Consider the following 57,671-nt stretch of genomic DNA (forward strand, 5'->3'; position numbering starts at 1 on the left):
ATCAACAACACCATCAAGGTCATCAAGCGTCGAGCTTACGGGTACCGCGACGACGAATACTTCTTCCTCAAGATTCGCGCCGCGTTCCCCGGTAATCCTCGATGAACCATAAAAAAGCCCGCTGCTTGAGCGGGCTGAATCCATGTTTGGAGACATGGAGGAGACAGACGTAAATTTAAGGGAAAACCCGGACGTTTGCAAACCCTCGTTGCATTCGCACAACTTGCCGCCGCGCAGCCCGACTTGTGTCGGCGCGCAGCCTGGCCCCATTCACATGCCGCTCGCCCGTGCATGCGCCGCAAACGCGCCGAACCGCCCGTGCGCAACCGGCAGCGCATATTTGCTGCGCATCTCCGTTTCGATCCACGCACATGCCTCGCGCGCGCAATCGGTCAATGCGTGCCGCGTCGCATGCCCGTCGATGTCGTAGACGAAACGCACGCCGACCTCGTCATCGTCGACCTGTCGTTCGAGCTGATTGAGCTGCAGTTGCGGCCCGTGCTGTTGCGACAGCGCACGCAATTCGTCGAAGTGATATTCGAGCCAGTCTGCGAAGAACAGCGCGTCGCTGTGGCAGGGCAGGCGGAAAGCCGCGCTGCGCGACGGACGCGCCGCGGTTTCGGCAGCCGCCGCATGCGGTTCGCCGTCGGCGGCGACGGGCAGAGCGACCGGCGCGAGCGGGTGTTGAAGCTCGCGGTACGGTTCGCGATCGCGCAGCGCATGCCACAGCAATTCGTCGCCGGCGGCGCCGGACGGCTGCATCGTCAGGTCGTGGCGGCCGTCATCGGCCGGCGCGATGTCGCGGATCACGAGGCGCAGCGAGCACAGCGGCTCGTCCGCGACCAGCAGGGTTGCCGGGCGCGGCAGCCCGCACACGAGCGGGGCGGCGCCGGCAGCACGAAACACCAGCCCGCGACGGTCGAGCCGCACGAGCGGCAGCGGCCTGGGAAACGACGGGTAGGCGACCGCGATGCGGGCGCCGCCGGCGCTCGTCAATCCGGGCATCATCGCGCGAAAGACCTGAGACTGATCCACGTTGGTTCTCCTTCGTTACGATGCCGCCCGGACGGAATGCGCGTTCCGGCTCAGGCGGCGATAGCTTGCCGGGTAGCCTGCCCCGGCTCGATTCCTAGTGCGGCAAACGTTTGCGGATCGATGTCGATCCAGCACGCGACGACCAGACGTCCGTCCACCTGCTTCGGCGGGCCTGCGCGGTGCGCGTGTATGCCGATCCGGCGGAACAGCCGCTCCATGCTCGCGAACGTCACGCCGATCAGCTGCCGCGCGCCGAGCTGTGCCGCGCATTCGACGACGGCCGCGAGCATCGGCCGCACGGCCCACTCCGCGTTGCCGGGGCCGCCTTCGTCGTCGGTCGCCGCGAATCGGGACAACTCCCAGACGGCGGCCGATTGCGGCAGCGGCATGTCCTCGGCGACCAGGTCGGCGAATAGCGACTGCAGCAGATACGGGCGCGTCGTCGGCAGCAGGCGCGCACATCCGCACATGTCGCCGTCGGCGTTTCGCGCGAACACGTAGACCGTGTCGTCGCGATCGAACTGGTCGCGCTCGAAACTTTCGTTCGCCGACGGGAGCGCCCAACCGAGCTGTTCGACGAACACGCGGCGCCGGTAGCGCCCGAGATCCGCCGCAAGTTCGTGTGGCAACCGCCCTTCCTCGTGAACGAAGGTCTGCATGGATGTCCTCGGATCTGTGCTTTTCTATGCGTGCATTACAGCGCGCGGCACGAGGACCCTGTAACTGGTAACTCTTACAGGGTGGCGGCGTAAAGACGCCATTCGGGACGTGGTAACGGTTTCTTGATCGGCGGGATTGAAAACCGGGCCGCTTTTGCTTATAAAGAGCGCCAGTCCTGCAAAATCGTCAGAGGAATGCGGGGGCGATTGTCACTGGAGCGTGGGGCCGGCATGATTGGCGTCGTTGCGCCCGAGCAGGGCCGACGCGACGGCGGCAGGCCAGTCGATGGCGGCGAGCCGCGCGGTGAGCGCGGCGGCCGTGCGGAACATGCCGATGTCGGCGCCCTTGGCGTCGACGGCCATCACGTTGCTGCGGACGTCGCCGCCCGCGATCACGAACGTGCCTGTCGTGCGTTCGAGGTACCAGTCCCAGCCGACCGTCACGTAGGCGACGCCGGCACCGGCCGTGCGATGCCATTCGGTATAGCCGGCGAGGCGGGCGTCGATCGCGTGGTCGCGCAATTCGGCCAGCAGCGCGGGGTCGAGGCCGCTCGCGACATGGTCGAGCACGAGTGCGGCCAGTGCGCCTTCTGACAGGCGTACGTAGCCGTCCGGGGACGGGCCGGGGACAGGGTGCAGCAAGGGTGAAGTCATGCGCGGAATGTATCAGCCCCGAACGGGTGCTGAAACCTGACAAGTATGACAGCGTGACGTTGTCGGAGAACGAATGGAACTGCGCTGGCAGGATGCCTACCAACAATTCAGTGCCGCGGAAGACGAGCAGCAGCTCTTCCAGCGGATCGCCGCCTATTCCAGGCGGCTCGGATTCGAATACTGCTGTTACGGCATTCGCGTACCGCTGCCCGTATCGAAGCCGGCGGTCGCCATCTTCGATACCTATCCGGACGGCTGGATGGCGCACTACCAGGCGCAGAACTATATCGAGATCGATTCGACGGTTCGCGACGGCGCGCTCAGCACCAACATGATCGTCTGGCCGGACGTCGACCGGATCGAGCCGTGCCCGCTGTGGCAGGACGCGCGGGATTTCGGGCTGTCGGTGGGCGTCGCGCAATCGAGCTGGGCGGCGCGCGGCGCGTTCGGCCTGTTGAGCATCGCCCGTCATGCCGACCGGCTGACGCCGGCCGAGATCAACATGCTGACGCTGCAGACGAACTGGCTCGCGAACCTGTCGCATTCGCTGATGAGCCGTTTCATGGTGCCGAAGCTGGCGCCCGCGGCGGGCGTCACGCTGACCGCGCGCGAGCGCGAGGTGCTGTGCTGGACGGCCGAGGGCAAGACCGCGTGCGAAATCGGCCAGATCCTCAGCATCTCGGAGCGGACGGTCAACTTTCACGTGAACAACATCCTCGAGAAGCTCGGCGCGACCAACAAGGTGCAGGCGGTCGTCAAGGCGATCTCGGCCGGGCTCATCGAAACACCCTGACGCGACGTGGCGCGACGGCGCCGCCGGAGACGGCGGCCGCCACGTGCTCACTCCATCATCGGCTCCGCTTCCTTCGCGGTCCAGCTCACGCTGGAAATGCTTTTCTCCATGCTCATCCGGCTCGCGATCTGCTCGAGCTTCTGTTGATCCTTCGGATGCAGCTTCAACGTCGCGGTGACCTTCAGCCGGTCCGGCTGGTCGGGCACGTCTTCGCTCGTGAGGCTCTGGAACGACAGCGGCTTCGCATACATCGCGTTCGACAGCAGCGTGCGGATGTGGACTTCGTCGGCAGCGAGGCAGATCACGGTGATCTGGTATTCGCGCACGAGATCGGCGTTCGAGACGGGTGTTGCGTTGATCGCCTGGCTGACGCCGCGCAACACCGTATTGGTGAGCAGCACGACACCCGTGCCGGCGAGCGCGGGCACGTAGTGGCCGGAGCCGGCCAGTACGCCGACGGCGGCCGAGCACCACAGCGTCGCGGCCGTGTTGATGCCCTGGATCGAGCCCTTGTCGCGCATGATCACGCCGCCGCCGAGAAAGCCGACGCCCGACACGACGTACGCGGCGATCTGCGTGACGCCCGCGACGCCGTTGCCGGTCAGCACGCCGAGCGTAACGAACAGGCATGCGCCGCTCGCGACGAGCGTGATGGTGCGCAGGCCGGCCGTGCGCTGGCGCATCTGGCGCTCGAGGCCGATGGCGACGCCGCAGGCGAACGCGGTGAAAAGACGGAGTGCGAAATCGAAAGTCATGGTTGTCCTGCCGTGCAAGAAGCGCATGCCGGCGCGCGTCGCCGCGGCGCAAGGCCGAAGGCGACGCGGCGATAGCCGTCGTCGCGCGGTACTGTACCGCGCGATTGCGTCATTCAATGTGAAACGGATGGCGTGCGGCTCGCGGAACGCGAGCCGAGGCAGGAGAACTGCGGCAGGCAGGCGTTCAGGCGGCAAGCGGCGCACGCAACGGAGTGCTGCAACTGTCCACGATGGTTCCTGAAGGAAGAATGGGCGGCATTCTAGTGGGCGGCGCGCGCCCGCGTCAACCGCCTGGCGGCGCTACTGCGTCGAGCCGATCGTGCCCGTCGCGAGCGCGAGCGCGGCGGCAGCCGACAAGGCGCCGGCGTAGCTGTCGACCTCCGCGTTGCGCGCCGCGAGCAACTGGCTTTGCGCGATCGTCGCATCGGTGACGGAGCCGACGCCGTTCCGGTACGCGGTCAGCGCCGCGTCGTAGCTCGTTTGCGCGGCATCGACGAGCGCCTTCGCGGCGTCGTGCGACGCGAGGCTCGTCTGCACCGCGTTCTGCGCGGCGACGACCTGGCGTACCGCTTCCTCCTTGGTCCGCGTGAGGCGCGCGGATGCGCTTTCCGCGTCGTTGCGCGCCTGCATCAGCACGGCCGAACGCAGGCCGCCGTCGTACAGCGGGATCGTCACGCCGAGGAACACGCCGCCGCCGTAGCGGCTGCCGTTCAGGTTGACGGTCGGCGCCTGGTCGCCGATCGCGGGCAGCGCGGAGATGGACGTGCCGCCGTTCGCGTACGACGTCGACGCGGACAGGAAGATCTTCGGCATGAACGCGGCTTGCGCCGCCTTGATCTTCGCGCGATTGGCCTTTTCGACCGCGAACGCACCCTGCAGGTCGGGCCGGCGCGCGATCGCGTCGGACACGATCGCGTCGACGGACGAACCGAGCGCGGCCGGCAGCGGCCGCTTCGGCAGCGCGGCGATCGTCGGCTTCGACAGCGGCGAGATGCCGAGCGCGGAGACGAGCGCGAGGTAGCTGTCGCTCTCGGCACCGTTCGCCTGCACGAGTGCGAGGTTCGCCTGCGCGCGGTTCTGCGTCGCCTGCGCGAGCTCGACGACCGTGCCGACGCCGTGCTCGAGCCGCGCGCGGGACGCCGCGAGGATCGCATCCGCGTTCGCGAGGCCCTGTTGCGCGCTGAGCGCGCGCGAACGGGCGGCCTCGTAGCGGTAGTACGAGACCGTCACGTCGTGGATCACCTGCTGGTGCACGGCCGTGAACGCGACGTTCGACGCGATCGACGCCTGTTCGGCCGCCTCGACGCGCGCCGCGCGGCCGCCGAAATCGAACAGCAGCCATTGCAGCGACAGCGCCGAAATCGTGCCGTGCACGGTGGTGTTGCTCGACGCATCGCCGAGGATCGTCGACGTCGAGCCGTGGTTCGCCTGATATGCGCCCATTGCGGTCGCCGACAGGCGCGGCAGGTAGGCAGCCTTGGCGAGGCCGACCGCGAGCGCCGCGTTGCGCGCGTCGTTCCATGCGATGCGGGTCAGCGGATTGGCCGATTCGGCGAGATCGATCAGCTCGGGCAGCGTGTACGCATGCGAGGCATCGAGCGCGGCCGGCGCCGGAACCGACGCGAGCGCCGGCGATGCGGGCAGCGTGTAGTCGTGCGCACCTTGCGCGGATGCGCGCGGGGGGGCCGCCACGATGTCGCCCGCGGCCGAGGTTTGCGGCTGCCACGGGCGGTCGGACGCCTCCGGCGCCAGATCGATCGACGACGTCGCGCAGCCGGCCAGCGCGACGGCGGTCGCGAGCGCGGCGGCGGCGATCGACGCGGCCGGCGGTTCAGGTAGGCGCATGAGGGGCAGGCTCCTTCGGTGTGGCTTGACGGGCGGCGTCGGCGAGATGTGCGAGCCGCGTGTCGATCAGGTTCAGCAGCGCGTCGCGCGCGGGGTCGATGGGGGCGGCGCCCGACGGTGGCGCGGGGGCATTCGTGCGGGGCGCAATTTCGTCGTCGCCGGGTTCGGTCACGCGCGCGAGTTGCGCGCCGATCGCCGGGTCGCCGGGCCTGCGTTCGGCGAGCAGGAACAGCGGGCCTTCGAGCGCGGCGAGTTCCGCGAGCGCGCGCCGTCGGGCGGCGAGCCACGCCGCGGCCGGCCGCACCCACGACGGTTCGTAATGGATCAGGCCGAGCTCCTGCGAGATCGCGCCGTGGCGGGCGAACGCCTCGGCGGCCAGCGTGCGCCGTTCGGCCGGCTGCGCGATCTGTGCCACGCGCCGCCACTGGTCGAGCAGCGCCGCGAGCGCCGTGTCGATCTGCTTGCCGATGCTGACCGGCCAGATGCGCGTGAACACGAGATACACGACCACGTTGCCGAGCAGGATGCCGATCGTGCGATCGCGCGCGAGCGTCAGGTCGAAGCCGGGCCCCGCGCCCTGGATCACGCACAGGAAGAACGCGAACGCGACCTGGAAACCCGCATACGCGATGCGCGGCGATCCGAATGCGATCCACGCGGACAGCCACGCGCCGGCGAAGACGAGCGCCATCAGTTCGCCGATCGACGACAGCGACGGGACGACGAACACGAGCGCGGCCGTGCCGATCAGCGCGCCGACGATGCAGCCGGCGATGCGCAGCGTGAGTTTCTCGACCGTCTCGGCCGTCGAGCCGAGCGACACCATGTAGCAGGTGATGAAGCAGGTATGGATGCCCGACCAGTCGAGCTGCGAGTACAGCAGGTAGCAGAACATCGCGGCTGCCGTCGTCTTCAGCGCATAGCGGATGTGGTCGGGATTGGTGCGCGCGTCGGGCAGGAAGAAACCGCCGCGCGGGGCGGGTGGTGCGGCGGGTTCGGCCGGGTTGTCGGCAGCGGGCGTGTCGGCGGTATCGGCCGATGCGGCCGGCGGGTCGATTGCGGGCGGTTCCGCGAACTGCGTGATCGCGGTGTGCAGGTCGGTCGCGACGACGCGTGCGAGCGGCGGCAGCGTATCGACGGCCGGCAGCGCGAGCGTTACGTCGACCGGATAGCCGCCCCGTTCGAGGATCGCGGCCATTTCGTCGAGCGTCGTCGCGATCGGCGTGGCGAATGCGTCGGGCAGCCGCGCCTGCGGTTCGCGATCCGCGAGCGCGACCGCGACCAGCAGCGCGGTGCTCGACGCGACGGCCTGTCGCAACGCGACGACGTCGGTGCCGGACGACGAGCCTTCGAGCTTCGACAGCTTCAGCCACGTGAGCAGTTGCTTGTCGCCTTCGCGCAGGCTGGCGTCGAACGCGGCGCGCGCGCCGTCGTCGCCGCGCAGCCGCCGCGCGGCGTGCCGCAGCCGCTTCGCGAGCTGCGCGTGCGCGAGCTTGCGCGGCGACGGCGCGATCAACAGGTTGACGACGATCGCGACGCCGACCGGGATCGCGACCATCAACCACGAATAGAGCAGCGCGCGCGTCGCGGCTTCGCCGACCGGCGCCAGGCCGAGCTCGTCGAGCCCGAAGCCGACGATCATCGCGAGGATCGCGCCGACCGGGCGCAGCTTGCTGGCGGACGTCAGGTAGAGCAGGCCGACGGACAGCACGACCATGCACGCGACACGCAGCACCGAATACTCGATGCTGAAGATCGCGACGCCGATCACGAGCGCGATCACGATCGTCACGAGCAACAGCATCGCGACCGCGAGCACGACGCTCGTCACGCGATCGGCGCGGTTCAGGAAGAACACGACATACGCGGAAATCGCGGCTTCCGGCGTGCCGTAGCCGCTCGTCACGAGCACGACGAGCGCACAGATCAGCGCGACGCGCACGGCCATGGCCGCGCGCCCCGGAAACGGCGCGAGCAGCCGCAGGACTTCGCGCGGGCCCGGCGAGCGGACCTCAGCGGCAGGCCGAGCCATGCCGGACCTCGACGATCGCGCTCGCGCCGACACGCACGAGCTTGCCGTCGGGTTCGTCGAGCTTCACGCGCACCGGGAAGCGCTGCGCGACGTGCACCCAGTTCACCGAGCGCTGCACGATCGGCAGCGAGCGCGGCAGGTTGATGCGGTCGCTGTCCGCGATGCCGGCGCCGATGCCGACGACCTTGCCCGTCATCGGGCGGCTGCGGTCGATCATCGAATAGACGGTCGCGCAGTCGCCGACCGCGATGCGGTTCAGCGACGTTTCGCGGAAATTGCCCACCGCGAACCATTCGCTCGCGTCGATCAGCGTGAAGATCGACTGGTTCGGCGCGAGGGTTTCGCCGGGGAGCACGCTCAGGCCCGTCACGAGCCCGTCGTGCGGCGCGCGTACGACCGTGTCGTCGAGCGCATGCTGCGCGCGGGCGAGCGCGGCTTCGCGCGCATGCAGCGTCGCGATCGCGTCGGCGTCGTCGCCGATCGTCTGCGCGGACGCGCGCTGCTGTTCCTGCGCCTGCGCGAGCGACACGGCCGCGTCGCGCTGGCGCACCTTCGCCTGGTCGAACTGCTGTGCGCTGACGTAGCCCTGCGCGGCGAGCGGCGCGAGCCGGTTCACGTCGCGCGTCGCGAGATCGTGGTTCTGCGTCGCGCGCTTGACCTGCTCGGCGGCGACGGACGCATTCGAGCGCTCGCCGATCAGCGAACGGCGGCGCGTGTCGAGCGACGCGCGCGCGAGTTCGAGATCGGCCTGCGCCTGCGCGACGGTCAGCCGGTACGGCACGGGATCGATCACGTACAGCAGGTCGCCTTTCGCGACGCGCTGGTTTTCATGCACCGCGAGCTGCACGATGCGACCGCCGACCGGCGATGCGACGTGCACGACGTCCGCGTCGATCGACGCGTCGTCGGTGGACGGGTAGGCCGTCGTGCGGTGGTACGCGTACGCGAGCGCCGCGATGCCGAGCGCAACGATCGCGAGCGCGATCACGCGGCCTTTGACCGAAGGGCGGGCGATGCCGGCGGCCTTCATGCGAACGGCCCCGTGCCGGTGAGCCACACGATCACCGCGACCACGAGCCCGATCGCGGTGCAGACAGCGAGCGGGTAGGGCACCGTCGCGGTCCAGCCGGTCGCGACGAACACGCGGTGCGCGACGATCGCGCCGACGATGCCCACGATCGCGCTGACGAGCCACAGCGGAAAGTACGCGCCGAACAGCACGTAGGACGGCGCGCCGCGCGATGCGCAACCCGCGAGCGGCAGGGCGGGCGCCAGGCCGGCAGCGACGCGCAGGGGCGCGCGCGGCGTTGTTGTTCTCATGGTGTGACGAGCTCGACGTTGAGGGTGGATGCCGGGCGCGGCGCAATGCGGATCGTCGCGACCGGCCGGGCCGCGACGACGATTCCGGGATACGGAGCCGATCATAAATCAGCGCGATGCGGATCGCCAGCGATCCGCACGCGTTCACGGCATGGCCGCGGCTGGCCATGGCCGGACCGTCGCGATTCTGCCAGCCCATGCTCGCGTAGGGTTGCTAACGGACTGTCAAGGATCGTCAGATCAGATCGCGCGGAGGCATTTGCCATGCCGACGCAGTGTCAATCGGCGTGCAAACCGCCGATTGATACGCGGACGCAGGCGAATGCGTGAGGCAGGCCGGCCGCGCCTCTTCAGCGAGCAGGTCGACGAGAGCGCACGCGAAGCGCGGCAACGCATCGAGCCCGGCAACGCGGATCTGGCGGTTCGCTTCCGCGACATCCATGAAAGTTCGAGGTCGACGAGATCGACGCGCATGGACGTGGCAGCGGGAGAGTGGCCGATTGTCGCGCGAAGCCGCACGACGCTGAACGGTCGGCCGCGACCGGTCGCCGCGACCGGGATCTGTGTACCATCGTGCGTATGGCGCGACGCGCGGCACCGGGCATCACGGCCCGGTGCGACGCGCGTCGCGGAGGCGGTCGTGCAACGAAGGTGAACGTTCCATGCGAAGTTTCTTTGTCCGGTTCATTGCAATCGGCGTGCTGTTCCATCTGTACGTCGGGATGCGGATCATTCCCGATGCGTTCGCGTCGCCGCTCGCGCGCACGATCGCGGCGCTCGTGCTGGCGAGTTTCGTCGTGCTGATCCCGGTCGGCATGTTCTCGCGCCGCTTCGACGAAGGTTGGGCGGCGACGCTGGTCGGCTGGGCCGGCGCGCTCGCGATGGGTTTCTTCTCGTCGCTGCTGGTGCTGACGTTCCTGCGCGACATCGTGTTGCTCGGCGTGCTCGCGTGGCGGCATCTCGGGCATGACGGCGCATGGAGCGGCGCCGCGCCCGACACGGCGCTCGGCGTACTGGCGGCCGCGGTGCTCGTGACTGCGATCGGGTTCGTCGGCGCGCGCCGCACGGCAGCGGTCAAGCGCGTGTCGATTCCGGTCGTCGGGCTGCCGGCCGCGCTCGACGGGCTGACGATCGTGCAACTGTCCGACATCCACGTCGGGCCGACGATCAAGCGGCCCTACATCGAACGGATCGTGCGTGCGGTCAATGCGCTCGATGCCGACCTGGTGGTCGTGACGGGCGACGTGGTGGACGGTTCGGTCAAGCGGCTGCGCGAACACACGGCGCCGCTCGGCCAGATGCGCTCGCGGCACGGTACCTTCCTCGTGACGGGCAACCACGAGTACTACGCGGGTGCGCATGCGTGGATCGACGAATTTCGTCGTATCGGGCTGACGGTACTGCTCAACGAGCACGTGCTGATCGAGCGCGGCGGCGCACGCGCGGTGCTCGCGGGCGTCACCGACTTCACGGCGGGCGGCTTCGATCCCGCGCATCGCAGCGACCCCGCGCAGGCGCTGGCCGGTGCGCCGCGCGACATCGGCACGAAGATCCTGCTCGCGCACCAGCCGCGCAGCGCGGAAGCGGCGAACCGCGCGGGCTTTACCGTGCAGCTGTCCGGGCATACGCACGGCGGCCAGTTCCTGCCGTGGCCGCCGTTCGTGCGGCTGCAGCAGCCCGTGATCGGCGGGCTGAGCCGCTTCGGCGACATGTGGCTGTATACGAGCCGCGGCACCGGCTACTGGGGCCCGCCGAACCGCTTCGGCGTACCGTCCGAAATCACGCTGATCCGGTTGACGCGCGGCTAGCGGATGGCCGGGGGGCGGTCGTTCCGCGATACGAACGCGTATCGCCGTGCACGACGGCTGGCGCGCAGCGGCGAATGACAGCGCATGGCGGCGCGCGGCGCCGTTGGCTAGTATGCAGACATGTCTCGTTCGCTCCGTTCCGTGCCCGTTCCCGCCGACATGTCGACACCCGATCTCTTCGCCGATACGCCCGCGCCCGACGTGGCCTGGTACCCGGACTGGCTTGCGCCAGCCGACGCCGATCGTGCGCTCGCCGCGCTGATCGACGAGGTCGCATGGCGGCAGGACACGATCCGCACGCCGCGCGGACGCATTCCGTTGCCGCGGCTCACCGCGTGGCAGGGCGAGCCCGATGCCGTGTACGTGTACTCGGGGATCCGCAACGTGCCGCAGCCATGGACGCCGGCCGTGCTCGGGCTCAAGCGCGCGGTCGAGGCGACATGCGGCGTGCGTTTCAACAGCGTGCTGCTCAATCGCTATCGCAACGGGCTGGACAGCCTCGGCTGGCATGCGGACAACGAATCCGAACTCGGCGATGCGCCGGTGATCGCGTCGGTGAGCCTCGGCGCGATGCGCGTGTTCGACCTTCGCCACCGCGCGACCGGCGTCACGCACGCGTACCGCCTCGTGCATGGCAGTCTGCTGGTGATGCGCGGACGCACGCAGGCCGAATGGCAGCACCGCGTGCCGAAGGCGCCCGGCGTGCAGGGCGAACGCGTCAACCTGACGTTCCGGCGCGTGTCGATGGCGGCCGAATAGATCGCGCCCCGTTTCTCCGGTTCACGAAAGGCCGTTGCAGGCAATTGGCCGCGCATGCGGCACGTTGCCGCACGAACGCGTTGCCGCGTGGCGCGACGGGGCGCGGAGGGCCGTCCCGCAAGGTTTTCGGGCAGATTTGATCGACCGCCCGGTTCCGATAGGTGAGTGAAACCTCTGATGGTGCGTCGCAACAATTATTGACTAGACTGTGGAATGGCAGAAACGCGTCGGCAGACCGGCGCGACCCTTTCGACATGCCTCCGTGCGTTGCCGACGCAGCGCGCAAGGGGCAGGAGCAAAACGCGTGACCGTACTCGACCCTTCCTTCGAACCCTCGCTGCACGTCTTCGAGCAAGACGGCGGATGGCAATGGGCGCTGACGGTGAAGCGGGCGACCGGCGTCGGCGTGAAAGTCGTGGCGTTCAGCCGCGAAGGCTTTCGCGGCGAAGCCGAGGCATACGCCGCCGGCCAGCTTGCCCGCGCCGAATATGACGCCGCCGTGACGGCCTGACGCCGTCGCGGCGATCCCGCCCGAGGATCGTCTTTCTCCGTGCCCGCCGGTGCAGGGCGGTGCTTTTCCGATCGTTTTCCGTTTTGGTTCCCCGTGCGCCGCGACGCGCGACGTGGCAGGCGATGTACCGGCACGCCTGTCCGCCGGTGCGCGCCGCGCCAAATGGTCCGTACCATTCGACACGTGCGTGCCACACGTCGCGCTTAACGTCCGAGCACGGTGTCCGTCGCGCCGGCGATGCGGCCTGCGCCGCGGTTCGCGCGCCGGACGCCGACTCATCGACACGAATGATGCAGGTCATGTGCGACGACAGAACCGACCATTACCGCCATGCGCGCGGCGGACCGCGCACGGCGCGGGCGCCGGAACGGGGATTCACGTTGATCGAGGTGCTGATCGCGCTGGCGATCGTGGCCGTGGCGCTGGGCGCGGTGATGCGCGCGATCGGCGCGCTCGCGTCGGACACCGACATGGCGCGCATGCGCCTGCTCGCGTTGTGGAGCGCCGACAACGCGCTCGGCGAGATCCGTATCGCGTCGAGCTGGCCGTCCGTCGGTACGAACACGTTCGCGTGCCCGCAGGGCCGCTACCGGTTCGTGTGTCGCCAGTCGGTGGCCGCGCTGCCGAGCCCGCTCGTGCGACGCGTGACGGTGAGCGTCTATCCGTCGACGTCGAGCCGCAACGTGCTCGCCGAAGTCGTCACGGTGATCCAGGATGAAGCGCGCCGCTGAACCGCGCGCGATGGCGCGCGCGCGCGGCTTCACGCTGATCGAGATGCTGGTCGCGATCGCGCTGCTCGCCGTGATCGCGCTGCTGTCGTGGCGCGGCCTCGACGCGACGATTCGCGGGCGCGACGATATCGCGTCGAATCTGGCGCAAACGCGTCTGCTCGGCCGCTATTTCTCCCAGTTGCAGTTCGACCTGACCAACCTCGTGACGGCCGACGAGGTGTTCGGGCCGCCGCTGCGCGTCCGGCCGAACGAACTCGTGATGGTGCGCCATCTCGGCGTCGGGAGCGGGCCGACGCAGATGCAGGTCGTGCGCTACCAGCTCAAGGGGCGCGAGCTCGTGCGCAGCGCGTCGCAGCCGCTCGCGTCGCTGGCCGACGTGGAGGACGCGCTGCAGCACATGGACGCATTCGCGCGCGTGGTGGTCAGCAACGATGCGCGGACGATGCAGCTCGCGGTGTGGATTCCGCCGGATGGATGGACGACGAGCCAGACCGCGATCGAGCAGAGCTACGCGCGGTTTCTCGCGCAGCACGGTGTCAGCAACATCACGTCGCTCGGCATGCCGCTGCCGCGCGGCGTGCGCTTCGCGGTCACGATGGGCGCGCCGGCAGTGGAATACGTGCGGACGATCCCGATCGGCCAGTGACGGCCGTGCGGGCTGCGCCCGGCCGGCAATGCGGTCTGTCCCCCGGACAAAATGGTCCGTAACTTTCGTCATACATCTGTTATTGCCCGTCCGTTAGTCTCGTGACGAGCATGACCGCCCGCGACCGGTTCCATTGAACCGGGCCAGCGGCGGCATCGGCAAACGGGAAGGGGGCGAACGTGACGGTCGAGCACCGGCATGATGCATACGCGATCGCGTCGGGACGCGACGCGCGCGGTCAATGGCAATCGGCGGCGATCCTGAGTCGTGCGCAAAACCGGCACGGCGCCGGACGGTTCGACGACGCGGCGCGCGACTATCTCGCCGTGCTCGAGAAGGAGCCGGACAATCCCCTGGCATTGCACCTGTACGGCGTGCTGCAGTTCCAGCGCGGCGCGGCCGACGACGCCGAAGCGTTGCTGCGCCAGTCGATCGCAATCGCACCCGGCACGCGCGCGCTGTCGGATCTCGGCGCGATCGCCGGCGAGCGCGGCCGCGTCGGCGAGGCGCTCGAGCATTTCGCGGCCGCGCTGCGCACGACGCCGGACGACGTGCAGACACTCGTGCGTCGCGGCAATACGCTGCTCGGATTGCGCCGCTACGACGACGCGCTCGCGTCGTTCGACCGCGCGCTCGCGGTGTCGCCGCTGGTGCTCGACGCGCTCTGCAATCGCGGCAGCGCGCTGCGTGCGCTGCGCCGCTTCGACGATGCACTCGATACCTACGATCGCGCGCTGATGGTCGACCCGCGTTCGTTCGAATCGTGGTTCAACCGCGGCCTCGTCCTGCGCGAACTGCAGCGGCCGGCCGATGCGCTGCAGTGTTTCGAGCGCGCCGATGCGATCCGGCCCGGCCTGGCCGCGATCACGGCCGAACGCGGCCGCACGCTGATCGATCTCGATCGGCCGGGCGAGGCACTCGATGCGTTCAACGAGGCGATCGCGGCCGATCCCGCGCGGATCGACGTGCTCTACAACAGCGCGGTCGCGCTCGAACGGCTCGGCCGGGCGGACGAAGCGCTCGCTCGCTGCGAACGCGTGCTGGCGCTCGATCCGGATCATGTCCGCGCCCACGCGAGCCGCGGCAACGCGCTGCTGCAGCTCAAGCGCCACGACGACGCGCTGGCGGCCTATACGCGTGCGCTGGCGCTCGATCCGCGCTCGGTGGAGACGTTGTGCAACCGCGGCACCGCGTTGCGTTACCTGAAGCGTTACGACGACGCACTGGCGAGCTACGACGCGGCGCTTGCGCGCGACGCACGATTCGCCGAGGCCTGGACCAATCGCAGCAGCGTGTTGCAGGACCTGCACCGCTACGACGAAGCGATGGCGTCGCTCGACCGTGCGCTCGCGCTGCGCCCCGATCACGCGACGAACTGGCTCAACCGCGGCAACCTGCATTTCGAAACGGCGCGCCCGGACGACGCGCTCGCCGCGTACGACCGCGCGATCGCGCTGCAGCCCGACTACGCCGAAGCACATTTCGCGCGTGCGTCGCTGTATCTGATCGAAGGCGATTTCGCGCGCGGCTGGCCAGAGTACGAATGGCGGCTGCGCGACGCGCAGCTCGCACGGCACTACCGGCCGTTCACGCAGCCGACGTGGCAGGGCGACACGCCGCTCGACGGTCGGACGGTGCTGATCCATGCGGAACAAGGGTTCGGCGATACGCTGCAGTTCTGCCGCTATGTGCCGCTGGTGGCCGCGCGCGGCGCACGGGTCGTGTTCGAGGTGCAGCCGCAATTGCGCGCGCTGATGGCATCGCTGCCCGGGTCGGTCGACGTGATCGCACGCGGCGAACCGCTGCCGGCGTTCGACTGCCAGACGCCGCTGCTGAGCCTGCCGCATGCGTTTCGCACCGACGAAGCCACGATTCCGCATGCCGGCGCCTATCTGCATGCCGACCCGCAGCGCACGCGCCAGTGGGAAGCGCTGCTCGGCGAACGGCGCCGGCCGCGGATCGGGCTTGCCTGGGCCGGCAATCCGGAGCACCGCAACGATCACAACCGGTCGATCGACTTCGCGCGGCTCGCGCCGCTGTTCGATCTCGACGTCGACTGGATCAGCCTGCAAAAGCCCGTGCGCGAACGCGACGCGGCGCGGCTCGCGCAGGCGCCGGTGCTGCGCGTCGACGACGAACTCGGCGACTTCGCGGACACGGCCGCGCTGATCGGCGCGCTGGATCTCGTGATCGCGGTCGATTCCGCCGTCGCGCATCTGGCGGGCGCGCTGGGCCACGCGGTGTGGGTGCTGCTGCCCGAGCCGGCGGAGTGGCGCTGGATGCGGACCCGCGGCGACAGCCCGTGGTATCCGTCCGCGCGGCTGTTCCGGCAGGCGGCGCCGGGCGACTGGACGAGCGCGATCGACGCGGTGCGCGCCGTGCTCGCGCCGATGACACGTTAGACACGACACGCGACACGCGACACGCGATACGAACAGCGACAAGTGAGGGCCACACGATGACACCGAACGGGGAAGGGACGACACGCGCGAGCGCACCGGTCGCGCCGGATCGCCGTCCGCCCGACACCGCGCAACTCGAACGGTTGCTCTTGCGTGCGCGCAAGGCACACCACGACGGCGCGCTGCAGCATGCGGAACATGCGTATACCGAATTGCTGACGCTCGATCCCGAACATCCGGAGGCGCTGCACCTGCTCGGCGCGGTGCGCTTCCAGCAAGGGCGCCTCGACGATGCCGAGCCGCTGATGCGGCGCTCGATCGAGCGCCAGCCGGTGCCGCTCGCGCTCGCGAATTACGCGGCGGTGCTGACCGGGCTCGGGCGCGAGCACGACGCGCTCGCGCGGCTCGACGAAGCGCTCGCGATCAATCCGGTCCATCAGCGCGTGCTGTTCCAGCGCGCGGGCCTGCTCGCGCAACTCGCGCGGTACGACGATGCGTGTGCGGTCTACGATCGGCTGCTCGAGCTGACGCCCGGTTTTGCCGACGGCTATGTGAGGCGCAGCGACATGCTGCGCGCGCTCGGCCGTCACGCCGACGCGCTCGCCGATTGCGACCGGTCGATCGCGCTGGCCGGGCGTTCGTTCGACGCGATGCGCGGGCGTGGGCTCGCGCTGCGCGAACTCGGCCGCTTCCGCGAGGCGGTCGACAGCTACGGCTACGCGCTCGCGCAGCGGCCGGGCAGCGCCGAGGTGCTGTTCCTGCGCGGTGTCGCCTATCTCGACCTGAACGAGCCCGAACGCGCGCTCGCGGATTTCAATGCGGCGATCGCGGCAAGCCCGACCTTCGTCGATGCGATCTTCAACAGCTCGATCGCGCTCGAACAGCTCGGCCGGCACGACGAGGCGCTCGTGCGCTGCGATCGCGTGCTCGCGATCGATCCGCGCCACGCGCGGGCGCTCGCGAACCGCGGCAATGCGGCCAGCCACCTGGATCGCTATCGCGACGCGGTCGACAGCTATGCGCGCGCGCTCGACGCGGAGCCGCGCAGCCCCGGCGTGCTGTGCAACTACGCGAGCGCGCTGATGCGCATCGAACGTCACGACGAGGCGCGCGACATGTGCGACCGTGCGCTCGCGCTCGATGCCGGTTACGTGCCCGCCTGGTTCACACGCGGCCGCGTGCAGCTCGAGACGCACCGCTACGCGTCCGCGCTCGACGACTTCGCGCGCGTGATCGACGCGACGCCGCGCGACAAGCTCGCCCACTTTCACAAGGGCAATGCGTTGCGCGCGTTGCGTCGCCACGACGCCGCGCGGCAGGCGTATGCGGATGCGATCGACATCGATCCCGACTACGTGCTCGCGCACTGCATGCGCGCGTTCCTGTGTTTGTCGATCGGCGATTTCGAAGCCGGCTGGGCCGAGTACGAATGGCGCTGGCGCGACACGCAGCTCGATGCGAGCCGGCGCACGTTCGCGCAACCGCGCTGGACCCACGGGATGCCGCTCGACGGCAAGACGATCCTGCTGTACCCGGAACAGGGGCTCGGCGACACGCTGCAGTTCTGTCGCTACGTCCCGCTCGTGAAAGCGCTCGGCGCGCGCGTCGTGCTCGAAGCGCCGGTCGAACTGAAGACGCTGTTCGCGACGCTCGACGGCGTCGACACGCTCGTCGCGCGCGGCGAGCCGCTGCCGCCGTTCGACCTGCATTGCCCGCTGCTGAGCCTGCCACTCGAATTCCGCACGGACCTGACGTCGATTCCGGCCGGCGTGCCGTATCTCGCGGCCGACCCCGCGCGCGTCGCGCGGTGGCGCGAACGGCTCGGTGCAGCGACGCGGCCGCGAATCGGCCTCGTGTGGTCCGGCAACCCGCTGCACCTGAACGACCGCAACCGCTCGATGACGCTCGCGGATCTGCTGCCGCTGTTCGACGACCGTTACGAATGGATCAGCCTGCAGAAGGTGGTGCGCGACGACGATCGTCCGGTGCTCGACGCGAGTGCCGTGCGCTTCGTCGGCGATGAACTCGCGGATTTCGCCGATACCGCGGCGCTGACCGCGCTGATGGACGGCATCGTCAGCGTCGATACGTCGGTTGCGCACCTCGCCGGCGCGCTCGGCCGGCCGCTGGCGTTGATGATTCCGCATACGCCCGATTTCCGCTGGCTGCTCGAACGGGACGACAGCCCGTGGTACCCGTCGGCGCGGCTGTTCCGCCAGCCCGAGGGCGGGCAGTGGGCGCCCGTCGTCGAGCGGATTGCGGCCGAGTTGCCGGCGCTTGTCGGCGGAGGCGCGCGATGAGTGCGCGCCGCGAGGCTGCGCCGCTGGCGGGCGCCTTACCGGGCGCCGCGGCCGTGCCGCTGCAAGCGGTGCTCGCCGATGCGCTGCGCCAGGCGCGCACGCGCCTCGAACGGCGCGACTTCGCGGGGGCCGGACGGCTCTACGAAGGCGTGCTCGCGATGGCGCCCGACCATGTCGAGGCGCTGCACCTGCTGGGCCTCGTGTATCTGCAGCTTGGCGATCCCGTACGGGCCGAGCCGCTGATCGCGCGCTCGATGACGTTCGGATTGACCCAGCCGTGGAATCTGGCGAACCACGCGGCGGCGCTGACCGGTGTGGGCCGTCATCGCGACGCGCTCGCACTCGCCGATCGCGCACTCGCGGCCGATCCGGACCATGCGCCGTCGCATGCGGCACGCGGCGATGCGCTGCTTGCGCTCGGCCAATACGACGCGGCGCTGGCGGCCTACGACCGGGCGCTCGTGCGCGAACCGGCGCACGCAACGGCGTGGCGCAAGCGCGGCGAGACGTTGCGCCGGCTCGAGCGGCCCGCCGATGCGCTGATCAGCATCGAGCGCGCGTTGCGGATCGACCCCAACGATGCGGCCGCGAACACCGAGCGCGGCCATGCGCTGCGCGCGCTCGGCCACCGCGAGCAGGCGCTGCACAGCTATCGGCTCGCGATGGTCGTGCGCGGCAAGACGCCCGAGCTCGTTTACGCGTGCGGCGTCGTGATGACCGAACTGGGCCGCCCGGCCGACGCGCTCGCGTGTCTCGACGAAGGGCTCGCGCGGCGGCCGAAGGACGAGCAGTTGCTGTACGCGAGTTGCGTCGCGCTGGATCTGCTGCACGCCCGCGACGAATTGCTGAAGCGCTGCGACCGCCTGCTCGCGCTGAATCGCGGCAACGTCGCGGCGTGGGTCGGGCGCGGCAATGCGTTGCTCGGGCTCGAGCGTCACGCGGAAGCCGCCGACGCCTACGCGCAAGCACTGGTACGCAATCCGGACGATATCGACGCGCGCCGCAACCGCGCGGCCGCGCTGCGTGCGCTCGGCCGGTTCGACGACGCGCTCGCCGATTACGACGCGGCGCTGGCGCTGACGGGCCCGCATGCGGAACTGCATTACAACCGCGCGCTCGCGCTGCAGCAGCTCGGCCGCTACGACGATGCGCTCGCGAGCCACGCGGCGGCCGCCGCCGCGCCGGCGGACACGGCGCAGGCGTTGTTCACGCGTGCGCTCGCCCACCAGCACCTCGGCGACGACGACGCGGCGCTGACCGATTACGCCGAAGCATGCAGGCGCGATCCGAACCACGGTGCCGCGCGCCGCTCCGAGGCGTTCTGCCGGCTGCTGACGGGCGATTTCGACGCGGGCTGGCGGCAGCACGAGGCGCGCTGGGAGGCGGCCGACGTGATGCTGCACCGGCGTCATGCGGACCGGCCGCGATGGACCGGCGACGAACCGCTCGCGGGCCGCACGCTGCTGCTGCATGCGGAACAGGGTTACGGCGACACGCTGCAGTTCTGCCGCTACGCGAACCTGGCGCACGACGCGGGCGCGACCGTGATCGTCGAGGCGCCGGCCGCGCTCGGCGAGCTGCTCGGCACGCTGCGCGGCGTGAGCCGGGTCGTCACGGAAGGGCAGCCGATGCCGGCGTTCGACCTGCAATGTCCGCTGATGAGCCTGCCGTACGCGTTCCGCACGACGCTCGATACGGTGCCGGCCGACGTGCCGTACCTGCGCGCCGATGCGTCGCGGCGTGCCGCGTGGGTGCAGCGTATCGATGCGGCAGCGCCGCCAGGCCGGCTGCGAGTCGGGCTCGCGTGGTCCGGCAACCCGCGCCACGCGAACGACGAGAACCGCTCGATACCGTTCGCCGTGCTCGCGCCGCTCGTCGGGTGCGATGCGATCGACGCGACATTCGTGAGCCTGCAGCCGCAGGTTCGCGCGCGCGATGCCGACGCGTTCGCTGCGAGCGGCGTGCTGTCGTTCGCGGACGCGTTGCAGGATTTCGCCGAAACGGCGGCGCTGGTCGACACGCTGGATCTCGTGATCAGCGTCGACACGTCGGTCGCGCATCTGGCCGGCGCGCTCGGGCGGCCCGTCTGGGTGCTGCTGCCGCGCGTGCCGGACTGGCGCTGGTTGCTCGGCCGCGACGACAGCCCGTGGTACCCGTGCGCGACGCTGTTCCGGCAGACGCGGCCCGGAGACTGGCCGGCCGTCATCGGCCGCGTGGTCGACGCGCTCGGCACGACGCGCGGCGGCGTGAGCGGCCTTCCATGACAAAAGCTACGGACCTTTTCACGGCGGCCCGAATGGTCCGTAACAGTCGCCACGTCGCTGCCATGCGCGCTTCGTATGGTCTTCGGATTCCAGCGGCCCGTTTCGGGCGCAACGACATGCGCGGTGCCGGCCCGGCGCCGCGTGCAAATTCCTAGCATCGGAGTGGCAAGAATGGCAGCACGCGCACGTACGGAACGGCAACTTCGCGCAACGGCCTCGCGGTCGGTCCTGAAATCGGAGCTGAACCCGCTTTACCGGGCGGTCGTGCTGATGCTCGCGGCGGGCGTGTCCGCGCATGCGCATGCGGCGGGCATCACGAACCTCGGGCAAGCGACCGCGCGCGTGTCCGGCGGCGGCGCGGGCGGCGGCGCCGGCACGCCGGGCGTGCCGAATCTCGGCGTGTCGCCGCAGCAGGCGCTGCAGGCGAGCCAGCCGTCGATCCGCAACCTCGGCTATGCCGCGCACGCGATCGCCGCACAGATCGCCGCGCAGCAGAATGCGGCGGCGGCCGCGGCGAAGCTGCCGTCGACCGTGCCGAACGGGCTGGCGCCGGGCGGGCTGCAGGTGGCGGCGGGCGCGTCGGGCGATACGAACAATCCGGTGCTGTGGTTCAACGCGAACGCGCCGACGCAGAATACCGACGCGAACGGCCACGTGAACGTCGATGTCAAGCAGACCGGGCAGAACGCGGTGCTGACGTGGGAGACGATGAACGTCGGCCGGCAGACCACGCTGAACTTCGACCAGTCGGGCGGCACGCAGACGAACGGCGCGAACAACTGGGCCGTGCTGAACCGAATCAACGATCCGAGCGGGCGGCCGAGCCAGATTCTCGGGAACATCACCGCGCAGGGCGCGGTGTACGTGATCAACCGGAACGGCGTGCTGTTCGGCGCCGGGTCGCAGGTGAACGTGCATTCGCTGGTGGCGTCGTCGCTCGACGTGCTGAACATGAACAATTACAACCAGGCCATGGTCAACAGGGTTCCGGTTGTGACGGACAGCACGCTTGCACAGGATGCCGCGGGGATCGTCGCGAGCAACAAGCAGTTCCTGAGTCTGCCGGCGGGGACGACGGGCGGGCTCGCGTATCCGGAGTCGGGCAGTTCGACCGGGGTGACCGGTTCGTCCTACGTTCCCAACGAGGTGCTCGGTCTCGGCAATCAGGTCAATCTCACGTCCGCGAGCCAGTACCAGCCTTGGGGCGACGTTACCATCGAACAGGGCGCATCGATTACCACGCACGCGAACGGCAACGTCAGCGATGGCGGCTTCGTGATGATCGCCGCGCCGAACGTCACGAACGCGGGGCACATCAAGGCGACGGACGGGCAGGTGGTGCTGGCGGCTGGCGTAGGCGTGAGCCTGCGGCCGAACGCGCTCAGTCATGCGAATCCGCAGGTTCTGCTTCCTGAACTGAGCGGGCAGATCGTGTTGCTGGGGGCGAACGGCCAGACGACCGACATCACGCCGGCGGGCACGCTGACCAATACCGGTATCGTCGAAGCGGCGCGCGGCCACGTGAATCTGCTGGGGAGCCGCGTCGCGCAGAACGGCGTCGTCGGCGTGACGACGAGCGTCAACGTGCCGGGCACGATCACGATCTCGACGGTCGACGAGTACAGTTCGAACAACCCGACGGGCGCTGCGTACCTCGGACTGGGTAAGGTGACCGGCGGCGCGAGCCAAGGCGATGGCGGTAACGACGCGCATCGCGCGGGCCTGCTGAGTTTCGGTCCGGATTCGGTGACGACGGTGATGCCGGACGGCAATGGCCAGACGACGCCGTCCACGCCCGGCGCGACCTTCACGCCTGGCAGCATCGGCATGACCGCCGGTTCCGTCTGGTTCCAGGGCGGCTCGTTGATCGAGGCGCCGGGCTCGACCGTGTCCGTGGCGGCGCTGACACCGTCCACGTCGGGCGCCACGGCACCGGCGGGGCAGACCGCCGTGCCGGGCCGGATCTATCTGGACAGCGGCGCGACGATCGACGTGTCGGGACTCGCGAACGTCGAATTGCCGATTTCACAAACCCTCGTGACGGTCGACCGGATCGGCCAGAACGAGCTCGCGGATTCTCCGCTGCTGCGCAACGGATTCCTGTTCGGGCTCAAGAACGTCGTGTTCGACAGTACGCTGACCGGCACCCGGAGCGACGGCGTGCAGTGGGTCGGGAGCCCGATCCTCAACTTGTCCGGTTACGTCAACCTGATTCCGCGTACGGTCGATCAGTTGCTCACGAACGGCGGCACGATCACGCTTTCCGGCAACGAAGTGATGACGGCGACGGGTTCGTCGATGAACCTGAACGGCGGCTATGTGCATTACGACGGCGGGATGGTGAGCACCACGCGGCTCGTCGACGCGAACGGCGCAATCGTGCCGATCGGTCAGGCGAGCCCGTACGACACCTACGTCGGCATTGCCGGCCAGTTCACCGAATCCCATCCCCGCTGGGGCGTGACGAAGTCCTGGTACAACCCGCTGCAGGCGGGCGGCATTGCCGTGCCGGGTTCGATCGTCGGCGGTGTCTACGAGCCGGATTACATCGTCGGCGGCAACGCGGGCACGCTCGACGTTTACGCGACGCAATCCACGGTGCTTGACGGCGAGGTCAGCGCGCAGGCGTTCGGCGGCGCCAGGCAGATGCAGGGCAACAGCCTGCCGACCGGCGGGACGTTCAACCTCGGTGCCGATCCGAAGCTTGGCGGCACGGCGCTGGTCGACCTGACGTCGAACAGCCGCGAAACCGGATCCGGTACGGTCGGCCTCGTGACGCTTCAGAATAGCGCGCCGCTGCTCGACGAGATCGCGCCGGGGTTCTCGATCGACACGCCGCTCGACCAGAAGACGCTGCAGGCGTTGCCGGCAACGGATCCGCGCAACGTGCTGGCGAACACGGTGGTGCCGGTCGCGACGCTGAACAACGGCGGCTTCGCGAACCTGAACGTGACCGAGGACAAGGCGGGCGGCAAGGGAATCGTCGTGTCGGAGGGCACGCAGCTGGCATTGCAACCGGGTGGTTCCGTTTCGCTCAGCAGCGCGCCCCTCGGTGCGGATGTCAATGTGGCCGGCAAGCTGATCGTACCGTCGGGCACGATTTCGATCGCGAGCGGCGGGAGTATCGTCGTCGGGCCGCGAGGGGCCATCAGTGCCGCCGGCCAATGGGTCAACAACGATGTGCAGGCAGCGCCCGGCACGAAGCCGGGCAATAGCCAGTTCATCAATGGCGGCAGCATTGCGTTGTCGACCGGCGAGCAGACAGTCGGAAACTCGAGCGATGGCATCACGGACGCGACGGGATCGATTTTGCTGCGTCCCGGTAGCGTGCTCGACGTATCGAGCGGCGGAGAACTGCTGGCGAACGGCCAGTTGTTGATGCAGAACGGCGTTCCGGTCGGGCGTGGTGGCAACATATCGCTGTCTACCTACGCCGCGCCTGTTACCCGGCAGTTCGGTCATACCGGCGACAGCGGTCCGGTCATGCCGACCACACAGCCCACCAATGGCACGATCGCGCTCGGGGGGACGATTCTCGGTGATGGTTTTTCGGGCGGCGGCACGTTGGCGTTGCAGGCACTCGGCTTCAGGATCGGCGGCGATCCAAAGGATGCCGCCCCTTGGGATGTCTATCTGCCGGAGCGCTTTTTCGCGCAGCAGGGATTCGGCAAGTACGTGTTGAATGCGTATTACGACGCGACAGTGGCGCCCGGCGCGACGGTCGCGCTGACGCATCGAGATCTGATTCCAGACGTGCCTGCACTTGTGCAAACCGCCACGGGTGCCAACGTGTCGACGTCGGGCCTGACGACGTCGGGCCGTCTCGACGACTATCACCGACAACCCACGAGTCTCGTATTGACCGGTGGCAACTACACGTCATGGATCACGTCGGCGAATACCGCACCTTCGTATCCCGGCGTGACGGGGGCCGTTACGTTGTCGTCCGGCGCGTCGATTCATGCGGATGCCGGTGCAGCCGTCGGCTTCGGTTCACCGACGCAGGTAACGGTGCTGGGCTCGATCGTCGCGCCTGGCGGCGCGATCACGCTGAGTGCGGATTCAGGCGGTACGTTCGCGCAGACGGGGCAGTACGGCATATTCGTGCCGAGCGACAGCCGCTCGGTCTGGCTGGGCTCGGCTGCGACGCTCGACGTGTCGGGCACTGCTCTCGCGAATCCGCTCGCCGCGCCAGTCAAGAACGGTGCGGCGACCGTCGTGCCGGACACCGGCAAGGTGCTGCCCGGTGGTTCCGTCACGCTGTCCAGCGACGCGGGGTATGTGGTTGCCCAGGCGGGCTCGAAGATCGACGTATCGGGCGCGTCGACCCACTTCGATCAGTTGCAGCCGAACGGCACGTACGCGTCGCAGCCTGTGTGGAGCGACGCGGGTTCGATCACGCTGTCGGCCGGGTACGGTCTCTTTGCCGATGCGACCCTGGCTGCTCACGCGGGCGGTGAGCGCGCGCGGGGCGGCACGCTGACGATTTTGCCGCAACCGAACAGAGGCGTCGGCGGGGAGACTGCGCTTGTCATCCGGCAGAGCGGAGAACTGACGCCGGTGGCGCTGGCAGCGGGGCAGCGCTTTACGGCGGCAATCGATCGGACGACCGGCCTGCCGATCGGCCAGCCGACCGGCATCATTCAGTTCGCCGCCGACCGGCTCGAGCGTTCCGGCATCGCGAATCTGGTGTTGGGCAGCACGGCGCCGCTGGCGCCGCCGATCGCGTTCGCCGGGAACGTGGATCTGAGCTTGCCCGAGTCGGTGACGCTGAATTCCGGCCGGATTGCCGCAATCGGCATGGGCCAGCTCACCACGCTTCTTTCGGCACCCTCGACAGCGCTTTCGACGCTGCTCGCGCAGTCGCCGCTGCATTCGGCCGGCGCGACGGTCGACATCGATGCGCCGTACGTCGCGTTGAATGGACCGACGCTGACGTCGCAGTCGCCATCGCCGTCGTTCGCTTCCACGACGGTTTCCGATGCGAGACTGAACGTGAACGCGTCGTTCATCGACTTGAACAACCAGCTCCAGCTCATCAACTTCGGGCAGGCGAACTTCACGAGCAGCGGGGATATTCGCGTCGGCTCGACGAACGCTTCCTACTCGTCGTCGAGCGCTCTCGTGGCGCCGGGCATCCTCTATACCGCGGGCGATCTGACCTTCAAGGCGGCGGATCTCTACCCGTCGACCGGCAGCACGTTCATCGTCGACGCCGTCGGGCCGAACGATCCGAGTACCGGCAAACGCGTTCCGACGACGATTACATTTGCGTCGAACGGCCCGTCCAGCACGCCGCTGTCGGCCGGCGGCACGCTGCTCGTCGATGCGACCGATATCGTGCAGGGCGGCACCTTGCGCGCGCCGTCGGGTTCGCTCGTGTTCGGCGTCGGCGATCCGACCGGCAGTACGGCGCAGGCGCAGTTCAACGGCCTGCCGCTCGTCGCGACGGACTCGGTCAGGTTCGCGAATGGCAGTGTGACGTCGGTCTCGAACGACGGCGCGATCATTCCGTATGGCACGACGGTCGACGGTGTCGAATGGCAATTCAACCCGTTGGCGGGCAATAACACGGTCGCCGACCTGGCCGCGCCGCCCGCGAAATACGTCGGCGTGAACGCCGGCAACGTCGCGCTCGACAAGGGCGCGACGATCGACCTGTCGGGCGGCGGCGATCTGCAGGCAGCCGAATGGGTACCGGGCACGGGGGGCACGCGTGACGTGCTGTCGCAATACAACACGAGCTATGCAAGCGGCAAGGGCGGGACGGCGGTGCCGGTCAATGCCGGGGCCGGCAACGTGTATGCGATCGTCCCGGGCGCGCAGTCGCCCGTTGCCGCCTATGACCCGACGTTCGCGCAGACGCTTCAGCCGTCGACCAATGGGAACGGCACGGCGACGACCGCGACGGCGACGCTCGGCATCGGTCAGGCCGGCATGAGCGATGGGGTCGGCAAGGCCGTGTACTTGTCGGGCGTGCCGGGGCTGGCGGCCGGCTATTACACGCTGCTGCCGGGCAAGTACGCGACGGTTCCGGGCGCGTATCGCATCACGGTGTCGAACACGGCCGGCAATCTCGTGCCAGGCGCGAGCCAGGTGTTGCAGGACGGTACGGTGGTGACGGCCGGCTATTTCGCCGACGCGCTGACGGGCGGCCGCAGCGCGACGCCGACGCTGTTCAACGTGCAGTCGAACAGTGTGTGGCAGCAATACTCGCAGTACACGCTGACGGGCGCGAACAGCTTCTTTGCCGCGCAGGCGGCGAAGAAGGGAGCCGTGACGCCGCCGTTGCCGCTGGACGGTGGCCAACTGGTGCTGGCAGCGACGAAGGCGCTCACGCTCGGCGCGACGCTGAATGCGGCCGCCGGCACGGGAGGCGCGCCGGCGGAAGTGGATATCGCATCGCAGGACATTCAGATCACAGGTAACGGCAGTGCCGGGCTGGCCGGCTATCTGCAGATCGCCGCGAACGATCTCGACTCGCTGACCGCGGGCAGCCTGCTGATCGGCGGCACGCGCGCGGCGACGACGCGAGGCGTCGCGATCACGCCGATCGCGAACAGCGTCGTCGTGTCGAACGATACGAGCACGGTGCTGAAGGGGCCGGAGATTCTGCTGGTCACGAAGGCCGACGGCAGCGGTACCGATTCGAACGCGGCGAACGGCTTGCGTGTCGATGCAGGCGCATCGATCGCCGCGCAGGGCGACTATCCGGCGGCGAAGGATCAGCCACTCGCGATTGCGGGCGACGGCGCGCTGCTGCGCGTGTCCAACGGCGCGATGGCGCCGCTGACGCGCACCGGCGGAACGGGCACGGGCTTGCTGACGGTCGGTGCGGGCGCGACGCTCGCGGGCGGCCAGGCGTTGATGCTGGATTCATCCGGCGATCTGAAGGTCGATCCGTCCGCGGTGCTGTCGGCCAGGGCCATCACGGCGGACGGGTCCGCGATCACGTTCACGAACGCAAGCGGTGGTGCGGCGGCGAGCCTGCCGGGTTTCGTGATCGATCCGGCCGGGCTGGCGCAGTTCGCGAACGCGCAGCAGGTGACGCTGCGCAGTTACGGCGCGATCGGTTTCGTCGGCGACGTGAACGCGACGTTCGGTAATGGCGTGGACCTCAGCGCGGGCACCTTCACGAGCGACGGCGGCCATGTGACGCTGAATGCCCAGCAGATCGCGTTCACGAACGAAACGGGGGCGCCGAACGGCGTGGCCGCCCAGGGCAACGGCACGCTGACGGTCAACGCGAAGGAGATCGACTTCGGTACCGGTACGAAGACGCTGAGCGGCTTTGGCGCGGCGGCGATGAATGCGACCGGCGGCATCGTCGGTCAGGGCACGGGTACGTTCGATTTCGGTACGCTACCGGTGACGCTCGGTGCACCGGTGTATTTCGCCGATACGGGTTCGGCCTCGACCGTGAAGACGGCCGGTACGCTGACGCTGAACGGCGCGTCCGGCACGGCGCCGACGAAGACGCCGGTCGGAGGAGTGTGGCGCTTTATCGGTGGCACGATCGCCGACAACGGCGCGACGATTGCAGCGCCGGCGGGCAACGTGAGCCTGGAGGCGACCAGCGGCAATCTGACGATCGGCAGCGGGTCGACGGTGAGTTCGGCCGGTGTGTCGAAGCAGTTCTTCGACGTGACGCAATACGCGCCGGCCGGTGCGATCACGCTGCTGGCCGACGCGGGCACGGTCGATGTGCAATCCGGTTCGACGCTCGACTTTTCGGGGGCGAGCGGTGGCGGTGCGGCGGGGAACCTGACGCTGTCGGCGCCGCAGCAGCTCGTGAACCTGAATGGTGCGCTCAAGGGTAGCGCGGCGAGCGGCTACGCGGGCGGTTCGCTGTCGCTCGATACCGGCGGTGCGGCGGACCTGGACGCGCTCGCGAAGACACTGGCATCGAGCGGCGTGAACGGGGCGATCGAGATTCGGACGAAAACGGGCAACCTGACGCTGTCGCCGGGCAATACGCTGTCGGCGCGCACTGTGTCGTTGACGGCGGACGGCGGTGCGGGCAACGCGGCCGACACCGCGAACGGTCACGTGAACGTGTTCGGCACGATCGACGCATCGGGCAAGGCGGGCGGCGAGATCGACCTGTATGGCCGCAACGGCGTGGACCTCGAAGGCACGCTGCTCGCGCGCGGCGCCGATCCGAACCAACGCGGCGGCAAGGTCGATATCGGCACCAGCGCGGTATTCGATCCGACCGTCGCGAATCCCTACAACGCGACCTACGGCTACGAGAACGTCGCGCGTGCGAACGCGGGGGCGATCACGTTGGGCGCAAATGCGCTGATCGACGTGTCGGGCGGCACGGCCGGTGGGCTCTCGGGCGGGACGGTGAATTTTCGCGCGCCGCTGCTCGCGGATGGCGGCGTCAACGTCAATCCGCCGGCCGCGTTCAACGCCGGCAAGGGCATCGTCGGGTCGCGCGCGACGACGCTCGAGGCCTATGCGGTATGGAGTACGACGGATGCGACGACGCATGCGCAGCACTTCGACGGCATCATCGATCCAGCGGGCTGGTATGACGGCAATGGACATCTGGTCGCCGGTACGTTCGCGGCACAGGGCACGAGCGGCGTAACGTTCAGCTTCACGCCGAATGCGAGCGGCGATGGCGGCGGCACGCTGACGAACAACTCGACCGGCGCGCAAGTGGTGCTGACGGGCAGCGCCGGCGATCAGGCGCAACTGCGCAACGGTGTGGCGTCGATCGGTTTCGACGGGATGAACGGCACGTACTTCGCGCCGGGCGCGGCAAATGCCGATCACCAGACGTTCTACGGCTATCAGAGTGGTGGCGCGACCGCGACGACGCCCGGTACGCTGATGGGCTTCGTGCAGCATGGGCTCGATGCGCTGGTGGATCCGTTCGCGGGGAAGAACGTCGCGAACGTCCACGTGGTGCCGGGCATCGAGCTCGACAATCCGGGCCCGGCGATCAACGGCGGCGACATTCAGGTGCTGACGAACTGGAACCTGGGTGCGGGTACGTCGCCGACCGATCTTGCGTTCCGCTTCAACGGCGAGGCGCCGGTCGTGACGCTGCGCGCCGAGAACAACGTGAAGGTCAAGGCGAGCCTGACGGACGGGTTCTTCCAGATCGCGAATCCGCTCGGTGGTGGCGGGACGATTCCGGTGCCGGCGTTGTCGACATTAGGTGCGGCGCAGTCGCTTTACTCCACGCCGTCCGGAGCTTACGCGTATTTGGGGCCAGGGTTTGGCCTTGACTACTTCGGCGCTAACGGATTCGGATCCAATCAAAATCTGGCTTTTGGGCCTGGTCAGCCGACTGGCGGAACCCCGGAAGAAATAGCGGAGTACTATGCATTGTATACGGCGTATGCAAATTTCTTAACTGCACCCAATCCGACGATTACTTCGATGGTCAGCAGTTGGAATGCGAATTATGACAACATCAACATTATCAGCAGTTTTCGCGGTACCGGGAAAGTCGTGCCAATTTTTACGGCTCCGATTGCACCATCTGCTTCAGAGCAAGCGGTTAATCCCAGTTCATATCTGATTTATCTGAATCAGTACAAGACGTATCTTTTGACGGCGGCTCAATACTGGAAAAATAATGGCGGTAACTTTGTATTGGTGGACACGGTTACCCCGCCGGCTGTTCAACCGGTCGCAGTGATCACAACATCGACCATCAGCTTGCCGGCCGTCACCGACAATACACCGGCGCCGGTTGCTACCGCGGCGAATCCCATCCCGCTTCAATCCGCTTCATTGGCCGGCGGGACGAGTGCTTCGTTCCGGGTAGTTGCAGGCGCGGATCTCGATAGCACGAATCCGCTGACCGTAACGGCCGCGTCGGCTTCAACGAAATCGACGGGCAGCGGAAACGTGACTTTCGACGGTCACACCGCTTACGTGGATGCCAACGGTTTGGCATTACTTGCACCGACAGCGATCCGCACCGGTACCGGATCGATCGATGTAGCGTCCGCGAAAGACATCGCACTGTTCGATGCAGGTTCAACGCCTGCGAACGATCCGACCGTGATGGTTGTCCCCGGTGTCATTTACACGGCGGGCGCTCCGGCCGCCGGAATGCCTGCGCAGGGCAGCGATGTCGCGATCGTGCATCCCTCATGGACAGGCAAGCAGGACATTCTGGTGACGCCGGCCGTGAACCCGGATTCCGCCGGTGACATCACGATTCATGCACAAGGGAACATCGTCGGTGCCGAGCGCCTGACGGATGCGACGGGAGCCGTGACCGGGACGCAAGGCAGCGACATCAGTCAATTCTGGTGGCAGTGGATGCAGGTCGGCAACCCGACGGGAACAGTCGGTGCAACTTTTCCCGTGACGCAGACCGTTCGAACGTCGATCAATTTCGGTGCTTTCGATCAAGGCGTGCTGAGTTCGGGCGGCAACATATCCGTGTCGGCTGGCGGGAACATTTCCGACCTGTCCGTATCGTTGCCGACGACGTGGTATTTGACCGCGGCCAATACGGATCATCCGACGGTGAATACCGTTGGAGGCGGCAACCTGACGGTACACGCCGGCGGCGACATTCTGAGCGGCGGCTATTTCGTCGCGAAGGGAAGTGGTTCGATCACCGCAGGCGGCAAGATCGGCTCGGACATCGCGGTGCCGTCGACGCTCGTCGGACAACCGCCGGTTGTGCTGGACACGCTGCTTGCGACACAGGACGGTGTTTTCGATGCGAGCGCCCGTCAAGGCGCGAGCATCGGACGTGTGTTGAACCCGTCGTACGCGCAAAGTAGCGCACTGTTGAACGCCTATGGTCAATACGCGGATGCGCAAGGCTATTCGCCGCATTCGGCTGTCAATATCGTGTCGACGACAGGCGATGTGGCGATCGGGACGCTGAACGGGATCGACATGATTGGGGGCGGCGCTTCCGATATCTCTCCCGGACGCAACGACATGTCGTTCGTGTTGCCGGCCTCGCTGAACCTGACCGCGTTCACCGGTGGTATCACGGTGGCGTCCAGCGGAGAACTCACTCCATCTCCGTCGGGCAATCTGAGCTTGATCGCGGACCAGTCGATTAACATTTCCAGCGTCAATGGCCTGGCGAGCAGTGCGACAGCGGGTGCCGGTCCGGTTTTCGGAATGCTCGATACAGATCCTTCGTCGATGCCGTCACCGACGAACCCTCGTGTCAACGTTCCGCTTTTGACCGAGAAGACGCTTGCCGCTCATGCCTCCGGCGCGCTGCATGGGGACGACACCGTGCCAGCGCGCATCTATAGCCTGAATGGTGACATCGTCGACGGGGTGCTGCAGACGACCGGCTTTTACGACAAACTTGTTCCCATTTCGATCGACAAGCCGGCGTTCATCCAGGCCGGGCAAGACATCGTCAATCTCGCTTTCCAGGGGCAAAACCTCCGAAAGTCCGATGTGACTCGCATCGTGGCCGGGCGCGACCTCTACGATACGGCGTTCGCGGGGACCGTGAACGCTGTCGTTCCTGCGCTGGTGCTGGGTGGTCCCGGCACGTTCGATATCGAGGCGGGCCGGAATATCGGGCCGTTGACGAACCAGAGTCAGATCAAGAGTGCCAGCGTTCTGACCGGCATCGATGCGATCGGCAATGCAAACAATCCGAACCTGCCGCATGAGAGTGCGAACATTAATGTCTTGTTCGGCGTGGGGCCGGGTATCGACACATCGACGTTCGTCTCGACCTATATCGATCCGGCGAGTTCCGTGGCAGGGGTATCGAGCACGGCGCCCGCCCTCATCGCGTTCGTGCAGCAGTACGAGGCGGGCCAAGTGGTCGATACAGGGCTGGTGAAGGATCAGCCGACGATCGCACCGCTGAGCGCGGCGCAAGCGTGGTCGAAGTTCGAGATGCTTCCGCAGTATGTCCAGCAGCTTTTTGCCGAGCAGGTGCTGTTCAACGTGCTGGCCCGGGTTGGGGAGGACTACAACAATCCCGCGAGCCCGTATTTCCAGAAATACGCCAGAGGCTATCAGGCGCTCAATACGCTGTTCCCCGCTTCGCTGGGCTACACGGCGAACAGTCTCGGCGGCGGCAGTAATGGTGCGAACAAACTGGTCGACACCGGCGATCTGGACATGCGCAGCACGACCATCCAGACGCAGCAGGGTGGCAACGTGTCGATTTTCGGCCCGGGGGGGCAGGCGTTGGTGGGGAGCACGTCCGCGCCGCCGCAGATCGTCGATGAGCGAGGAAACGTGATCGTGGGCCCCGGATCGATGGGTATCCTGACGCTTGAGAAGGGCGACGTGAATATCTTCACGGATCGCAGTGTGCTGCTCGCGCAGAGCCGGATCTTCACCGAGCAGGGCGGCGACATGACGATCTGGAGCTCGAACGGCGACATCAACGCCGGCAAGGGCGCGAAGTCGTCGGCCGATACGCCCGCGCCGCAGTATCTGTGCGATGCGAACCACTATTGCACGGTCGATGCGCGCGGGCAGGTGACCGGTGCCGGCATCGCGACGCTGCAGAGCGTGCCGGGCGTGCCGCCGGGCACGATCAACTTGATTGCGCCGCGCGGTACGGTCGATGCGGGCGATGCCGGGATTCGCGCGGGCAACCTGAACGTCGCAGCGCTCCGTGTCGTGAACGCGGACAACATTCAGGTGACGGGCAAGGCGACCGGTATCCCGCTCATGCAGGCGGTGAATACGGGGGCGTTGACGGCCGCAAGCGCGGCTGCGTCGGCCGCGACGCAAGTTGCGCAGGACATTGCGAAGAACAGCGCGTCTGGTGGCGCGGCTCGGCGCTGGACGATTTCGGTGCAGGTCGAAGGATTTGGCGATGCGGGCGGAGAGGGTGCGAAGAAGCACAAGCAGCAGGTCGGCTACGATTCGTCGAATGCGGTGTCGGTACTCGGATTCGGTCAGGTGGGGCCGACGCAGCGTGCGACGTTGACTGCGGATGAGCGTGGGCGGTTAGGCAAAATCTGACGAGTGGTGAAGTTGACGCGAGCTGTCGGTTCGATCGGTAGCTCGCGTTTTTATATTGTGTTGTGAAGACAGTTTCGTGATGCTGGCGACGCGAAAGCCGGCACTAACTGGACGAGTAAACAAAAAACCGCGCCCTTGACGATCCAGGGGCGCGGCAGAATTAACGGCGGAGCATCCGCCGTCAGATGGACTTAACGACCGACCACCGTACCCGTACAGACGCTCGCGTTGCCGATGTCGAGGTTGTAGCCGCTCGCGTTGCTCAGGAAGTCGTTCGAAATGGCCGTCTGGAAGTTCGATGGAATCGTGCCGAAACCGTTGCCGTGAACGATTGATGCGAAGCTGGCGTTCGTGTAGTGGTCGCTCAGGAAGTCATGCAGCGCCGTCTTGACGTTGGGATCCTTGTAGCACTGGCTCAGGACGATCTGGCTCGTGCCGACAACCGGATAGCCAGCGGCCGGATTGCCGATGTTCGGCACCCAGGCTACCGGGTCGGAAGCGGCAGTCTTATTGTTCGGCGCCGCAGCGGTACCGAGAGCCGTTGCTGCATTCGCGTACGTCGGCGCGTAGTACTTTCCGTCGATCGTGTTCACGAGGCTTGCCACCGACAGTTGCCCCGCGCCCGACGCTGTCGCGATCGTGCTCAACGGAGCCAGGTACGTGTTCGTATAATCCGGGCTCAGGTACGCGACCGCAGCGCCCGAGGATGACAAAAGGGCGCTGCGCACATCGGTTGCGCCTACGAAATTGGCTGGGACGCCCTTCGGGAACAAAGCCGCCAACGATCCCGTCTCGGCGAATGTGACGCCCGAAGCGGTATTGGACGGCGTACAGACGGCTGCCAGGTGCCGGGACAACCGCCTGTCTTCAGGACCGAAGGGAGGATAGATAACCGTGATCGGAGCGTTCAGGGCGTAGGCCAAACCTGTTTCGGGGTTGGTCACCTGGTTCCAGTCCGCGAGCTTGCCTGAGAAGATGCCGCAGAGATCATCGTCGTTCAGCGCGATGCTGTGTGCCTGATTCGGCGTCGTTTGTGGTGTCGTCGTGCTGGTCACGGCTGGGCCGTTGACGAGCGAAATCGCGATTGGTATAACGATGTACGGAATCTGGATCAGCGGGCCGTTAGTCGTGCCGAGCCCAGCCAGGTACGACGCGATTCCGGCTGTCGACAGAGATACGTCGCTGTTCCCGAAATCGACCGTGCCTGTGAGATTCGCGCTGAGTCTTGCCGGCTGATTGTTTAGGAACGCGATCTGGCCGGCGATCTGGCCGGCCGAATAGTACGTGAACGTTGCTTCGGCGGTACCGAACAGGCCGATTTCGGTCGTGGTGTTGCCGATCGCACCGATCATCGGCGCGACGAGTATCGAACCACCGCCTTGAACGAGCGGGCTCGCAGCCACCGCGGCCGTGGCGCTCATGCCCGAAATGAGAAGAGCGAGAACTTGACAGATCTTGCGCTTGCTAAATTTCATGAGAATTTCCTTGAGTGGAGACAAATGTGAATCCTGCTGACACGGCCGAATTGCATTGGTTTATGCGATAAATCGAAGACCCAAGGTAAATTCACATCAAAGCGAACTTCCGGCCAATTCAGGTATGCGACTGACGATTGAAAAAAATGCACCCTTGGTTTCCCAAGGGCGCAGTCGTGTCGGTCAGAAATCAGCCCGAAGATCGCTTAACGACCGACCACCGTACCCGTACAGACGCTCGCGTTCCCGATGTCGAGATTGAACGTGCTCGCGTTGCTCAGGAAGTCGTTCGAGATGGCCGTCTGGTAGTTCGACGGAACCGTGTCGAAGCCGTTGCCGTGAACGATCGACGCGAAGCTGGCGCTCGTGTAGTGGCTGTTCAGGAAGTCATGCACGGCCGTCTTGACGTTCGAATCGGCGTAGCACTGGCTCAGGATGATCTGGCTGGTGCCGGAAACCGGATAGCCCGATGCCGGCTTGCCCGCGTTGGGCACCCAGTTTGCCTGGTTGGAGGCGGTCAGCTTGGTCGTGGGCGGTGCGAACCCACTCAGCGCCGTCGATGCGTTCGCGTACGTCGGTGCATAGTACGTGCCGTTCGTCGCGTTCCGGAGGCTCGCCACCGGCAGTTGCGTTGCGCTGGCCGACGTCGTGACCGTGCTCTGCGGCGCGAGGTACGTGTTCGTGTAATCCGGGCTCAGATAGGCGACTGCGGCCGTCGTGGTCGACGTCGTCGTGGCGTACGTCACCAGCTGGTTGCGCACGCCGCCGCTACCCGAAGCCCCGACGAAATGCGAGCCCGACGGGAAGCCGGTCGGGAACGACGCCGTGAAGGTCGTCGAATCGGCGAACGTGACGCCCGGGGCGGTGTTGGCGGTCGTGCAGACGGCGACCAGGTGGCGGGTCAGCAGTTCGGTCGTGCCGCTGCTGTCCGAACGGTAGACGACGGTGATCGGCGCGTTCAGCGTATAGACCGAGCCCGTTTCCGGATTGGTGACCTGGTTCCAGTTCGTCAGCTTGCCCGAGAACACGCCGCACAGATCGTCGTCGTTCAACGCGATGCTGTGCGCTTGACCCGGCGTCGTTTGCGGCGTCGTGGTGCTCGTCACGGCCGGGCCGTTGACGACCGGAATCGTGATCGGCGTGACGATGTACGGGATCTGGATCAGCGGGCCGTTGGTCGCGCCGAGGCCGGCCTTGTACGACGTGAGCTGGGCGGTCGACAGCGCCGCATCGCTGTTCGCGAAGTGAACCGTGCCCGTGACCGTCGAGCCGAAGTACGTCGGCTGGTTGTTCAGGAATGCGTTCTGGCCGGCGCCCGAGCCGACCGAGTAATACGTGAACGAGCCTTCGGCGGTGCCGAACAAGCCGATTTCGGTCGCGGTGTTGCCGATCGCGCCGATGGTCGGAGCGACGAGCGACGAGCCGCCGCCTTGAACGTTCGGCGAGGCCATCGCGGCCGCCGCGCCCAGACCGGAAACAACGAGAGCGAGGACTTGACAGATCTTGCGCTTGCTGGATTTCATGAGAAATTTCCTTGAACGAAGATAAACGGGAACCCCTGCTGTTGCGGTTGGAATGCTTATGGACCGCCGGGTAAATGTAGGTGGAAATCCGAATGACGCGTGTGAATTTTTCATAACGAATGGTGCGTAACATTTTTATCGGGAAAGTCATTGCGTTATTCGAATTGATAAAGTGCGGGGCGGCGCGTCATTCGGCACAAGCCGGAGTGTCCAGATACTGGGATTTAGCCGAAATCGTTCGGTGGGTCGTGCGCGGAAGCCCGCGTGAGGCTTGATGGAAGCTGTTGATGCAGCACGCGGGCCCGCGCAGTGCTATCCCAACTTCAAGGCGGTTTCGTGGCGGATGTTACGGAACATTCTGCACGTCGATGAATATCTTCCGTTTTGATGTATTTATCTCGCTTTTGGCGAGAATCTGTAAATGGAAGGTTGGTGGCGGGTGCGGGTATTTAAAATAACGACGATTAATTGGTTGGATAAGATTGAAATCGTTTTTACGTTATAAGAATAACGACCCGGGTAATAAGACCCGCCAAAAAAGGTAGCCCAACATCCGTCACAAATCTGCGCTGGTTCGCTCCGTAGTCTTCCCCCGGCGACTCTGTCCGGCAAGCTGCGCGACGTCATCGGAAGCAGTCGCGCACGTGACAGGAGAACATCGGCATGTCGGCATTCCGCTACGAAGCGATCGATCCCACCGGCCGCACGCTGAAAGGCGTGCTCGAAGCCGACAGTGCGCGCGCCGGCCGCAGCCATCTGCGCACGCAGGGGCTCACGCCGCTCGTCGTCGAACTCGCCGCGCAGCGCCTGCACGGCGAGCGCCATCAACGCTTGTCGCTCGGCCGCAAGCTGTCGCAGCGCGAGCAGGCGATCATCACGCGCCAGCTCGCGAGCCTGCTCGTCGCAGGCCTGCCGCTCGACGAATCGCTGTCGGTGCTGAGCGAGCAGGCCGAGCGCGAATACGTGCGCGAGCTGATGGCGTCGATCCGCGCGGAAATCGTCGGCGGCCATTCGTTCGCGAATGCGTTGAGCCAGCATCCGCGCGATTTTCCGGAGATCTACCGCGCGCTCGTCGCGGCCGGCGAGCACACGGGCAAGCTCGGCATCGTGCTGTCGCGCCTGGCCGACTACATCGAACAGAGCAACGCGCTGAAACAAAAGATCCTGCTCGCGTTCACGTACCCGGGCATTGTCACGCTGATCGCGTTCGGCATCGTCACGTTCCTGTTGAGCTACGTGGTGCCGCAAGTGGCCAACGTGTTTACCAGCACGAAGCAGCAACTGCCGACGCTGACGGTCGTGATGCTCGCGCTGTCGGACTTCGTGCGGCACTGGTGGTGGGCGTCGCTTGCGGCGACGGTCGCGATCGTCTATGCGATCCGCAAGGTGCTGTCGCGCGACGCGCCGCGGCTCAGGTTCGACGCGTGGGTGCTGACCGCGCCGCTCGCCGGCAAACTCGTGCGCGGCTACAACACGGTGCGCTTCGCGAGCACGCTCGGCATTCTCACCGCGGCCGGCGTGCCGATCCTGCGCGCGTTGCAAGCGGCCGGCGAGACGTTGTCGAACCGTGCGATGCGCGCGAACGTCGACGACGCGATCGTCCGCGTGCGCGAAGGCTCCGCGCTGTCACGCGCGCTGGCGCACACGAAGACGTTTCCGCCGGTGCTCGTGCACCTGATCCGCTCGGGCGAGGCGACGGGCGACGTGACGACGATGCTCGATCGCGCATCCGAAGGCGAGTCGCGCGAGCTGGAACGCCGCACGATGTTCCTGACGAGCCTGCTCGAACCGCTGTTGATCCTCGCGATGGGCGGCGTGGTGCTCGTGATCGTGCTCGCGGTGATGATGCCGATCATCGAGCTGAACAACATGGTGCAGTGATGCGCGGCTCAGCGCACGAACGCGTTGGCCTTCTCCGCGGCGGGCAGCGCGATCTCGCGTTGCATCCCGTTGCGATCGACGACGATCGAACGCGCGCGCACCTCGACGAGCTTCGCGGCTTCGCCGAGCGCCGCGCCGAGCGACACGACGCGCGATGCCTCGCCGCCGATGCTGACGATCGCCGCCGCGCGGCGCGCATCGAACGCGAGCACGCCGAGCAACTGAATGGCATCGCGGCCGTCGTCGGGTTTCGCGCCGAACAGCCGTGCGCCGGCCGCCACGTCGATCGGCGCGGGCGGCGGTGCAAGCGCCGCGACCGGCGCATCGGCGGCGCTCAGTACACGCACGGCCCACAGCGACACGGCGGCGAGCGCTGCGGCGGCGGCGAACGTCGCCGCGAGCGGCACGAGATCGGCGCGGGACGGCACGATGCGAAGCAGGTCGAGCGGTTTCATGGCGACAAGTCGATGCGATGGACGGAAGACGTTTTCCATTCTTTGCCGCGAGGGTGAATGCATGATGACGGGCCTCAACGAAACGCGAACGTCGTACGCCGGCCGGTCGTGTCGATACACGCGTCGCGGCGCGCAACGCGGCTTCACGCTGCTGGAGATGCTCGTCGTGCTCGTGATCGTCGGGCTGCTGGTCGCGGTCGTGACGCTCGCGCCGTCGCGCAATCGCCGCACCGATCTGGCGGAGGAGGCGCAGCGTCTCGCGAACCTGCTCGAATCGGCCGGCGACGAAGCGCAGGTGCGCTCGACGCCGATCGCATGGCAGCCGGTCGGCGGCGGCTATCGCTTCGTGCAGCGCACCGAAAGCGGCGGCTGGGCGCCGATGACCGACGATCTCTATCGTGCACGCCGCTGGGGCGCCGAGGTAACGGGCGTGTCGGTGCGCTACACCGGCGGCGGCGACGTGCCGTCGCGCGTGGTGCTCGGCAGCGAAAGCATCGACGTGCCGGTGACGATCACGTTGTGGTCCGGCGACGTGCGGATGGCCGTGGTCGGCACGGGCATCGGCAACTTCGTCGTGCGCCGGCCTTGAGCGACGTTTGACGCCGGGCGCGAACGCGACGGGCGAACGCGTCCGGATCGAATCGCGCCGCGGCATGCTTCACCTGACTGTCACAGTGCCCGCGCACAATCGGTCGTTCGCTTGCGACGGAGCCGCTCACGGGGGCGTGTGCTTCGGCACGCGGCGTGCAACTCCACTTCCGTCCAGGGATTCATGACTCGTTCACGGGCGCCGACCGGTGTCCTGGCGCTCGTCGCGTGGCTCGCGTTCGCCGTGCTGTGCATGCGCGGCGCGCACGCGCAGGAGACCGGTTCCATCGGCCGTCAGCCGGGCAGCGCGGTGCATTTCGATCTGCCCGCGCAGCCGCTCGCGAAGGCGTTGCAGGATTTCGCGCGGCTTACCGAGCTGATCGTGCTCGCACCGGCGCCGTTGCTCGACGGGCGCACGAGCGCGCCGGTCCAGGGCGATTTCGCGCCGCGCGACGCGCTCGAGCGGATGCTGGGCGGAACGGGGTTGCGTGCGGCATTCTCGCGTCCGGACGAAGCGATCATCGTCGCGCAGCCGGCCGCCGAGACGCCGCCCGCGGCGGCCGACACGCCGGCGGACCCGGCGCTGCCGATCGACGGGATCGGCGATTCCGGCGAGCGGCGCGCGTTCGCGGGCCTGCTGCAGGCGCATCTGATCGATGCGCTGTGCGCGCAGCCGGCAGCCGTGCCGGGCAGCTATCGACTCGTCGCGCAGGTGCGCATCGACAACAGGGGGGCGGTGGTGGCGGTCAACATGGTGGCATCGAGCGGTTCGGCCGCCCGCGACGCGGCGGTGATGCGCGCGCTGCGCGCGCTGAAGCTGGACGACGGGCCGCCGGCGGACCTGCCGCAGCCGGTCACGATCCTGCTGCGCCCGGCCGGCAACGGCGTGCATTTCCGTTGCCCGGCGCCGCAGCCGGCCGTTCGGGGCTAGGCCGCCATGTCCGACAGCAACCGCTCCGGGCTCAGGCATCTGCTGGCGACGCGCTACGCGTACCTGGTCAGGCGGCTCGAACGCGTGACGGGGTCGAAGGACGGCGCCGCCGACGCGCTGCACGAAACCTGGCTGCGCCTCGAGAACGCGAACGTCTCCACGCAAGTGACGAACGCGGACGCCTATATACTCGGGATGGCGAACAATGTCGCGATCGACCAGCATCGGCGCGAACGGCGGCACCTGCATGACGACGACGTCGAGACGCTGATGGAAATGCCCGACGAACTCGCCGATCCCGAGCGCATCGTCGCGGCGCGCCGCAAGGTCGAGACGCTGAAGGACGTGCTGCGCGGCCTGCCGCCGCGGCGCCGCGCGATCCTGCTGGCCGCTCGCGTGGACGGCCTGCTGAACCGCGAGATCGCCGAGCATTTCGGTATCTCGCTGCGGCTCGTCGAAAGCGAGCTGAGCGCGGCGATGAAGTACTGCCTGCAGCGCATGCAGGAAGACGGCGATTCGTACACGGGCACGCGAGGCGGCCCGCGCAAATTTTGAGCATCCGGACGATGACGAAAGCCCAGGCCCACCCTGCCCACGACGAACTCGACGAAGCGAGTGCGTGGCTGCTGCGTCTGCGCTCGGGAGAAGCGGGCCAGGCCGAAGCCGATGCGTTCGAACGCTGGTGTGCCGATCGTCCGCAAGCCGCCGATCTGCTGCGCGACACGTGGGGCGCGCTGCGTACGGCGGCGACCGAGCTCGCGCACGAGGAGCGCGCGGCGGCGGCCTGGGCAGAGGTTGCCAAGCGCGAGCGCACGATGCGCACCGGGCGCCGCGCGTTCCTCGGCTTCGCGGTCGCGGCCGGCGCGTCTTGGCTCGCGGTGCGGCCGCCGATGCAACTGTGGCCGTCGCTTGGCGACATCGCGGCCGACTACCACACGGGCACCGGCGAGCAGCGCAGCGTCGCGCTGTCGTCGCGCGTGACGGTCGAACTCAATACGCAGACGCGTCTCGACGTGCTGCCCGCGGGCGATGCCGCGCATGGCGTCGAAGTGGTCGCCGGCGAGGCCGAGATCGACGCGGTCGCACCGCCGGCCGGCCGCGCGACGCCGATCCAGCCCGTCACCGTGATCGCGGGCGGCGGCCGCATGCGGGCGACGGTCGCGCGCTTCAACGTGCGGCGCACGGGCACGCAGGTCTGCGTGACCTGCCTGTCCGGCACGGTCGCGCTCGAGCATCCGCGCGGCGCGCGTACGCTGAACGCCGACGATCAGGTCGTCTACGACGATCGCGGCGTGCAGCCGGTGTCGCGAATCGATCCGGTCGCCGTCAGCGCGTGGCGGCGCGGCATGCTGGTGTTCAACGGCGTGCCGCTGTCGGACGTCGTCGACGAGATCAACCGCTACCGGCGCGGCAAGGTCATTCTGCGTAGCGCGTCGCTCGGCGCGAACCGGATGCAGGCGCAGTTCCCGATCACGCGGCTCGACGACGTGATCGACATGGTCGGCAGCCTGTACGGCGCGCACATCACGCGCTTGCCCGGCAACATCGTGCTGCTGAGCTGACGCGGCTTCCCGCGTCGTCTGCTGTCCTTCCTTCTTCCTCGTTTTCGCCAGGCGGCCCGTTCGCCCGCGGGGCGGCCCGCGCTGCGGGTTACGGCCCGTCGATACGACTTTATCCATGAGGGCCGGCAAACGTCGGGCTGTCGTTCGCGATGGCCTGGCGGGGCGTCGTCGGACCCGAGGCGTGGGTGGCAAGCGCCCCGGCCGCGCGGTGATGCGCGGAGCGGGGAAAGTGTGTCGAATGAGCTTCGGGCGGTGGCGTGATCATGAACGAATCGCAGCGGGATATGGATTCCGGCGACGCGGACACGCGTGCCGACGCAATCCGCGAGGGCGCGGTGCGCTGGCTGCTGTGGCTGCGCGCCGGCGATATGACCGGACAGGAACGAGACGCTTTCGGGCGCTGGCGCGCGCAGAGCGACGAGCACGCACGCACGGTGCGCGAGCTGATCTGGATGTGGGCCGTGCTGGAGACGGTCGGTCGGCAGGAATCCGGCGAGCCGGGCGGGCCTGCTGGGCCTCGTGGGCCGACGCGCGCGCATTAGGGCCGGCGCACGTGCGTTATTGACGTGAACGGACCCGGCCCCGGCGCACGTGCGTCGCAAGAAAGTCTGCGGGTTAGGCGTGCCCGCTTCGACCTTGTATACGAGAGAGCGAGGGGGTCGTGCAGCGGGGCCGAGAGGCGGAGACGGGATCCGGGAGCCGGAATGGGCGCCCGGATCGCCGTTCACGCTCGCGGGTCGGCGCGTGCGCCGATCCAGGCGGCGTCGAGCGGATCGTCGGCGTCGCGCAGCGGCTCGCGCAGAAACGGAAAGCGTTCGACGAACGGTGCGGATTCTTGCAGGGCCACGATATGGTTGACCATCCATTGCAGCAGTTCGCCGCCGCGCCGGACCTGTTCCGGGCGCCAGTCCGGCATCGTCGAGAAGAGCGCGGAGAAGCCGCTCCAGCGCGACGGTCGGTCATTGTCGCCGGGCCGGAAATAGGTGTTCATCGCGACGTCGTTCCCGTCGGTCAGCGTGCCCGCGAACAGCCCGTGCGGCGTCGGCACGCCGATCTGTTGCCAGCCCTCCGCGAGGGCGAGCGCGCGCATCGCGCGCGCCGCGACGAACGCGATGCGCGTCTCGTGCTCGATTTCCGCCAGCGACATCACGCCGTTGCGCTGCATGCAGCGCGCGACCGCGTGCGGCCGGATCACGTTCGACGCGAAGCTGCGCAGCACGAGGTCGGGCACCGTCAATTGCAGCTGGAATTCGCGCAAGCCGTGCTCGACGCTCATCGTCGAGAAATGGACGAACAACCCTTCCGCACGACCGAGCGCGCCGACGTACGGTTCGAGCCCGAGGCGCACGAGTTTCGGCGCGATCTGGCGTTCGAGCAACCGCAGCAGGTTACGGCGATTGCGCACGCCCTTGAAGTCGTCGAGGCCGCGCGTGACGACGTCGCTGATCTCCCAGCGGCGCTCGTCGGCGACGAGCCGCGGGGAGCCGCTCAGGTCGAACCGGGCGCGGCCGTGCGCCACGCGGGGGTCTACGTACATGCCGGTGCCTCGTGCATCGATTGCGGGCGGACCGTCGCGACGGCGCGTCGTCGCGCGGATCGGGTCGCCCACGATGCTGCGGGGTCGATCGCGCGCCGTCAAGTGCGAATGCGGTTGCGGCGGCCCGTGCGATCGATCCCGCAGCGTGGGGTCGCCCGATGATGCGCACGATCGTGGAACGCTTCGTCGAGCAGAGCCCGATGACGATCATGGCGCGGCTCGTGCTGCAATGCGCGCTGCACGACGACTGGGTCGGCGCTGACGCGGGCGCTCGCGACGAACCCGACGGCGAGTCGATCCGCGAGGCGCTGTTTGCCGCTGCCGTCGACGCGATCGCGACGATTGCCGCGTGGCAGCGCGGGCCGGACGCCGCCCCCGCCGCCGCGCCGGGGCCGGGTGCGGCCGTGACGGCGCTGCACGATTGCATGAGCCGCTGGCGGCCCGGCTGGGGGCGGGCGCTGGCCAGGGACAGCGTCGAGCTGCTGCTGCCGGTCGCGTCGGTGCGCAACGTCGACGGTGCGCGTGCGGTCGACGGGATGCGGCTGCGCGTGCTGGATGGGGCCGCCGGGGCCTGCGCACCGCGGGCCGACGGTTGCGATTGCGGGCGGGCGTGCGACGACCCGGCGCGCGATGCGGCGGCGGGCGGTGCGCGCGTCCTGCCGGTCTACGATCCGGAGCTCGGGATGATCGTCGACCTGCTGCCGTGCGAGCGCGGCCGGTCGCACGAGCGCGCGTTCGTCGGCGCGCTGCTTGAAACGGTCCGGCCCGGCGAGCTGTGGATCGTCGACGGACGCTTCGATACGGACGCGATCCTGTCCGGCTGGCCGCGCCGCGGCGGCGCGTTCGTGCTGCGCGAATACGGCTGTTCGGCGGCATGCCGGCCGCTTGGCGACTGGCGGGATGCCGGCGTGTTCGGCGCCGGGCGCGTTCGCGAACAATCGGTCGGGATGGCCGGCGAAGGCGGCGTGTCGGGCGCGTTGCGGCGGATCGAATGGCACGGCGCCGACGCGCCCGGCGAGATCGTCACGCTGCTGACCGATCTGCCGGCCGAGCGGTTCGACGCGCCGCAGGTCGTGGCACTGTCGCGCCGGCGCTGGCGCGACGCGTTACCGCTGGCGCTCGAGCCTGTCGCGGGCGCCACGCCGTTCGGCGCCGTGCCTGCGCGCGCGGCGCTGCTGGCGAGCGGGATCGCCGCGTTTGCCTACAACGCGTTCAGCGTGATGACGCGCGTCGTCGGCGGCGCGCTCGATCTCGATGCGCGTGACGTCGCGCGCCTGCCGTCGCTGATCGCCGACGGCGTGATGGCCACCTATGCGGGGATGATGATCGCGCTGCCGCCGGACTGGTGGGCGCGTTACGACCGGTTGCCCGCGACGACGCTCGGCCAGATCGTGCACATGCTAGCCGCGCACGTCGACCCGCGCAGCGAGCGGCGGCGCCGCCGCGACAGCCGGCTCTCCGCGAAGTCGCAAGCGTTGCTGCGCGCGGCGACGCTCGAGCGCCTGATGCACGACGACGGCGACGATCCGGCCGCGAACGTGTTCAGCCTGCGCACGATCGCGATGGCGACGCGCGACTTCAGCAGCAATCCGTCGAAGGCGCTGCGGCACGCGGGCGAGGCGCTGGTGATGGTCACCAAGTACAACCGGCCGATCGCGCTGCTCGTGTCGATCGACGACTGGAACCGGCTGCTGGGCGAAGTGCGCGAGACGAGCTTCACGCGGTTGTCGTTCGATGCGGCGGCGTCGCAGGGCCTGCGCCCGGTGACGTTGAGCGAATCGTCGCTGAACTAGTCTGCGCCGCCGGTCTCGCGTTGCCGATCCGGCCCGGCGTTCGCCGCGCGGGCGCATGCTGCCTCCGGCGTCAACGCGTCAGCCGCCGCACCCAGATGACCGACGTCCACGCGAAATTGCCGCTGCCGTAGCGCGCGATCAGCGTGTCGATGCGCGCGTTGATCCGTGCGGAATGCACGCGGCAGTGCACGATGAAATAGCCGCTGTTCACGCCGACGGCCGAGCCGTCCGGCAGCGTCGGGTTGCCGCCCTGCGCGGGCAGCAGGTATTCGGCGATGTCGCCGGTGCTGACAAAGTAGGCGGTCGCGCGCCGGTCGACGAGCCGCTTGGCCTGGCTTGCCGACAGCGTCGGAATCGCGGCGACGAGCACGGGTTCGGCCGCGGTGTTCGCGTTGACGACGGTCAGGTCGGGCAGGATCGTCACGAACGGCGCGAGCGTATCGATCGCATGCGCGTCGTAGCCGGGAATGCGCGCGAGATCGTCGACGGACACGAGCTGCAGCGGCCAGCCGCCCGGGCCGTTCGCGTCGCGCAGCGAGCGCAGCATGTAGTCGGCCGTCGGCTGCGCGAGCGCCGGATCGAGCGACAGCTGGACGAGCAGGCGCCGGTACGCCAGCACACCCTCGCCATTGGACTGCCACGGCTTGCCGGGCGCGACGCGCGACACGAGGTTCATGAGGTTGAAACGCGCTTGCGCGTCCTCGACGCTGCCCGAGATCGACGCGCGCGCCAGCTCGGCGTTGACCGCCAGCGCGTCGGCCGGCAGCAGGTCCGAGAGCGGCACGTCGGCGACCGGCGCCGACCACGTCTGGCCGACGAACGTCACGTTCGACGTCGCGCTTTGCGCGCGCAGCGTCGCACGTGCCCACTCGACCGCGGCACGCTCGATCCACATCGTCTGCGTCGCGAGCCGCTGGTTCTCGACGTCGCGCGTCGCGACCTGCTGACGCCACAGCACGCTGGCCGCGAGCGTGGCCGCCAGCGCGACGACGAGCAGCACCGTCACGATCGCGATGCCGCGTTCGCGTCGCGCGTCCGCCGTCCCGGCTTTCCCGTATCGATGCATTCGCGTGCCCCCGCAGTGTCGGCGCGGCGCGCTCACACTTCGAACGCCAGCCACGCATGCGCGATGCTCGCATGCGCGGATGACGTGACGCCGAACAGCGCGGTGAGCCCCGCGACCCCGCATGCGAGCGCCGCCGGACGCATGCCGTCGGCGGCAAGCGGGCCGACGAGGCTGGTGATCGCGTGCGAACGCCACAGCAGCAGCACGAACAGCGTGCAGCCGACGGCCATCGCGATCGCGAACATGTGCGCTGCGACCGCCGGGCGCCGGGTGAACGGCGTGCGGTGATGGCGCTGGTTCGTCGCGACGATCGCGACCCCGTTTGTGACCGGTACGATCGCCATCGCGAGCGCCCAGAACAGCGGCTGGTCGCTCGACGGGTTGATCAGCAGCAGCGTGCCGATCATCCAGATCGGCGGCGCGAGCAGCGTGAGAACGGACCACGACAGCAACTGCCACGCGAGCCACGGCGCGCGCCAGCGCAGCGGCGGATTCGACGCGGTATGAGCGACGCGCGGGCGTAACCGGCCCGCCATTCCGGCGGTGCCGGAGAACCGCCCGGCGAGCCACCGCACGAGCATCGTGGCGAATGACATGGAGTGTCCTGTCGTTGACTGTGTTCCGTTCTCAATAGCTAGGACGAAGCGGGCGGCTGCAAGCCGCAGGATTTCGTCCGGGCATGCGGTCTTCGGTGCGGCGTAAACGGTCCCGACGTTCGCGCCCCGTGTTGCGCGCGTGTTTCGTGAATATCTTCAGCGGAATGTCACAAAAACTTCCCGGTTGAAACCGGAGGATTGTCGGGCCGCACGCCGGCCCGTCGCGTTTTCGCTGGCGGGCCGTCCGGACGGCGACTCGTTTGCGGGCGGTCCGTATGCAACGGCGGGCAGCCGTTGCGCCGCACGTCGGCCAGGCAACGACACGTACACGAAACGAGGGCCACGCAAGGTCATGCACCGCGTCTCGCGAGTCTTGCGCGAGGGGCGGCTGCGCGCGCATGGCAGGCCGCGTGCGTCGATCGTCTGCCCCGTGCCGGCGGATCGGTCGACGTCACGTGAAAAAACATTGCGGCAATGCGCGCTTCGTTCCGTCTAGGTAGGTGGGAGCTGCGACTCGATGCGCCGTATGCGGCCCCGTCCGCGGTCGACGCTCGTGCGTCGGGCCCGCGGGCGGGAGCACGCGGACACGGGCAATTTTTCTCATCAGGCGGCGTGAAGCCGACAGGTGCATGACAGTGGAACAGTTCGAGGAAACCCGGCCGGCGGGCGAAAGCGGCGCGACGACGGACGACGTATCGGCGCGACAGGCGGAAGCGCTGTCGCCGGTCATCAACCTGCGCGATACGGGGCGCTTTCTGCAGGTACTCGAGGCGCTCGAGTGTTCGCTGGCGGTGAGCCGCCGCCCGTCCGGGGTGGCCGTGATCGGCGTCGACGACGGCGTGCCCACGCTGTCCGCGTGCCTGTTGCCGCGCTCGATGGGGATGGCCGTGTCGGGCAACCGGCTCGCGGTCGCGACGATGCACGAGCTGATGGTGTTCGCCAACGTGTCGACACTCGCGCCGCACTATCCGGCCCGCCCGAATCACTACGACGCGATGTTCGTGCCGCGCATGTCGTATTACACGGGCGATCTCGACCTGCACGACATGGCGTTCGACAAGCAGGTGCTGCTCGCGGTCAACACGCGCTACTCCTGCATCAGCGTGATCGACGGCTATTTCAACTTCACGTCGATCTGGCAGCCGCCGTTCGTGACGGAGACCACGCCGGACGATCGCTGCCACCTGAACGGCATGGCGTTCGCCGACGGCAAGGTGCGGTTCGCGACGGCGCTCGGCATGAGCAACGCGCCGTTCGGCTGGCGCAGCGGGATGGCGAGCGGCGGCATCGTGATGGAAGTGCCGTCCGGCCGGATCGTCGCATCGGGGCTGTCGATGCCGCATTCGCCGCGCTTGATCGGTGGGCGCCTGCATGTGCTCGAAGGCGGCCGCGGCCACGTGCTTCAGATCGACCCGCAATCCGGTGCGCGGCGCGTACTTGCGAGGCTGCCGGGCTTTACGCACGGTCTCGCCGAGTACGGGGGCGTGCTGTTCGTCGGGCTGTCGAAGCTGCGCGACAAACGCGGTCCGCAGGGGTTGCCGATCGAAAGCGAATCGGATGCGCTGGTGGCAGGAGTCGCCGCGCTCGATGCGAACACCGGCGACGTGCTCGGCATCCTGCAGTTCTTCAACGGCGTCGACGAGATCTTCGACGTGCAGGTGATTCCCAACGTGCGGCGTGCCGAAATCCTGAGCCCGCATCAATGGGCCGAGACGCCGTCGATCGTGACGATGCAGGGCGGCTTCTGGCAGACGCGCCCGCGCGAGGACGACGAACCCGCGAACGCGGCGGAGCGCGTGCGATGAAGAACGATCGTTGCGGGTTTTCCGGTGTCGTTTCGTCCTTATCGGTAGATGCGACTCGCACGGGGCGGGGCGTGTCGCCGCAGCGGGCCGGCGGGGTGTTGTGGCTCACGGGGTTGTCGGGCGCGGGCAAGACGACGTTGGCCGATGCGGTGGCGGCGCGACTGCGCGACCGACGCGTGCATCCGGTGGTGCTCGACGGCGACCGGCTGCGGACGGGGTTGAATCGCGACCTCGGTTTTACGGTGCAGGATCGCTTCGAAAACGTGCGGCGCATCGCCGAAGTCGCGGCACTGACGAGCGAATCCGGCGCGCTGGCGATCGTCGCGGTCATCTCGCCGCTGGCGGCGATGCGCGACGCGGCGCGAGCGATCGTCGGGCCGGCATTCCGTGAAGTGTATGTGAGCACGTCGCTGGCCTGCTGCGAGGCCCGGGATCCGAAAGGGCTGTATGCGAAGGCGCGGTGCGGCGGGCTGCCGGAATTCACCGGGGTTTCGGCGCCGTATGAGGCCCCGGTGGCAGCCGATCTCACGATCGACACCGGCCGCGTATCGCTCCGGGCGTGCGTCGATATGCTGCTGCAATTCGCGGCGACGCAGTTCGGTTTTCAGGCCGATGGGCAGGCGGCGCTGACGCGCCACGGCTGAGTTCGGATCGACGGTGTAAAAAGCATTGCGTGGCTCATGATAAGGATGGCGAATCAATCGTCATCAAAGTGAAACAGGTAGCTGATAACGGAGCGGGCGGCGGGTTCACGACAGCTTCGCCGCGGTCCGGAACAACAAAGGGGAATGGCGCATGCCGCCGAGAGTAGACCGCAAGTCACGCGCACGATGGCGGCTGAATGGCCGATGCCTGGCTGGCGCCGTGCTGGCCGGAGGATTGAGCGTCGCGCCGGGCATTCATGCGCAGGAAGCCGAGCCGGCCGCGAAGCCGGTACCGGCCGCGCCGCAGTCGTTCGACGTGAATGCCTTCGTGGTGCGCGGCAACACGACGTTGCCGGCGCTCGAGATCGAGAAGGCCGTGTATTCGTTCGAAGGGCCGGGCCGCACGCTCGCCGACGTGAACGCGGCCCGCGATGCGTTGCAGAAGGCGTACCAGGATCGCGGCTACCAGTCGGTCGTCGTCGAACTGCCGCAGCAGCAGGTGAAGAACGGCGTGATCCTGCTGAAGGTGACCGAGGCGAAGGTCGGGCGCCTGCGCGTGGACGGCGCGCAATACAACTCGCCGCAGAACATCCGCGACGCGGTGCCCGCACTCGCCGAAGGCCAGGTGCCCGATTTCAACCAGGCACAGCAGCAGCTCACCGACCTGAACCGCTCGGCGGATCGCCAGGTGATTCCGGTGCTGAAGCCGGGCGTGTTGCCGCAGACGGTCGACGTCGACCTGAAGGTCGACGATCACAGCCCGCTGCACGGTTCGCTCGAACTGAACAACGACAACAGCCCCGGCACGTCGACGCTGCGTACGACCGCGAATCTCAGCTATTCGAATCTGTGGCAGCTCGGCCATGTGCTTTCCGGCACCTACGTGATCGCGCCGCAGCATCCGAACGATGCGCGCGTCTACGCGTTCTCGTATCTCGCGCCGATCAAGGATTCGCGCTGGAGCTTCCTCGCGACGGTCGTGCATTCGGACAGCAACGTCGCATCGGTCGGCAACACCAACGTGCTCGGCAAGGGCACCACGTACGGCTTCACCGCGATCTATTCGCTGCCGGCGACGGACATCTACGCACATTCGGTCAGCATCGAGATCGACCGCAAGCACTACGACGAAGACGTGTCGCTGCCGGGCCAGGGCGGCTCGACGGCGCCGCTCACGTACGTGCCGGTGACGCTGTCGTACAACGGCCAGTTGAGCCTGAAGAACTCGCAGACGTCGTTCTCCGCCTCGCTGACGACGAACATCCGCGGCCTCGGCAGCGACTGGGGCGCATGGGACAACAAGCGCTACAACGCGACGCCCGATTTCGTGTACGGCAAGTTCGACGTGAACCACACGCAGCGCTTCGCGAACGACATGCAGGCCAATGCGCACGTGAACGCCCAGATCTCGAACTCGCCACTCGTGTCGAGCGAGCAGTTCTCGGCCGGCGGGATGAACAGCGTGCGCGGCTACATGCAGGCCGAGGACACGGCCGACAGCGGCGTGATCGCGTCGCTCGAGCTGCGCAGTCCGTCGCTCGCGAAGTGGCTCGGCGGCGCGGTCGGCAGCCGCGTGAACGAGTGGCGCTTCCATGCGTTCTTCGACGCGGCGCACCTGTGGCTGCTGAGCCCGCTGCCGGAGCAGACGTCGCGCTTCAACCTGATGAGCGTCGGCGTCGGCACGCGGCTGCAGCTCATGAAATACGCGAGCGCGGATTTCGAGGCTGGCTGGCCGTTGAAGGCGGGCGTCTATACGCGGCAGTACAGCCCGCGGTTCGATTTCTACGTAAGGCTGGGGTTTTGACGGATTTTTTGATCGCGGCGGCGCGATGCGACGAGCGCGGCGCCCGCCCATTCGGGGAGTGGATCGTGAAGCGAGTCTTGTTTTTCCTGTTGGCGGTGATGCTCGGCGTGCTGCCCGGCATCGCCAATGCTTGGTGGCAGAACGACTGGTCGTACCGGAAGGCGATCACGATCGACGCGAGCCCGAAGGGCGCGAACCTCGCGGAGTCGGCCGGCCGCGTGCCGCTGCTGATTCGCCTGCATTCCGGCAACTTCCAGTTCGACGGGCTGGCCGACAACGGCGCCGATATCCGCTTCGTCGCGGCCGACGACAAGACGCCGCTGAACTTCCATGTGGAGCAATACGATCCGGTGCTCGGCGTCGCGCTGATATGGGTCGACATCCCGAAGATGCCGGCCGGCGCCGCGGAGTCGATCTGGATGTACTACGGCAACAAGAAAGCGCCGGACGGCGGCAAGCCGGCCGAGACGTTCGACGCCGACTACACGCTCGTCTATCACTTCAACGGCGCGGCCGGCGCCCCGCCGAAGGACGCGACCGCGTACGGCAACAACGCGCAGAACGCATCGTTGCGCACGGTCGAGGACGGCATCGTCGGCAAGGGTGCGCGGTTCGACGGCACGGGGTCGCTGACGCTGCCGGCGAGCGCGTCGCTGAATGTGCCGGCCGGCGGCAGCTTCACGTTGAGCGCGTGGGTCAAGCCGTCGGCGCTCGCGCCGAACACGCTGCTGTACAGCCGTCGCGACGGCGCGAACGCGCTGTTGATCGGCCTCGACAACGGCGTGCCGTTCGCGGAAGTGGACGGTGCGGCCGGCAATCCGGCGCCCGTGCGCACGCCTGCCGCGCCGCCCGTCGCCGCGAACCAGTGGACCCATCTCGCCGTCACGGCCGACGGCAAGAGCCTGACCGTCTACGTGAACGGCAAGCAGGCCGCGCAGGTCGCGGCGGCGCTGCCCGCGCTGAACGGCGCGGCGACGATCGGCGCGGACGTCGCCGGCGCGCCGGCCGGGTTCGCCGCCTACTCGGGCGCGCTCGACGAACTGCGCCTGTCGAAGATCGCGCGTTCGCCTGCCTCGATCGCGGTCGACGCGCTCGCGCAGGGCTCGGAATCGAAGCTGGTCGCGTACGGCGCCGACGAGAAGCAGTCGGGCTTCGGTTTCGGCTACTTCGGCGTGATCGTGCAGTCGGTGACCGTCGACGCGTGGGTCGTGATCACGATCCTGCTTGGCATGGCGCTCGTGTCGTGGATCGTGATGTGGACCAAGGCGCGCTATGTCGGCACCGTCGACAAGGCGAACCAGTACTTCGTGCAGCGCTTTCGCGAAGTGGCCGGGCGCCACCTGGTCGGCCTCGCGCATGTCGACGAAACGAGCGCGGACGGCCGCCGGCTGTACCAGTCGTCGCTGTACCGGCTGTACAAGGCCGGCGTGCACGAGATCCACAGCCGCGTGGACGGCAACGGCCGCACGGTGATCACGTCCGAATCGATCGAGGCGATCCGCGCGTCGATGGACGCGACGCTCGTGCGCGAGAACCAGCGGCTGTCGAAATCGATGGTGCTGCTGACGATCGCGATCTCGGGCGGCCCGTTCCTCGGCCTGCTCGGCACGGTGGTCGGCGTGATGATCACGTTCGCGGCGATCGCCGCGGCCGGCGACGTGAACGTGAACGCGATCGCACCGGGTATCGCGGCCGCGCTGCTCGCCACCGTCACGGGCCTGTTCGTCGCGATTCCCGCGCTGTTCGGCTACAACTACTTGCTGATCCGCAACAAGAACGTGACCGCGAACATGCAGGTGTTCGTCGACGAATTCGTCACGCGCCTCGCGGAAGCGCATCGCGCGCCCGACCACGCCGTGCTGGCCGACTGATCGCACGCAGGAGACCACCATGCAGGTTCAGGACGACGACAAGCCGTACGACGACATCAACATCACGCCGATGCTCGACCTCGCGTACGTGCTGCTGATCATCTTCATCATCATGACCACCGCGTCGGTGCAGGGCATCAAGGTCGACCTGCCGAAGGCGAGTTCGTCCGCGAGTCTCGCGAAGCCGAAGACGAAGGCGATCACGGTCGCCGATTCGGGGCAGGTGTTCCTCGATGCGTACCCGGTGACGATGGACGAACTGGAAAGCCGGTTGCGCACCGAGAAGGCGACCAATCCGGAATTCCCGATCGTGCTGAAGGGCGACGCGGCCGTGCAGTACCAGAAGGTGATGGACGTGCTCGACCTGCTGCGCCGCCTCGACCTGTCGCAGGTCGGCCTCGTGACCGGCAAGGCGAAACAGGGCGGCTGACGCGATGGAAATGACCTATAACGGCGGTCCGCCGCAGAAAGGCCCCGGCCGCTTCGTGAGGCCGGTGGCGATCGCGCTCGTGCTCGCGGGGCTGGCGGCGCTGATCTGGCATTTCGCCGGCGATACCGCGGGCGTGAAGCGCGCGAGCGCGCCGCAGGTGACGACGGTGATCCCGTTGCCGCCGCCGCCTCCGCCGCCGAAACAGAAGCCGCCGCCCGAGAAGGTGAAGGAAGAGGTCAAGACGCCGGTCGAGCGGCCGACGATCGCGCCGAAGCCGTCGGAAGCGCCGAAGCCGTCGGACAACCAGCCGAAGCAGATGACGATGAATGCCGATGCGCAGGCCGGGACCGACAACTTCGGCATCGGCGCGGGCGACGGCTCGGGCATGGTCGGCAGCGGCGGGGGCGGCAAGTTCGGCAACGCGAGCTACGCACAATACATGGTGTACGTGCTGCAGCGTGCGATCGAACAGGACAAGGGCGTGCAGGAGGCCGGCGGCGCGCGCTTCGCGGGCAGCCTGAACCTGTGGATGGATGCGTCGGGGCGAATCACGAAGGTGACGATCGCGCAGTCGACCGGCGACGCGAAGATCGATGCGGCCGTCGTCGCGGCGGTGGAGGCGCTCGGCAAGGTCGACGAGGCGCCGCCGCCAGCCACCTCGTATCCGGTGCTCGTCAAGCTCCAGGGCCGCAAGCCGGCATGACGATGCACGCCGGAGATCACGAAAGAATCATGGGGCGGCGCCGTTGCATGGACGCTGCCGGAAAAGAAACGAAAATTGTTCGGAGTGCTTCGATGATTCGGAAGATGAACGGACGGGGCGGCGTGCCCCGCAACGGCGCGCCGCCCGCGCGCCTGTCGCGCGTCGGCGCGGCGGTGCTGACGCTCGGGCTGACGTGCGCGTCCGCCGCACAGGGGCAATCGCTCGAGGCGCAGGCCGCAACGGGGAAGGCCGCGCCGACCGAGAGCGTGGTGATCAACCTGATCAACCTGCTCGTCAAGCGCGGCGTGCTCACGCAGCAGAACGCGAACGAGCTGATCAGCGAAGCGCGCACGGAAGCGGTGCAGGCGAGGTCGGCACGCGCGTCGGGCGCACCGGTCGTGGCGGGCGGCGTGGTCAATCCGCCGACGCAGCCGGGCGACGTCGCGGTGCCGTACGTGCCGCAGCTCGTGCGCGACCAGATCCGCGACCAGGTGAAGCAGGAAGTGATCGCGCAGGCGAAGGCCGAGAACTGGGCGCAGCCGAACACGTTCCCCGACTGGGTATCGCGCATCAAGCTCGACGGCGACCTGCGCGTGCGCGACGAGTATCACTTCTACGGCAGCCGCAACGCGAACAACGTCACGAACTTCGCGGCGATCAACCAGGGCGGCGGGTTCGACATCAACCCGAACACCAACACGACGCAGTTGCCGACGCAGAACACCACGCAGAACCGCAACAACCTGCTGCGCTACCGCGCGCGGCTCGGCGTGACGGCGACGCTGTCCGACGAAATGACGGCCGGCATCCAGCTTGCGAGCGGCAACGACAACGGGCCGGTATCGACCACGGCGACCGCAGGCGGCGGCTTCGCGAAGAAGAACATCTGGCTGAACAAGGCGTTCTTCTCGTACAAGCCGACCCCGTGGCTGAACCTGACGGCCGGCCGTTTCGACAACCCGTTCTTCAAGTCGGACCTGGTGTTCTCCGACGACCTGATGATGGACGGGCTCGCCGCGAACCTGCGCCATGCGCTGCCGTGGAATCCGGACGTCACGCTGTTCGGCACGCTCGGCGTGTTCCCGATCCAGTACACGAGCGAGAACTTCCCGTCGAACAGCACCGACAAGGCCGGCAGCGACACGAAATGGATGTTCGGCGCGCAGTTCGGCGCGGACTGGAAGATCGATGCGAAGAACCGGCTGCGCGGCGCGGTCGCGTACTACGACTTCCAGAACATGCGCGGCACGCTGTCGTCGCCATGCGCGCTGTATCTCGGCGCGACGAGCTGCAGCACGGACAACGAGGCGCCGGCGTTCATGCAGGGCGGCAACACGCTGATCGCGCTGCGCAACATCGTGCAGAACCCCAATCTCGCGCCCGGGATGACGCCGCAGCCGCAGCTCTTCGGGCTCGCGTACAACTATCGGCTGCTCGACCTGAAGGCGCAGTGGGACACGATGGTGGCCGACCGCTTCAAGCTGCGCCTGGACGGCGAATACGTGCGCAACCTCGCGTACAACGACAACAAGGCGTTCGCGGCGGCGTCGCTGCCCGTCAACAACTACGAGTCGACGTCGGTGAACGCGACGCGCGCCGACTACCGCAGCGGCCCGAACGGCTTCCTCGCGAAGGCGACGGTCGGCGAGCCGGAACCGCGCGAGAAGGGCCAGTGGAATTTCTCGATCGCCTACAAGTACCTGCAGCCGGACGCCGTGCTCGATGCGTTCAACGATCCCGACTTCCATCTCGGCGGCACCAACGCACGCGGCTACGTGATCGGCGCCGCGTATGCGGTCGCGCGCGACACGTGGGTGTCGGCCCGCTACCTGAGTTCGAAGGAAGTGTACGGGCCGCCGGTGTCGATCGACGTGCTGCAGATCGAGCTCAATGCCCGCTTCTGACCGGAGCCGCGAATGAACACGACCACTCGCACGATGCTGGCGGCCGCCGTGGCCGGCGCGCTGCTGTTCGCGGCCGGCGGCGCGCACGCGCAGAGCATCGAGGACAAGCTGCGCAGCCAGTTGCGCTCGACCGTGCAGGAGCTGCGCCAGTTGCAGGACAGCCAGGCGCAGTTGCAGAGCGACAAGGCGGCGGCCGAGAAGCAGCGCGACGATGCGCTTGCGCAACTGAAGGCGATGCAGGGGCAGCGTGCCGCGGCGCGCGGCGACTCGGGCGCCGAGGCGGCCGCGAAGCGCGCACTCGCGCAGGAGCGGGCCGGCCGCGAGCAGGACGCGAAGTCGCTGGCGAAATACAAGTCCGCCTACGAGGACCTGCTCGCCGTGTCGCGCGCCCGCGATGCGCAGCACACGCAGCTGGAGAAGGACGTCGCCGCGCGTGACACGCAACTGAAAACCTGCCAGGCACACAATGCCGAGCTGTATCGCGTCGGGCACGAGATTCTCGACGCGTACGAGCATGTCGGGATCGGCACGTTCCTCTCGTCGCGGCAGCCGTTCGCGCAGTCGGCGCGCGTCAAGTACGACGATCTCGCGCAGCGCTACGGCGATGCGCTGTATGCGGGCAAGTACGACCCGGCTGCACGTTCGGCCGCTGCTGCCGCGGCAGCACCGGCTTCGGCGGCGAGCGCACCGTGAGCGCGCGGACCGATACCGCTTTGGAATCCATTGATTCGTCGATTACGAGGGACACAAACATGCAAGAGACACAACCGAACGCCCGCGCCGAGCGCGCGGCACACGATGCGCCGATCGAGTCGATCAGCGCGGATCGCCTGGCCGACGTGTTGCGCGGTGCGGGCTACCGCGTGACGGCCGCCGAGCAGAACGGCGCGGTGCAGCTGATGAGCGCGAGCCAGGGTATCGGCTTTGCGGTGCGCTTCGGCAACCCGGCAGCGCCGCTCGCGCCGCAGGGTGCCGACACGCCGCTCGCCGCGCTGCCGTACATCGATTACACGCTGTCGTGCGTGCTGCAGGTGCAGGGCGAGTTGCCGGCCGAACTCGTCGCGGACTGGAACCGCACCAAGCGCTTCGCGCGTCTCGCGAGCCACGGGCAGTTTCTCGCGCTGGAGATGGACGTCGTCGTCGCGGGCGGCGTGTCCGAGCGCTATCTGCGTTCGACGATCGAGCTGTGGGATCGGCTGATCCAGGAATTCCTGCTGCACCTGCGCAACCGCCCCGCGATGGCCGAGCAGGAAGCGGCGGCGCGGGCCGCGGCCGGTGAAGCGCACGCCAAGGCCGCACCCGTCGAGGCGGCCGCGCAATCATGAGCGTCGCGCGCCGGCTCGACGCCGCGCTGCGCGCGTTGCTGCCGGGCCGCGGGCGATCCGGGGCGACGGCCACGCGTGACGCGCCTGCCGCGTGGGGCAGGTACGCGCAACACGTCGCGCAGTGGCTGCAGACGGTGCTCGATGGCGACGATGCGGCCGCGAGCCGCCTGCGCGCGGACGTCGAGCGCTGGGCCGACGCGCGGGCCGATGCCGGCGACGACGGGCCCGTGCTGCCGGTGCGCGCGTGGCTCGACCGGCGCGGGCGGGTGACGCGCGTCGACTGCGCGGCGGCCGGCCAGACGGCGCTCGGCGCCGCACT

Annotated in this window: 43 protein-coding genes (1 of these 43 running past the window's edge); 28 read left to right on the forward strand and 15 right to left on the reverse strand. The window is 67.9% G+C overall.

Features of this window, described 5'->3' with window-relative positions; genetic code table 11:
- On the forward strand, positions 1-105 hold a 105-nt coding region (locus HWX62_RS22390; RefSeq protein ID WP_175720428.1), incomplete at its 5' end, for a transposase.
- Positions 106-270: 165 nt separating this feature from the next.
- On the opposite strand, the gene HWX62_RS22395 is transcribed toward HWX62_RS22390, so the two are convergent.
- From HWX62_RS22395 to HWX62_RS22405, 3 genes are all read right to left on the reverse strand, one after another.
- On the reverse strand, positions 271-1,035 hold the full coding sequence (locus tag HWX62_RS22395) for a hypothetical protein (protein ID WP_175932513.1): 765 nt from the start codon (positions 1,033-1,035) through the stop codon (positions 271-273).
- A 50-nt stretch (positions 1,036-1,085) separates the two neighbouring features.
- Positions 1,086-1,694 carry an acyl-homoserine-lactone synthase gene (locus tag HWX62_RS22400; RefSeq protein ID WP_175932514.1) on the reverse strand — a complete coding sequence of 203 codons (609 nt, stop codon included), beginning with the start codon at positions 1,692-1,694 and terminating at the stop codon, positions 1,086-1,088.
- Positions 1,695-1,904: 210 nt separating this feature from the next.
- Positions 1,905-2,348 (reverse strand): DUF4902 domain-containing protein, encoded by a 444-nt coding sequence (locus tag HWX62_RS22405; protein WP_175932515.1) that lies wholly within the window; start codon positions 2,346-2,348, stop codon positions 1,905-1,907.
- 73 nt (positions 2,349-2,421) lie between these two features.
- Here HWX62_RS22405 and HWX62_RS22410 point away from each other — a divergent pair, with 73 nt between their 5' ends.
- Positions 2,422-3,141 (forward strand): autoinducer binding domain-containing protein, encoded by a 720-nt coding sequence (locus HWX62_RS22410; RefSeq protein ID WP_175932516.1) that lies wholly within the window; start codon positions 2,422-2,424, stop codon positions 3,139-3,141.
- A 47-nt stretch (positions 3,142-3,188) separates the two neighbouring features.
- Here the strand turns inward: HWX62_RS22410 and HWX62_RS22415 are convergent, their stop codons facing one another.
- The 6 genes from HWX62_RS22415 to HWX62_RS22440 form a co-directional block, all read right to left on the reverse strand.
- Positions 3,189-3,896, reverse strand: a complete 708-nt coding sequence (locus HWX62_RS22415) for an MgtC/SapB family protein (protein ID WP_006483946.1) — start codon at positions 3,894-3,896, stop codon at positions 3,189-3,191.
- A 300-nt stretch (positions 3,897-4,196) separates the two neighbouring features.
- Positions 4,197-5,741, reverse strand: a complete 1,545-nt coding sequence (locus tag HWX62_RS22420) for a TolC family protein (RefSeq protein ID WP_175932517.1) — start codon at positions 5,739-5,741, stop codon at positions 4,197-4,199.
- Positions 5,728-7,773: an FUSC family protein gene (locus HWX62_RS22425; RefSeq protein ID WP_175932518.1), complete on the reverse strand. Its 2,046-nt coding sequence runs from the start codon at positions 7,771-7,773 to the stop codon at positions 5,728-5,730. Before HWX62_RS22425 ends, HWX62_RS22420 begins: the two co-directional genes overlap by 14 nt.
- A complete protein-coding gene (mdtN, locus tag HWX62_RS22430; RefSeq protein ID WP_175932519.1) occupies positions 7,754-8,803 on the reverse strand; it encodes a multidrug transporter subunit MdtN in 1,050 nt (349 codons plus the stop codon). Before mdtN ends, HWX62_RS22425 begins: the two co-directional genes overlap by 20 nt.
- Entirely contained in the window at positions 8,800-9,093 is a 294-nt protein-coding gene (locus HWX62_RS22435; protein ID WP_175932520.1) for a hypothetical protein, read from the reverse strand. The genes mdtN and HWX62_RS22435 overlap by 4 nt, the downstream gene beginning before the upstream one ends.
- Positions 9,094-9,328: 235 nt before the next feature.
- On the reverse strand, positions 9,329-9,535 hold the full coding sequence (locus HWX62_RS22440) for a hypothetical protein (RefSeq protein ID WP_175932521.1): 207 nt from the start codon (positions 9,533-9,535) through the stop codon (positions 9,329-9,331).
- Positions 9,536-9,755: 220 nt separating this feature from the next.
- On the opposite strand from HWX62_RS22440, the gene HWX62_RS22445 reads away from it, so the two are divergent.
- The 9 genes from HWX62_RS22445 (at position 9,756) to HWX62_RS22485 (ending at position 33,459) form a co-directional block, all read left to right on the forward strand.
- On the forward strand, positions 9,756-10,901 hold the full coding sequence (locus HWX62_RS22445) for a metallophosphoesterase (RefSeq protein ID WP_175932522.1): 1,146 nt from the start codon (positions 9,756-9,758) through the stop codon (positions 10,899-10,901).
- Between the two features lie 120 nt (positions 10,902-11,021).
- Positions 11,022-11,660: an alpha-ketoglutarate-dependent dioxygenase AlkB gene (locus tag HWX62_RS22450; RefSeq protein WP_244136080.1), complete on the forward strand. Its 639-nt coding sequence runs from the start codon at positions 11,022-11,024 to the stop codon at positions 11,658-11,660.
- A gap of 304 nt (positions 11,661-11,964) precedes the next feature.
- Positions 11,965-12,171 carry a hypothetical protein gene (locus HWX62_RS22455; RefSeq protein ID WP_034180396.1) on the forward strand — a complete coding sequence of 69 codons (207 nt, stop codon included), beginning with the start codon at positions 11,965-11,967 and terminating at the stop codon, positions 12,169-12,171.
- A gap of 299 nt (positions 12,172-12,470) precedes the next feature.
- Positions 12,471-12,902: a type II secretion system minor pseudopilin GspI gene (gene gspI / locus HWX62_RS22460; protein ID WP_175932523.1), complete on the forward strand. Its 432-nt coding sequence runs from the start codon at positions 12,471-12,473 to the stop codon at positions 12,900-12,902.
- Positions 12,886-13,548, forward strand: coding sequence for a prepilin-type N-terminal cleavage/methylation domain-containing protein (locus HWX62_RS22465; protein WP_175932524.1), 663 nt, complete (start codon positions 12,886-12,888; stop codon positions 13,546-13,548). Before gspI ends, HWX62_RS22465 begins: the two co-directional genes overlap by 17 nt.
- A 179-nt stretch (positions 13,549-13,727) precedes the next feature.
- Positions 13,728-15,950, forward strand: a complete 2,223-nt coding sequence (locus HWX62_RS22470; RefSeq protein ID WP_175932525.1) for a tetratricopeptide repeat protein — start codon at positions 13,728-13,730, stop codon at positions 15,948-15,950.
- Between the two features lie 56 nt (positions 15,951-16,006).
- On the forward strand, positions 16,007-18,250 hold the full coding sequence (locus HWX62_RS22475; RefSeq protein WP_175932526.1) for a tetratricopeptide repeat protein: 2,244 nt from the start codon (positions 16,007-16,009) through the stop codon (positions 18,248-18,250).
- Positions 18,247-20,514 carry a tetratricopeptide repeat protein gene (locus HWX62_RS22480; RefSeq protein ID WP_175932527.1) on the forward strand — a complete coding sequence of 756 codons (2,268 nt, stop codon included), beginning with the start codon at positions 18,247-18,249 and terminating at the stop codon, positions 20,512-20,514. The genes HWX62_RS22475 and HWX62_RS22480 overlap by 4 nt, the downstream gene beginning before the upstream one ends.
- Positions 20,515-20,784: 270 nt before the next feature.
- Positions 20,785-33,459: a filamentous haemagglutinin family protein gene (locus HWX62_RS22485; protein ID WP_244136084.1), complete on the forward strand. Its 12,675-nt coding sequence runs from the start codon at positions 20,785-20,787 to the stop codon at positions 33,457-33,459.
- 191 nt (positions 33,460-33,650) lie between these two features.
- On the opposite strand, the gene HWX62_RS22490 is transcribed toward HWX62_RS22485, so the two are convergent.
- Both HWX62_RS22490 and HWX62_RS22495 read right to left on the reverse strand, forming a co-directional pair.
- Positions 33,651-34,934, reverse strand: coding sequence for a substrate-binding domain-containing protein (locus tag HWX62_RS22490; protein ID WP_175932529.1), 1,284 nt, complete (start codon positions 34,932-34,934; stop codon positions 33,651-33,653).
- A 206-nt stretch (positions 34,935-35,140) separates the two neighbouring features.
- On the reverse strand, positions 35,141-36,457 hold the full coding sequence (locus HWX62_RS22495) for a substrate-binding domain-containing protein (RefSeq protein WP_175932530.1): 1,317 nt from the start codon (positions 36,455-36,457) through the stop codon (positions 35,141-35,143).
- Between the two features lie 663 nt (positions 36,458-37,120).
- On the opposite strand from HWX62_RS22495, the gene gspF reads away from it, so the two are divergent.
- The gene (gene gspF / locus HWX62_RS22500) at positions 37,121-38,338 is read left to right on the forward strand and encodes a type II secretion system inner membrane protein GspF (RefSeq protein ID WP_175932531.1); all 1,218 of its coding nucleotides are present in this window, start codon (positions 37,121-37,123) and stop codon (positions 38,336-38,338) included.
- An 8-nt stretch (positions 38,339-38,346) separates the two neighbouring features.
- Here gspF and HWX62_RS22505 read toward each other — a convergent pair whose 3' ends face one another.
- On the reverse strand, positions 38,347-38,793 hold the full coding sequence (locus HWX62_RS22505) for a general secretion pathway protein GspC (protein WP_175932532.1): 447 nt from the start codon (positions 38,791-38,793) through the stop codon (positions 38,347-38,349).
- A 61-nt stretch (positions 38,794-38,854) separates the two neighbouring features.
- Here HWX62_RS22505 and gspH point away from each other — a divergent pair, with 61 nt between their 5' ends.
- The 5 genes from gspH (at position 38,855) to HWX62_RS22530 (ending at position 42,416) form a co-directional block, all read left to right on the forward strand.
- Positions 38,855-39,382: a type II secretion system minor pseudopilin GspH gene (gspH, locus tag HWX62_RS22510; RefSeq protein ID WP_175932533.1), complete on the forward strand. Its 528-nt coding sequence runs from the start codon at positions 38,855-38,857 to the stop codon at positions 39,380-39,382.
- Between the two features lie 183 nt (positions 39,383-39,565).
- Complete coding sequence (locus HWX62_RS22515; protein WP_175932534.1) at positions 39,566-40,312, forward strand: TonB C-terminal domain-containing protein; 747 nt, start codon at positions 39,566-39,568, stop codon at positions 40,310-40,312.
- 6 nt (positions 40,313-40,318) lie between these two features.
- Complete coding sequence (locus HWX62_RS22520) at positions 40,319-40,867, forward strand: RNA polymerase sigma factor (protein WP_175932535.1); 549 nt, start codon at positions 40,319-40,321, stop codon at positions 40,865-40,867.
- 11 nt (positions 40,868-40,878) lie between these two features.
- Complete coding sequence (locus HWX62_RS22525; protein ID WP_175932536.1) at positions 40,879-41,874, forward strand: FecR domain-containing protein; 996 nt, start codon at positions 40,879-40,881, stop codon at positions 41,872-41,874.
- Between the two features lie 263 nt (positions 41,875-42,137).
- Positions 42,138-42,416 carry a DUF4880 domain-containing protein gene (locus tag HWX62_RS22530; RefSeq protein WP_175932537.1) on the forward strand — a complete coding sequence of 93 codons (279 nt, stop codon included), beginning with the start codon at positions 42,138-42,140 and terminating at the stop codon, positions 42,414-42,416.
- A 182-nt stretch (positions 42,417-42,598) separates the two neighbouring features.
- On the opposite strand, the gene HWX62_RS22535 is transcribed toward HWX62_RS22530, so the two are convergent.
- On the reverse strand, positions 42,599-43,411 hold the full coding sequence (locus tag HWX62_RS22535) for a hypothetical protein (protein ID WP_175932538.1): 813 nt from the start codon (positions 43,409-43,411) through the stop codon (positions 42,599-42,601).
- Between the two features lie 158 nt (positions 43,412-43,569).
- Between HWX62_RS22535 and HWX62_RS22540 the strand changes: the two genes are divergently transcribed.
- Positions 43,570-45,204 (forward strand): transposase, encoded by a 1,635-nt coding sequence (locus HWX62_RS22540; RefSeq protein ID WP_175932539.1) that lies wholly within the window; start codon positions 43,570-43,572, stop codon positions 45,202-45,204.
- A 70-nt stretch (positions 45,205-45,274) separates the two neighbouring features.
- Here HWX62_RS22540 and gspK read toward each other — a convergent pair whose 3' ends face one another.
- Positions 45,275-46,270, reverse strand: a complete 996-nt coding sequence (gspK, locus tag HWX62_RS22545; protein WP_175932540.1) for a type II secretion system minor pseudopilin GspK — start codon at positions 46,268-46,270, stop codon at positions 45,275-45,277.
- Positions 46,271-46,302: 32 nt separating this feature from the next.
- Entirely contained in the window at positions 46,303-46,866 is a 564-nt protein-coding gene (locus tag HWX62_RS22550; RefSeq protein WP_175932541.1) for a hypothetical protein, read from the reverse strand.
- A gap of 629 nt (positions 46,867-47,495) precedes the next feature.
- Here HWX62_RS22550 and HWX62_RS22555 point away from each other — a divergent pair.
- The 10 genes from HWX62_RS22555 to HWX62_RS22600 all read left to right on the forward strand — a co-directional run.
- Positions 47,496-48,671, forward strand: a complete 1,176-nt coding sequence (locus HWX62_RS22555) for a TIGR03032 family protein (protein ID WP_175932542.1) — start codon at positions 47,496-47,498, stop codon at positions 48,669-48,671.
- Entirely contained in the window at positions 48,668-49,315 is a 648-nt protein-coding gene (gene cysC / locus HWX62_RS22560; RefSeq protein ID WP_175932543.1) for an adenylyl-sulfate kinase, read from the forward strand. The genes HWX62_RS22555 and cysC overlap by 4 nt, the downstream gene beginning before the upstream one ends.
- 151 nt (positions 49,316-49,466) lie before the next feature.
- Entirely contained in the window at positions 49,467-51,119 is a 1,653-nt protein-coding gene (locus HWX62_RS22565) for a ShlB/FhaC/HecB family hemolysin secretion/activation protein (RefSeq protein ID WP_244136081.1), read from the forward strand.
- 65 nt (positions 51,120-51,184) lie between these two features.
- Positions 51,185-52,990: a MotA/TolQ/ExbB proton channel family protein gene (locus HWX62_RS22570; protein WP_175932544.1), complete on the forward strand. Its 1,806-nt coding sequence runs from the start codon at positions 51,185-51,187 to the stop codon at positions 52,988-52,990.
- A gap of 19 nt (positions 52,991-53,009) precedes the next feature.
- Positions 53,010-53,420 carry a biopolymer transporter ExbD gene (locus HWX62_RS22575; protein ID WP_027780971.1) on the forward strand — a complete coding sequence of 137 codons (411 nt, stop codon included), beginning with the start codon at positions 53,010-53,012 and terminating at the stop codon, positions 53,418-53,420.
- A gap of 4 nt (positions 53,421-53,424) precedes the next feature.
- Entirely contained in the window at positions 53,425-54,123 is a 699-nt protein-coding gene (locus tag HWX62_RS22580; protein WP_175932545.1) for a TonB family protein, read from the forward strand.
- Positions 54,124-54,215: 92 nt separating this feature from the next.
- A complete protein-coding gene (locus tag HWX62_RS22585) occupies positions 54,216-56,027 on the forward strand; it encodes a putative porin (protein WP_175932546.1) in 1,812 nt (603 codons plus the stop codon).
- A gap of 12 nt (positions 56,028-56,039) precedes the next feature.
- Complete coding sequence (locus tag HWX62_RS22590) at positions 56,040-56,720, forward strand: hypothetical protein (RefSeq protein ID WP_175932547.1); 681 nt, start codon at positions 56,040-56,042, stop codon at positions 56,718-56,720.
- Positions 56,721-56,779: 59 nt separating this feature from the next.
- Positions 56,780-57,352 carry a YbjN domain-containing protein gene (locus HWX62_RS22595; RefSeq protein WP_175932548.1) on the forward strand — a complete coding sequence of 191 codons (573 nt, stop codon included), beginning with the start codon at positions 56,780-56,782 and terminating at the stop codon, positions 57,350-57,352.
- Positions 57,349-57,671 carry the 5' portion of a hypothetical protein gene (locus HWX62_RS22600; protein WP_175932549.1) on the forward strand. Its footprint extends 97 nt past the window's final position, so the window shows 323 of its 420 coding nt (coding positions 1-323); the start codon lies at positions 57,349-57,351; its stop codon lies beyond the right edge, outside the window. The genes HWX62_RS22595 and HWX62_RS22600 overlap by 4 nt, the downstream gene beginning before the upstream one ends.

Source organism: Burkholderia sp. BCC0506 (assembly GCF_902833145.1).
In the GTDB taxonomy this organism is placed as follows: domain Bacteria; phylum Pseudomonadota; class Gammaproteobacteria; order Burkholderiales; family Burkholderiaceae; genus Burkholderia.

Coding starts and splice junctions, on each gene's coding strand:
- HWX62_RS22420 (WP_175932517.1), bottom strand. CDS start 5,741: ATGCGCCTACCTGAACCGCCGGCCGCGTCGATCGCCGCCGCCGCGCTC.
- HWX62_RS22495 (WP_175932530.1), bottom strand. CDS start 36,457: ATGAAATCCAGCAAGCGCAAGATCTGTCAAGTCCTCGCTCTCGTTGTT.
- HWX62_RS22425 (WP_175932518.1), bottom strand. CDS start 7,773: ATGGCTCGGCCTGCCGCTGAGGTCCGCTCGCCGGGCCCGCGCGAAGTC.
- HWX62_RS22485 (WP_244136084.1), top strand. CDS start 20,785: ATGCTCGCGGCGGGCGTGTCCGCGCATGCGCATGCGGCGGGCATCACG.
- HWX62_RS22415 (WP_006483946.1), bottom strand. CDS start 3,896: ATGACTTTCGATTTCGCACTCCGTCTTTTCACCGCGTTCGCCTGCGGC.
- HWX62_RS22525 (WP_175932536.1), top strand. CDS start 40,879: ATGACGAAAGCCCAGGCCCACCCTGCCCACGACGAACTCGACGAAGCG.
- HWX62_RS22450 (WP_244136080.1), top strand. CDS start 11,022: ATGTCTCGTTCGCTCCGTTCCGTGCCCGTTCCCGCCGACATGTCGACA.
- cysC (WP_175932543.1), top strand. CDS start 48,668: ATGAAGAACGATCGTTGCGGGTTTTCCGGTGTCGTTTCGTCCTTATCG.
- HWX62_RS22520 (WP_175932535.1), top strand. CDS start 40,319: ATGTCCGACAGCAACCGCTCCGGGCTCAGGCATCTGCTGGCGACGCGC.
- HWX62_RS22575 (WP_027780971.1), top strand. CDS start 53,010: ATGCAGGTTCAGGACGACGACAAGCCGTACGACGACATCAACATCACG.
- HWX62_RS22435 (WP_175932520.1), bottom strand. CDS start 9,093: ATGAGAACAACAACGCCGCGCGCGCCCCTGCGCGTCGCTGCCGGCCTG.
- HWX62_RS22490 (WP_175932529.1), bottom strand. CDS start 34,934: ATGAAATTTAGCAAGCGCAAGATCTGTCAAGTTCTCGCTCTTCTCATT.
- HWX62_RS22515 (WP_175932534.1), top strand. CDS start 39,566: ATGACTCGTTCACGGGCGCCGACCGGTGTCCTGGCGCTCGTCGCGTGG.
- HWX62_RS22400 (WP_175932514.1), bottom strand. CDS start 1,694: ATGCAGACCTTCGTTCACGAGGAAGGGCGGTTGCCACACGAACTTGCG.
- HWX62_RS22505 (WP_175932532.1), bottom strand. CDS start 38,793: ATGAAACCGCTCGACCTGCTTCGCATCGTGCCGTCCCGCGCCGATCTC.
- HWX62_RS22410 (WP_175932516.1), top strand. CDS start 2,422: ATGGAACTGCGCTGGCAGGATGCCTACCAACAATTCAGTGCCGCGGAA.
- HWX62_RS22440 (WP_175932521.1), bottom strand. CDS start 9,535: ATGGATGTCGCGGAAGCGAACCGCCAGATCCGCGTTGCCGGGCTCGAT.
- gspF (WP_175932531.1), top strand. CDS start 37,121: ATGTCGGCATTCCGCTACGAAGCGATCGATCCCACCGGCCGCACGCTG.
- HWX62_RS22530 (WP_175932537.1), top strand. CDS start 42,138: ATGAACGAATCGCAGCGGGATATGGATTCCGGCGACGCGGACACGCGT.
- HWX62_RS22405 (WP_175932515.1), bottom strand. CDS start 2,348: ATGACTTCACCCTTGCTGCACCCTGTCCCCGGCCCGTCCCCGGACGGC.
- HWX62_RS22480 (WP_175932527.1), top strand. CDS start 18,247: ATGAGTGCGCGCCGCGAGGCTGCGCCGCTGGCGGGCGCCTTACCGGGC.
- gspI (WP_175932523.1), top strand. CDS start 12,471: ATGTGCGACGACAGAACCGACCATTACCGCCATGCGCGCGGCGGACCG.
- gspH (WP_175932533.1), top strand. CDS start 38,855: ATGATGACGGGCCTCAACGAAACGCGAACGTCGTACGCCGGCCGGTCG.
- HWX62_RS22465 (WP_175932524.1), top strand. CDS start 12,886: ATGAAGCGCGCCGCTGAACCGCGCGCGATGGCGCGCGCGCGCGGCTTC.
- HWX62_RS22585 (WP_175932546.1), top strand. CDS start 54,216: ATGATTCGGAAGATGAACGGACGGGGCGGCGTGCCCCGCAACGGCGCG.
- HWX62_RS22590 (WP_175932547.1), top strand. CDS start 56,040: ATGAACACGACCACTCGCACGATGCTGGCGGCCGCCGTGGCCGGCGCG.
- HWX62_RS22445 (WP_175932522.1), top strand. CDS start 9,756: ATGCGAAGTTTCTTTGTCCGGTTCATTGCAATCGGCGTGCTGTTCCAT.
- HWX62_RS22580 (WP_175932545.1), top strand. CDS start 53,425: ATGGAAATGACCTATAACGGCGGTCCGCCGCAGAAAGGCCCCGGCCGC.
- HWX62_RS22540 (WP_175932539.1), top strand. CDS start 43,570: ATGATGCGCACGATCGTGGAACGCTTCGTCGAGCAGAGCCCGATGACG.
- HWX62_RS22535 (WP_175932538.1), bottom strand. CDS start 43,411: ATGTACGTAGACCCCCGCGTGGCGCACGGCCGCGCCCGGTTCGACCTG.
- HWX62_RS22555 (WP_175932542.1), top strand. CDS start 47,496: ATGACAGTGGAACAGTTCGAGGAAACCCGGCCGGCGGGCGAAAGCGGC.
- HWX62_RS22475 (WP_175932526.1), top strand. CDS start 16,007: ATGACACCGAACGGGGAAGGGACGACACGCGCGAGCGCACCGGTCGCG.
- HWX62_RS22565 (WP_244136081.1), top strand. CDS start 49,467: ATGCCGCCGAGAGTAGACCGCAAGTCACGCGCACGATGGCGGCTGAAT.
- mdtN (WP_175932519.1), bottom strand. CDS start 8,803: ATGAAGGCCGCCGGCATCGCCCGCCCTTCGGTCAAAGGCCGCGTGATC.
- HWX62_RS22550 (WP_175932541.1), bottom strand. CDS start 46,866: ATGTCATTCGCCACGATGCTCGTGCGGTGGCTCGCCGGGCGGTTCTCC.
- gspK (WP_175932540.1), bottom strand. CDS start 46,270: ATGCATCGATACGGGAAAGCCGGGACGGCGGACGCGCGACGCGAACGC.
- HWX62_RS22595 (WP_175932548.1), top strand. CDS start 56,780: ATGCAAGAGACACAACCGAACGCCCGCGCCGAGCGCGCGGCACACGAT.